Source organism: Lewinella sp. IMCC34191 (assembly GCF_003390935.1).
GTDB lineage: Bacteria > Bacteroidota > Bacteroidia > Chitinophagales > Saprospiraceae > Neolewinella.
The window spans coordinates 1-57,671 of the sequence record NZ_QNQZ01000014.1 but is presented as its reverse complement, the minus strand read 5'-3'; the positions used below and the strand labels follow the sequence as shown (position 1 = coordinate 57,671).

Here is a 57,671-nt window from a genome sequence, read left to right as displayed (position 1 = left end):
ACGGCACGCTGGGCGCCTGGACGACCCCGTGGGGCACCGGCTTTGCCCTGAACCGCTACGCTAACCCCAACTTGCAGTGGGAAGCCACCCAGACCAATAACTTCGGGCTCGACCTGGCCTTCCTGGAAGACCGGATTCAGCTGGAATTCGACTACTACACCCGGCACACAGACGAGCTGCTGACGGAGGCCGCTAACCCCGACTACCTCGGCGTAACCGGAAGTGGAAGTATTGCCAACCCGTACGTGAACGTCGGCTCGCTCCGCAACGAGGGATGGACGGTGCGGCTACAAACAAGAAACATCAATACCCGCAACTTCAGCTGGGCTACGGATTTCAACTTCTCCGTCGTCGATTCGAAAATCCTGTCCCTCAATACCTCTTCCGGCTTTTTCGACCGCACCTCTTGGTGGATGGACAACTGGACCCAGCGGTCCGCGATCGGGCAAGCCCCCTGGCTGTTCTACGGCTTCGAGGCGGACGGGCTGTACGAGTCCCTGGAGGATATCAACAACAGCCCCCTGCCGGTGGACAACGACGGCAATCCGCTGCCCGTTTCCCCCGATGGTATCTGGGTCGGTGACGTGAAGTACCGCGACATCAGCGGGCCGGACGGAGAACCCGACGGGGTCATCGACTCCTACGACCAGACCTTCATCGGCAACCCGAACGCCCGGCAATCGCTGGGACTGACGAATACGTTCACCTACAAGTCCCTCGAATTGAGCGTGCTGTTCACCGGCTCCTTCAACTACGACGTGTACAACTACACCGCCTATGCGGCCACCAACCCCAATAATATCAACCTTAGCCGCAACCTGCTGAACCGGGCGTACGATTTCGCGCGGGTGGAATTGGACGAGGAAGAACAGCCCTACATCGTCAACGCCGGAACCGACGTGCCGCGGATCAACGCCACCGATTTGAACGGCAACTATTCGCGCCACTCCAGCCGGTTTGTAGAGGACGGCTCCTTCCTGCGCCTGAAGAACGTCACCCTGGCCTATAACCTGCCGGCAGCTACGGTGGCCCGTCTCGGATTCGTACAGTCCCTGCGGGTGGCGATTTCCGCCCAGAACCTGGCCACCTTCACCAGTTACTCAGGCTACGACCCGGAAATAGGAGCCTACGTAGGCCGCGACGCCAGCGCCGGCAACCAGGCGGTAGGAGTCGACAACGGCCGGTATCCGTCCGTCCCCCTCTACACGCTGAGCGTCGGACTACAATTTTGATCACGCGTCTGTAAACGATAGAAATTATGCGCGCCATACTTAAAAAAACACTTGCCCTTAGCTTGCTATGCGGGGTGATATATAGTTGCTCCGAGGAATTTCTCATGGTCCCCCCGGAGGACAGCCTGACGGATGCGTCGTTCTATACCAATGACGCGCAGCTAATGGCCGCTACGTCCACGCTCTACAACCTGGTGTGGTTCGACTACAACGATAAGGCCTCGTATAACATCGGAGATTTCCGGGGAGGAACCACCCTGGACGCCTGGAATGACCGGGACAACGTGGAATTCAAGACCACGGCAAGTACCATTGATAACGGAGTGGCCTGGAGAGCCTTCTTCAACGTGATCGGCCAGGCCAACACGACGATGCTGAATATTCGCCAGAGCGAATCATCGGAGTTGTCGGAGGAAGTACGCCGGACCGCCATTGCCGAGTGCCGCTTTATGCGGGCGGTGGCCTACGAACACCTGGTCATGAACTGGGGCCCCGTGCCGATCATCACCAACAATATCGATCTGCTGGAAGACCCGCTGTCGGTCCGTCGCCATACCGTTGAATCGGTCTGGCGATTCATCACGCAGGATTACCTGGCCGCTGCCCGGGACCTGCCGGAATCACGTACCCAGGAAGGCCGGGTGACCAGTTGGTCGGCGGAGGGCATGCTCTCCCGCACCTATCTGACCCGTGCGGGGGTAGCTGGAGCAGGTGGAAACAGAGACCAGACCTATTTGGACAGCGCGAAGTACTATGCACAGCGGGTCATCGAATCCAGCGGAGCCTCTTTACTGCCCGACTACGCGGACCTCTTCACCGTACCCTACGATAACAATGCCGAATCCCTGTTTTCCCTGCAGTGGGCCTTCGCTTCCGGGGAATGGGGCAGCAACAACAGCGTACCGGCTTACCTTACTCCGACCGGTGCCCTCGGTAACGGCGACGGCTGGGGGGGAGCGAAGGGTGCCACCTTCTGGTTGCTCAGTCTGTACGAAGGGTTCGAGCAAATAGACGATATAACCCTGCAGGGTAGAACGGTGGACAGCCGCCTGCACGCTACGTTCATGCTTCCCGGAGGCTATTATCCGGAACTACCCTATGCCGACGCTAACGGCGATCTTGCCGTGGGCTATACGGTACCCGAACCGGGTGGAGATCTGGCCACCACCGTGGATTTTGCCGCCTACAAAAAGTACGTCGTCGGTCGCTTAAGCCCAACCGAGGCCATCTCCCAGCACTACAGCCACGATACCTATATGCTGCGGCTGGCCGAGGTGTACCTGAATTACGTGGACGCGGCCATCGGCAACGACGACGCGACTACCGATCCCATGGCCCTTGACTACTTCAACGCGGTACACGAGCGGGCCACCGGTCAGACGGTGGAGGATGAAGTCTCCGAAATGGACTTGCTCGAGGAACGGGCCAAGGAATTCGCGGGAGAATCCCGCTTTTGGTACGACCTGGTGCGCATCCACTACTACGATCCGGAATTTGCCTACGAGGTCATCGGCAATCAGGACCGCGGGCTATACTCCATCGAACCGGACAATCCGACCGACCCCACCCAGTGGACCATCCAGCACATCAGCTGGGACGCGAACCGCTTCTTCAACGCATCCTCGGCCAACTTCCGGTTGCCCCTCCCCATCAACGAGATCAGTTCGGCCCCCAATTTGCTGGAGGAGCCGGTGGACTACGAATTTTAAGCGACAAAAGATCAGAACATGAAGTTCTTACCTAATCGAACACTCATTTTAGCAACTGCCCTTTTGTTAGTTGCCGTTTTTCTGGGTTGCGAAAAAGACGATTTGATCGACGGGGGTCGACCCAGTATCGAGTACGTACGGGTGACTACGCCCGAAGCGTCGGATTCGCTGGTGGTATCGGCCTTTCAGGGTAGCCTGGTCGCCATTATAGGAAACAACCTGGGCGGTACCGTGGAAGTGTGGTTCAACGACCTCATGGCGGACCTCAACCCCGTATACGTCACCGACCAATCCATTCTCGTGTCCGTACCCAGTGACGTGCCCACGGAGGTGACGAATCAGATCCGGCTCCAATTTGCCGACGGAGGCAGTTTATCCTATGCTTTCGAGGTGGACATCTCCGAGCCCGAAATCAATTCGATGAAATCCGAATACGTCTTCGACGGTGACGTAGCCACGATCTACGGCAACTACTTCTACGAACCCATCACGGTCACCTTTACGGGTGGCCTGGAAGGGGAGGTGCTGCCCGCAACGACGGAGGACGGTCAGATACTCCGGGTCGTGGTACCCGAAGGCGCGGAGGCCGGCCCGATCAGCGTTTCCACGAATTTCGGTACCACCGAGTCCGACTTCTGGTTCCGTGACGATCGGAACATCATCCTGAGCAGTGATCCCTTCACGGGATGGTGGAACATCGACTACGTCGTGGAACCCTCCGAAGTAGGTCCCGGTGACCCCGCGTCGATCAACGGCAACTACATCCGGGTGAATAAAATGATCGGCGCCTGGGAATGGACCGAAGTCGCCGGTGGCGCGGCGGATGCCGTAGGAGAGGTGGCCCGCAACTTTCCGGATGAGGCTATTCAGGACCCCCAGGACTACTTCCTCAAATTCGAGGTAAACACGGTGAAGCCCTACAATAACAATATCGTCCGCTTCAACTTCGGCCTGCCGTCCGAAGTCAACGAGGCCTACTTTTGGCAACCCCCCTACGACAGTCAGGGAGAATGGGAAACGGTCGCGATCCCCCTGGAACAGGTATTTAGTGCCTATTCCAATGAGGGGGTTACCCCCGTGGTGATCGACGAAGGATACTGGACCCGCATTCTGATTTTCGGCGGAAATGCACTGGATGCCGACATCTCCTTCGACAACTTCCGCATCGTACCTAAAACGCTGGATTAATCCGGGCGGATCCTCACCCCCCGCCGCAGGTCGGGATGCTGCGGGCAATCATTTTTCACTGAAGCTTAAAGCGAAATGTCTAAACTAAGCAACCTATTTCTCCTGGCGATCATCCCCCTGACCCTGACGGCCATCCTGTCGTGTGAGGACGATGAAGTGATGCAAAGCACCGAGACGACTTTGATCAGCTTCGGTCCTTCGGGCGTGATGCACGGCGATTCGATTCTGATCATCGGTGAAAATTTGATGCGCGTAAACGCGGTGGAATTCGCCCCGGCGGAAAGGGTCCCGGAAAGCGAGTTCCTGCTGCGGGAAGACAACCGTTTTATGGTCGTCGTACCGCCGACCGCGGAAACCGGACCGATCAAACTGCATACCGACGATGAGGTAATCGAGTCCAAGACCCAACTGAATTTCTCGGTCGCCTATTCCATATCGGACGTTACCGACGAAGCCCGCCCGGGTGCTGATATCACCATTACCGGTAATTTTCTGAACTGGATAGAATCCATCACCTTCAGTAATAATCTGACGGTGGAGGATTTCGTCAGTCAGTCACAGAGCGAAATCGTAGTAACGGTGCCCTGGGAAGCCAGCACGGGTTCCCTGATTTTTCAGGGGGGGGGCTTCGAGCCGCTGACCGTAGAAACCAAGGAAAGCCTGATGGTGACGCTTCCGGCGGTCACCTCCGTCACGCCCCAGGCCGTACGCCATACGGAGGAAGTCACCGTTACGGGTACCGATCTGGATCTTGTCAAAGAGATTATCTTTCCTGGTGACACGGTGATCGCGCGGCAGGATTTTGTATCCGGGTCCGACGAAACTTCCATTCGAGTGAATGTTCCCGCTACGGCGGTAGACGGTCAGATTACCCTGGTGGCCTATTCCGACGTCGAAGTTGCCGTGGAAGAGCTGATTGAAATCATTCTCCCCGTGGAAACTTCCCTTTCGCCCACGCCGGTTCCCGTGGGGGAAGAACTTACCATCACCGGCAGTGATCTGGACCTGGTAGCGAGTTTGGTATTTCCCGGCGTAGCGGATCCCATTACGGAGTTCGTGAGCCAGTCGGCTACGGAGATAAAGGTCATCGTCCCCGAAGGCGCTATTTCCGGATTCATGAAATTCATTACCATTCACGACTATGTGGTGAATCTAGCTACAGAACTGGAATTACCGGGAGAGGGCCCTCCACCATTGTTGCTAACCGTCTTCGACGATAATTTTCAAAACGGTTGGGAAAACTGGGGATGGGTGCAGGTAGACGGTCCCAGCGACGAGCAGGTATTCGACGGCTCCTCCTCGCTAAAGCTTCTGTTTAATTCGGGCGGCGACGCCTGGGAAGGACTCCAGATTGGCAACGGTACGCCCGTGGATGTCTCCGGCTATACCAACCTGGTGTTCTACCTGTACGGCGGTCCGGGATCAAACGACAGTCAGGTGATGCTCAAGGTCAACGACGCCGGGAACGACCCGGGAGCCACCATCAACGTGGTGGAGGGCGAATGGACGGAATATTCCTTTCCCGTCAGCGATCTGAATGCTGCTTCCGGTACCGACAATACCTGGAGTATGATCATCCTGCAGGAGTTCGATCAGGCGGGTGGAGATGTATACGTCGACTACGTGGGCTTCCAATAGTCTGTAACGACGGTCGAGAATGTCCACTTCAAAAAGAATTAGTTCTCAGTTCAGTGATCTTGTGGCAAGGGCCGACGGAAAGCCGTCGGCCCTATTTTTGGACGGTATGCGCCTGTTCGCGGGACCGTCGGGGCGGAACGTCGGCTATCAACGCAGCTGCTCGTGCTTGTCCCCGTATATGCTGGTATTTCACCCGTCAGCTCGCACTCCCGGGACGTAATTCTTCCAGTTGTGCTGCTCTTCAAAGCCGAGTACCTCCCGGATCTTCAGGTTTGAATACAGCCCCTCGTCCGGCTTGAGTTCGCGTTTGAACGGTACACCGGGGAAAAAACGCTCCGCCAGTTCTTTACTGCTGATATCGGGTGCGTTGCCATCGTTGGCGGCGTTGAATATCTCAAAGCCCAGCCCGTCTTTACCGATACAGAGGTCTACGATCTGTCCCAGATCGCGCGCGTCGACGTAATTGAAGGCGTTGCGGCGGCGTACGGCGGGATCTTCTATAAAGCCGGGAAACAGTTCGGCGTACTCGTGCGGCTCAATGACGTTACCGATGCGAAGGGCGTAGATATCATATCCTGACCGCCGCTGAAAAGCGCGGGCCGTCTTTTCATTGACCACCTTCGACATACCGTAGCTGTCCATGGGATCTACGTCGTAGTCCTCGTCGAGGGGGAGGTAGTGCGGGTTGATCTGGCCGTCGGCAAAACAGATTCCGTAGGTAGTTTCCGAGGACGCGATAATGATCTTTTTGACGCCAAATTTGACCGCTGCTTCGATCACGTTGTAGGTACCTATGGTATTGATCCGGAAGGTCTCGTTATCGGGTTTGATCAATATTCTGGGGATGGCGGCAAAGTGGACGACGGCATCAAAATGTGGCACCCCGGTGCCCGCCTCCAGTTCGTCCCGGCCGGCGTATGAACTCATGGCGTCGAACATTTGGCCGGAGTCGGTAACGTCGGCGATCAGGTTGTCTACGCCCGGGTGGTCCAGGGGCTCCAGGTCTACGTTCATCACCCGGTGGCCCATATCGAGTAAGTAGGGAACCACGTGCTTGCCGGCCTTGCCGGATCCGCCGGTAAAGAGTATTCTTTTATTTGTCATTGCTGGTTGGTTGATATCGTTTCGCACCGTGGTTCCATTCGTGGTCACCCGTCTGGCCAAACGGCCATGCGTCAAAGCTACCGTAACACGGTGCTACGTCGGTTTGTGCCGTACGAAAAATCGACCCCCGTTCCTTTATCTTACCTTGCGTTCAAGCCACTCAACCTATGCGCCACTTACTCAGCCTGCTGCTCATCCTATTTTTGCTGCCCCTCGCCGCCCAGGAAAAAGAAGACAAGAAAACCCCCTCCATCGCGGATAAGACCGAAGAAATGGAGCAAAAGGAGGGGTACTTCGACTTCTACTGGAGCGACGAAGAAGGAAAGGTATACCTGGAGATCGACCGCTGGAACGAAGACTTCCTCTACGTCAACAGCCTGGCCGCCGGTCTGGGCAGCAACGACATTGGCCTCGACCGCAACCAGCTCGGCGATACCCGCGTCGTGTTCTTCCGACGGGTCGGACCCAAGGTGTTTCTGCAACAGCGCAACCTCGACTACCGCGCCATCTCCGACAACCCCGCCGAAGCCCAGAGCGTCCAAGATGCCTTCGCGCAGTCGGTACTGGAGGGTTTCAAGGTAGTCGCCAAGACCGACGATCGCGCGCTGATCGACCTCACCGATTTCCTGCTCAGCGACGCCCACGGCGTGGTCAACACCCTCAAGCGCAGCAAGGAAGGAACCTACAAAGTGGACGCCAACCGCAGCGCCCTCTACCCCGACAACACCAAGAATTTCCCGAAGAACAGCGAATTCGAGGCCACCATCACCTTCACCGGCGAGCCCAGCGGACGTAACGTGCGCAGCGTAGCCCCCAACAGCGAAAGCTTCACGCTGCGGATGCACCACAGCTTCGTGGAGCTGCCCGACGATAACTACGAGCCCCGCGCCTTCGACCCCCGCTCCGGCTACTATGCCCGCGGCTACGCCGACTACGCTACCCCCATCGACCAGCCGCTGACGAAGCGCTTCATCACCCGCCACCGGTTGGAGAAGAAGGACCCCGCCGCCAAGCTAAGCGAGCCGGTGGAGCCCATTGTCTACTACCTCGACCGGGGCGCGCCCGAGCCCATCAAGTCCGCCCTGATCGAGGGCGCCCGCTGGTGGAACCAGGCCTACGAGGCCGCCGGCTACACCAACGCCTTCCGCGTGGAGGTACTGCCCGAGGATGCCGACCCTCTTGACGTACGCTACAACGTCATCAACTGGGTACACCGCAGCACCCGCGGCTGGAGCTACGGCAGCTCGGTCACCGACCCGCGCACCGGCGAGATCATCAAGGGGCACGTGCTGCTGGGTAGCCTGCGGGTACGGCAGGACTTCCTCATTGCCCAGGGGATGATCGAAGCCTACGGCGAAGACGGTACCACCCCCGACCCCCGGCTGGAAGAACTGGCCGTGGCGCGTCTGCGGCAACTGAGTGCCCACGAGGTCGGCCATACCCTGGGCCTGTCGCACAACTTCGCGGCCAGCACCAACGACCGCGCCTCCGTGATGGACTACCCCGCCCCCTACGTGACGCTCGGTCCCAACGACGAGATCGACTTTAGCCAAGCCTACGACACGGGCATCGGGGAGTGGGACAAGCAGGCCATCCGCTACGGCTACGAGGATTTCCCGGCGGGAACCGACGAAGCCACCGCCCTGCGGGAAATCCTGGAAGAAACCGAGGAAATGGGCCTGCGCTACATCAGCGACTCCGACGCCCGCCCCCAGGGCAGTAGCCAGCCACAGGGGCACCTGTGGGACAACGGGAGTGACCCCGTAGCGGAAATGGACCGGCTGCTTAAACTCCGCTCCGTAGCCCTGCAGAACTTCAGCGAGAAGAACATCCCCGTCGGTATGCCGCTGTCCGAACTCGAGAGTGTGCTGGTGCCGGTCTACCTCATGCACCGCTACCAGGTGGAGGCCGTGGCCAAGGTCATCGGCGGCTACGAATACGACTACGGCGTGCGGGTAGCGAATGAAAAACCAGCCTACGCCCCCACTAGTCCGGAACGACAGCGCGCCGCCCGGGAGGCCCTGCTGCGGACCGTGGACCCCGAAACCCTGGTAATTCCCAAGCGCATCACGTCACTTATCCCGCCCCCGGCCATGGGCTACGGTCGGGATCGCGAGCTCTTCAACACTCAGAATGGCGGAGGACTGGACCCGCTGGCCATGGCGCAATCGGCGGCCGATAATTCCCTCACCTTCCTGCTGCACCCGGAGCGCCTGGCCCGGGTAGTCGAGCAGCGGACGATGTACGGTGACGTACTGCCCACCCTGAAGGATTACCTGGACGACATCCGGAACACCATCTCCCGACAGGTGAAAGGCAGCAACTGGGCTGGCTACCAGGAGCAGATCGCGCGCATGGTGGAGCGCCGCTTCGTCCACCACCTGATCGGGCTGGCGGCGAATAAGGGCATCAGCGAAGCGGTCAGTTCCGGCGCGCTGGCGCAGGCCATCAAATACCGCGTGACCCCCGACAACTACTTCAACCTGGACGAGCACAGGCTCTACCTGAGTCAGATCGTCAATGCTTATCTGGTCAATCCCGAAAGCTACGAAGCCACCCCGGTCCCCGACCTGCCGGACGGCTCCCCGATCGGGCAGTAGGTTCGTCCGCCGACCGCAGCGTAGCGGAGGTCGTCTGCCGAACCGGGTCGGATTGATATTTACTGTTCCGTCCGGACCCTCGCAGGTCCTATGTCCGTCGCCGGGGGCATCCCAGCACCTCGGAGTGTACCGCGACGCAGGAGCGGTACCTGCGAGTGTGCGGCCCAGGGTTAGTGTCTACCTAAATACTACCGGACCCTCGCAGGTCCTCCGGACACTCCGAGGTCCTATGTCCGTCGCCGGGGGCATCCCAGCACCTCGGAGCGTGCCGCGACGCAGAAGCGGTACCTGCGAGTGTGCGGCCCAGGAGTAGTAACTACCTAAATGCTACCGGACCCTCGCAGGTCCTCCGGACACTCCGAGGTCCTATGTCCCTCGCGGGAGAAATCCCAGCACCTCGGAGTGTACCGCGACGAGGGAGCGGTACCTGCGAGTGTGCGGCCCAGGAGTAGTGTCTACCTATGTACTACCGGACCCTCGCAGGTCCTACGAACACTCCGAGGTCCTATGTCCGTTGCCGGGAAAAGCCCAGCACCTCGGAGTGTACCGCGACGCAGAAGCGGTACCTGCGAGTGTGCGGCCCCACCCAGACCAAAACCCCTTTCAAACATTTTGTTAGTTAATCAAAATTACGTATCTTCGTGCGCGGCCAAAGCGTGATCTTTATGGCGACGGAGCGCAGGTAAAAGCCTGATCCAGGAACCGGCCGCCTTTGTGAGTAAGAACAGCAGATGCAAAATCAACACGGAATAGAGACCGACGGGGATGCGCCCGGACTAAAGGGGATGTACGAGGATTACTTCCTCGACTACGCCAGCTACGTCATCCTGGAACGGGCGGTACCCGCTATTGAAGACGGACTGAAGCCCGTCCAGCGACGTATCCTGCATGCCCTGAAGGAGATGGACGACGGCCGCTACCATAAGGTGGCCAACGTGATCGGCCAGACGATGCAGTACCACCCCCACGGCGATGCCGCGATCGGCGACGCCCTGGTCAACCTCGGGCAGAAAGAACTCATGATCGACCCCCAGGGGAACTGGGGGAACACGCTGACCGGTGACTCCGCCGCGGCCAGTCGCTACATCGAGGCGCGGCTGACCAAATTCGCGCTGGAGGTGGTCTTCAATCCGCAGACCACCGACTGGCAGCTCAGCTATGACGGCCGCAAGAAAGAGCCGGTCAACCTGCCCATGAAGTTCCCGATGCTGCTCGCCCAGGGCGCGGAGGGCATCGCGGTGGGCCTCAGCACGAAGATCCTGCCCCACAACTTCATCGAGCTCTGCAAGGCGAGCATTAAAATCCTGGAGGGCAAGAAGGTCAAGATATACCCCGACTTCCCGACGGGCGGAACCATCGACGTCAGCGACTACCAGCAGGGTAAGCGGGGCGGCCGGGTCAAGATCCGGGCCACGATCGAGAAGATCGACAACAAGTTCATTGCCATCAAGGAGATCCCCTACGGCATGACCACTCAGACCCTGATCGACAGCATCATCAAGGCCAACGACAAGGGCAAGATCAAGATCAAGAAGGTGACGGATAACACCGCCGCCGAAGTCGAGCTGCTGATCGAGCTGGCGCCGGGCATCAGTCCGGACGTGACCATCGACGCCCTCTACGCCTTTACGAACTGCGAGCTATCGGTCTCCCCTAATGCCTGTGTGATCATCGAGGGGGATAAGCCGCACTTCGTCACCGTCGAGGACATCCTGCAGTTCAATACCGCACAGACCAAGGACCTGCTCCGCCAGGAATTGAAGATCCGCGAGAGCGAACTGACCGAAAAGATTCACTTCGCCAGCCTGGAGAAGATTTTCATCGAAGAGCGCATCTACCGAGACATCGAGGAAGCCGAAAGCTTTGAGGAGGTCATTGACCTCATCTTCGAAGGCCTGAAGAAGTACGTGCGGGAACCCGGCGACGAAGCCAAAAAGAACGACAAGCGCCTGCTGCTAACCCGCCAGATCAGCGAGGAAGACATCACCCGCCTGACCGAAATCCGCATCAAGCGCATCTCCAAATACAACAGCTTCAAGGCCGACGAACTGATGGCCAAGTTGGAGGAGGAATTGAAGCAGGTCCGCTACGACCTGGAGCACCTGACCGAATACGCGATCAGCTGGTACCAAGGGCTCCTCGACAAGTACGGAAAGGGTAGGGAGCGCCAAACGCAGATTTCCACCTTCGAGAAAGTGGAGGTGTCCGCCGTAGCGGCCAATAACACCAAGCTGTACGTCGACCGGAAGGAAGGCTTCGTAGGGCAGGGCCTGAAGAAAGAGGAATTCGTCTGTGATTGCTCCGACGTCGATGATATCATCGTCTTCCGCCGCGACGGTATCATGACCGTCACCCGGATCGACGACAAAACATTCGTCGGGAAGGACATCATCCACGTCAATGTGTGGAAAAAGGGCGACGAGCGGACCACCTACAATTTGGTCTACCTCGACGGCAAGACCGGCCGCGCCATGGCCAAGCGCTTCAACGTCACGGCTATAACCCGCGACCGCGAGTACAACCTCACGAAAAAAACGAAGGGCTCCAAGGTGCTCTATTTCAGCGCCAATCCCAACGGCGAGGCGGAGATCATTACCGCCCAACTAAGCCAGTCCTCTAAGGCCCGCCAAAAGAACTTCGACTTCGACTTCGCCGACCTGGCCATCAAGAGTCGCGGTGCAGCGGGCAACATCATGACCCGCTACCCCGTCCGCAAGGTCACCCTTAAGGAAGTAGGAAAGAGTACCCTCGGGGCCATGAAGGTCTGGATGGATGAGGTCAGCGGCCGTCTCAACCTCGACGAGCGCGGGCAATTCCTTGGTGGCTTCGACACCGGTGATTTGCTGCTGGCGCTCTACAAAGACGGCAGCTACGAGCGGGAAGAACTCGACCTCACCCGCCGCTACGACCCCAAGAACCTGTACTACATCGGGAAGTACAGCGACGATATGGTCGTCAGTGCCGTGTATTACGAAGGCGAACGGGGCGTGACCCTGGTGAAGCGTTTCAACATCGAAACCAGTTCCCCCGGCCAGGCCTTCAGTTTCATCTCCGACCACCGGCAGAGCAAATTGTACCTCGCCTCGGTTCACCCCGAGCCGGAAATCACCTACGCCTGGCGCGAGAAACGCGACAAGAAGGAGGCCACCGAAAAACTGGCCGACTTCATCGACGTAAAGGGCTGGAAATCACTTGGCAACAAGCTCCACGACGGCAAGCTCATCTCCATCAAGGAATTGAACGAGCCCTACCTACCAAAGGAAGAAGCTTCGGTCGAGGGGAGTAGCGATAAAGCCAAACAGAACGGCAAATCTTCGGACAACGGCGTCAAACCCGGCGATACCATCGAATTCGAGTTTTAGGCACGTCGGCGCGTCGTTCCGACAGCCACTATCTTTACCGAATGGGCAGACAATCCACCCGCCACCGTTACCGGACCCGCCGCGAGAAGAATCGCTCGGTCGGGCGCATCGCCAAGATCGTCGGCATCGGCTTGCTCGTCTTCTTGGTATTGATGATCATTAAGAACTGGCGGGAGTGGTGGGCTTATTATAAGACTTACTTTTACTAGCTCAGGAAGGGGTTATAAGGGTTATAAGGAGTTAAGGGGATAGGGTGAAAAGGGGTTAAGGGACGGGGCAGCTCGCTTGCGCTCGTTGGGTGATCGGGCGTCAAATACAATGGTCGCTACGCACCGTAATGAGACCACCACAGAACCCTGCGAGCAATGCGCGCAGCGCATTCAATAATCCGTGTAATCCGAAGTTATGCGGGCAAAATCCGTGATCAATCCGTGCCCTAGCGCAGCGATCCGTGAAATCGGTGTTTAAAAAGGCCGAGCCGCAGGCGAGCCAATGAAATTTCGAGCAGCAAGAATGAAAGTCGACGTATACCAAATAAATTATATCGCAGAGCCACGGAATAACGCAGTGTTTGACAGCGTCCTGTGGGCAATGCACGCAGCGCATTCAATAATCCGTGGATCCCAAGCAATGCGGGCAAAATCCGTGTCTAATCCGTGCCCTAGCGCAGCGATCCTTGAAATCGGTGTTAAAAAAAACCGAGCCGCAGGCGAGCCAAAAAACACCAGGCAAAGTATTCGCTACGCAAAGCAGGAAGCAAACCACAACGCTAGCGCCAGGCAGGTCATATAAGTCACCCCAATACAATACATACGATACCATCCAATACAACCGAAGATAGGACGCGCGGCGTTTGAGCAGTATGCCTACCCAATCGTTACAGTCATTTCGCGACACGCACCTGGGACCCACCGTCGCCTTAGGGGAAGCGAACGTCTTCCGGCTAGAAAACATCCTGGATCCGAACTGCGGACAAGTGCGCTATAGCCGGCGGGACTTCTTTAAAATTACCTTGATCCGGGGTCGCAATTGCTACCATTATGCGGATAAGAGCCTGGACATCGACGGACCTACGCTCATCTTTTTTAATCCGCGGGTGCCGTATACCTGGGAAGGCCTATCCAAGGAGATTAACGGGTACTTCATCATCTTCCAGGAAGCATTCCTGACGGGTAGGTTCTCGCCCGCCCTGGCCGAACTGCCGATGTTTAGTCCGGGAGGACACCCGGCGTACCGGCTGACCGCTGAACAGGATAAAGAGGTTACAGACCTTTTTGAAAAGATGCTACGGGAGGTGGACTCCGACTACCCACTGAAGTACGACCTGCTGCGCAACTATACATCGGAAATGATTCACTACGCGCTCAAACTGAAGCCCTCGGAAACAGTGTACGAAGCCATAGACGCCAGTGCGCGGCTGACCGGGGTATTCCTGGAGCTTCTGGAACGGCAGTTTCCGATCGACTCCCTACAGCAGCGATTCACCCTGCGATCCGCCGGAGACTATGCCGACCGGCTTTCTGTACACGTCAATCATCTAAACCGGTCGGTGAAGGATAATACGGGGAAGACCACGACCACACTCATCGCGGAACGGGTAGCCGCAGAAGCACGTGCCCTGTTGCGGCACACCGATTGGAACATTTCCGAAATCGGGGATAGTCTCGGTTTTCGGGAACCCGCCCACTTCGCAAACTTCTTCCGGCGACATACCGGACAGAGTCCTTCCGGTTACCGAGCTGTTTGAATTTTGCAAGTTATTGCCCGATCCCTGCAAACCAGCCATGAGCTGAGCCCCGCACCTTTGTAGTAATCAAACAAGTATTGCTATGCAAGACACAAAAGTGTTTTTCATTACCGGTGCATCCAAGGGCTTCGGGCTAGAGATGACCCGCCAGTTATTAGAAGCAGGACATTCGGTGGCCGCCACCTCGCGCAGCAAGGTCGCTCTGAGCGAAGCCGCAGGGACGGAATCGTCGGCTTTTCTCCCTTTGGAAGTAGACTTGACCGATCCGTCGGACGTCGCTAAGGCAGTAAGTGAAGCCATCGAAACCTTCGGGCACCTCGACGTGGTCATCAACAATGCCGGCTACGGCCAGCTGGGCGGACTGGAAGAGTTAAGCGACGCCGAGGCACGTACGAACTACGACATCAATGTCTTTGGCACCCACAACGTGATCCGGGCGGTCCTCCCCCAGTTGCGGACCCAGCAATCCGGTCACATCATCAACATCTCCTCCATCGCCGGAATCACCGGAGGCTTCCCCGGCTGGGGAGTGTACTGCGGCACCAAGTTCGCCGTTGAGGGACTGTCCGAATCATTAGCCGCGGAAGTAGCCCAGTTCGGAATCAAGGTAACCATCGTGGCACCCGGCTATTTCCGCACGGAATTCCTCGAAGACAGCAGCCTTACCCTCCCGCAAAACCGCCTGCCCGCCTATACCGAGATCCGCGAATCGGAAACGGTCCACAGCGATCAGATCAATGGCAACCAGCCCGGCGATCCGGTAAAGGGAGCCGCGGCCATCATTCGCATCGCGGACACGGAGAATCCGCCCCTCCACCTGCTACTCGGCCCTGACGCCTACGCCATGGCCGAAAAGAAGATGAGTGACCTACGCCGGGACATGGAAGCCTGGAAAGAGCTCACACTCTCCACGGATCTGGCCACCGCCTAGCCGGCAGGCACATTTATTATTCGGCTGAAGCCAAGTTAGCGCCGTCCCCACCGGGGGCGGCGTCTTTCATTTAGCTCGTCCCCCCCCGAAGGGACAAGGCGCGCAGCGCCTTCAATAATCCGTGTGATCCCAAGCAATGCGGGCAAAATCCGTGTCTAATCCGTGCCCTAGCGCAGCGATCTGCGAAATCAGTGTTTAAAAAACCCGAGCCGCAGGCGAGCCAAAGTAATTTCGAGCAGCAAGAATGAAAGTCGACGTATACCGAATAAATTAAATCGCAGAGCCGCGGAATAACGCAGTGTGTGAAAGCGTCCTGCGGGCAATGCGCGCAGCGCCTTCAATAATCCGTGTAATCCGGAGTTATGCGGGCAAAATCCGTGATCAATCCGTGCCCTAGCGCAGCGATCCGCGAAATCAGTGTTTAAAAACTCCGAGCCGCAGGCGAGTAAAAAGCAAGAAATAAGCAAACTCACCGCTGCGAGACGTCAAAAGCCAACCGCAAAACCGCCAAGAAACCCCGAGTTTCGCAACGTGCGCGAACAAGGCGCGCAGCGCCTTCAATAATCCGTGTGATCCCAAGCAATGCGGGCAAAATCCGTGTCTAATCCGTGCCCTAGCGCAGCGATCCGCGAAATCAGTGTTTAAAAAACCCGAGCCGCAGGCGAGCCAATGAAATTTCGAGCAGCAAGAATCAAAGTCAACGTATACCAAATAAATTAAATCGCAGAGCCGCAGAATAACGCAGTGTGTGAAAGCGTCCTGCGGGCAATGCGCGCAGCGCATTCAATAATCGCTATAACCCCATGAATTTCGGGCAAAATCCGTGCCCGAGCGCAGCGATCCGCAAAATCGGTGTTAAAAAAACCGAGCCGCAGGCGAGCCAAAACAAACCCTACTTAGCCCGCAAATCCAAAATATTCCCCATCCGAAAACACTTCCGGCACCGCGCCTCGTACGACTCCTTCTCCCCCAACACAACGGTATCCTGATTAGGCGTAAGCCGGTACGAATGGGTAGCCAGATTCCCGCAGTGGGAGCAGATCGCATGCACTTTCGTGATGTATTCCGCCACGGCCAGCAGATCGCTCATCGGCCCGAAGGGCTTCCCCCGGAAATCCATATCCAGTCCGGCGATGATGATGCGCTTGCCCTGGTGGGCCAGGTCCTGGGTGTGCTTGACGATGTCCGCATCGAAGAATTGGGCCTCGTCCAGACCGATCACGGATACGTCGGCGGGGATGTCAAGCAATTGAGCGGAGCGGGCGATCGGGGTGGCCTGGAAGGAATTGCTGTCGTGGCTCACTACGCTTTCCTCGTGGTAACGGGTATCGACGGCAGGCTTGAAGACGGCCACGTGCTGACCGGCAATCCCCGCCCGCTTTAGGCGCCGGATGAGTTCTTCGGTCTTACCCGAAAACATGGAACCACAGATAACTTCCAGCCATCCGCTGCGTTGACCGCTGAAGTGAGGTTCTAAAAACATGCCGCCACCGTATTTTAGGCGGCCGAAGGTATTAAAATTTGAGCAGCCATGGCCCAGACCAAAGCAGATAAACTACTCAACCGCATCACCGCCCTGCACCGCAGCCTGCAGCTGGATGATGAAGATGATGCCCCCTCCGCCCTTGAACGAGACCTGATGTTGGGCTACCTGCGCGACCTGTATACCATCTACCTGGAAGTGGGGACCGAGAACAAGCAGGAGGTTCGGAACGCCCCCCCGCCGCCCAAAAGGGAGACCCCCATTCCGATGCCGGAACCCCAAAAGCCAACGCCGCCGCCGCCGCCACCCACCCCGGAACCGCGACAACCCGAAATTCCCGCCACCCGGCCGGAACCCGCCGCCCCCGCCGCCCCACCTGAGCTGCCCGATGCCCCGGTGCCCCCACCCCCGGCGCCCGCCATGGCCGAACACACCGCCAAAATCGATCCGACGTACGATGACCGCCCGGCGCCCAACCCTCCGAAGCCGGCACCGTCGACCAACAGCGGCCCGGATGTGGAAGCCCTGTTTCACGAACCCGACAACGATAACGGACTCGGTAACCGCCTTGGCCGCCAGCGCGTAGCCGACCTGACCCGCGCCCTGAGCATCAACAATCGCGTGCTCTTTGCCAAGAAACTCTTCAACAACAACGACGAGTTGAACGACGCGCTCAAATCCCTCAACCTGAAAGGCAGCATGGCCAACGCCAAACCCATGCTGGTCGATCTAGCCCAACAACACCGCTGGTCGGCGGAGGAACGTGAGGAAACCGCCCGCGAATTTATCGATCTGGTCCGTCGGCGGTATGCTTAAAAAAGTAAGCATAGTCGTATTCCTCACCCTCGTGGTCTTCCTGGCTTACCTGGTCGGGAAAGCCTCCAAATCCCACAATCCGGATCTGGTGGAGGTCGGACCGATGATCGTAGCCGACTCGGTACTCACCATCGCCTTTGGAAGCTGTAACCGGCAGGATCAAAGCCAAGCCTTCTGGGAAACGATCGCCGCCAACGACCTGGCCGCCTGGCTGTGGCTGGGCGACAACATTTACGCCGACACGGACGATCGCGACCGGATGGCTGCCGACTACGCCGAACTGGAATCCGCACCGGAATACCGCGCCTTTACCGAGCAGGTGCCGACGATCTACGGAACGTGGGACGATCACGACTACGGCAGCAACGATGCCGGCCGCGATTGGCCCTTCAAGGAAGTAGCGAAGGAGCTCATGCTCGATTTCCTGGAGGTTCCCGCCAGCGCGGAAGTACGGCAGCGGGAAGGCGTCTACCAGTCCTACCTGATCGACAACGTACGCGTCATCCTAATGGACACCCGATACTTTCGGGATGACGTAGCGCCTCCGGTGGAGCGAGGCCACCGCTACGGGCCGAACGAAGACGGCGACATTCTGGGCGAGGCCCAGTGGGCGTGGCTGGACGATGAGCTACGAAACAGCGAGGCGGACGCTCACATCATCGCCAGCAGCATCCAGGTGCTGCCGACCGACCACGGCTTCGAAAAATGGGCCCTCTTCCCAAAATCACGGGAACGCTTGCTCGCTCTGTTAGCCGAAGTCCGACCCGCCCTGCCCATCCTGCTCAGCGGTGACCGCCACCTGGCGGAGATTATGGTAGACACCGTTGACGGCTATCCAATTTATGAGGTTACCTCCAGCGGGCTAACCCATAGCTACGAGAGTGCCGACGAAGTCAACGGTAAACGAATCAGCGATCTGGTAGGGGTGAAAAACTTCGGCCTGTTGCACTATAAGAATACCCCGCAAGGCCTTGAATTGCTGGCCGAAGTACGCTCGGTCGCCGATAACGAACGGCTGGCGAGCCTGTCCCTGCCCGGCGGTACGACGAACAATGCCCGCCTGGATGGGCTTGTCCATCCAAACGATAGCATGCAACGCCAACTCAAACCCTGTCCCGATTCACCCAACTGCGTGAGCACCCAGAGTATCCAGGAAAAGAAGAAGCGCGAGCCGATCCCCTTCACCGGCAGCGCGGCGGAAGCAAAGGAAAAGTTGAAGCGGGTCGTCGGCGCTATGTCCCGCACGGAACTGCAGAAGGAGGAAGACAACTACCTGCACTACACCTTCAAGACCTGGCCCATTCCCTACATCGACGACGTCGAATTTCTCATCGATGAGGAGCAGCAGGTGATTCACTACCGCAGCGCCAGCCGGGTAGGCCACAGCGATCTGGGCGTCAACAGCCGCCGCATGAAGAAAGTGGTGGACGCCTACCAAGCGGAATAGCATCTTCTGTGGGAGGTCTCAATCTGAGATTAATTGTGAGAATGACAATTATTGGTTTATTTTGATCCGCCCGGCTGTAATATCATAGCCGCCTTCGATCATGATCATCCACTATGCACAGATTAGTCCCGTTCCTCTGCTTATTCATCCTACTGACCGGCTGCAAAAGTTCCGAACCGGAGACCGCCGATAGCCCGACGCCATCGCTCTCCGGGCCCGAATTTGCCTCCTGGGCCACTACCCCGCCCATGGGCTGGAACAGCTGGGATTCCTACGGCCCCACCGTCCGCGAAGACGAAGTGAAGGCCAACGCGGATTACATGGCAGAAAACCTAATGGAATACGGCTGGGAATACGTGGTGGTCGATATCCGCTGGTTCGTGGAAAACACGAAGTCGCACGGGTATAACCAGGACAACCCGATCTACGTGCTGGACGAATACGGTCGCTACCTACCTGCCACGAATCGCTTCCCCTCCGCCGCCGGCGGGCAGGGTTTCAAGCCCCTGGCCGATTATATCCATGGCAAGGGACTCAAATTCGGCATCCACATCATGCGGGGCATCCCCACCGAGGCCGTCGAGCGAAAACTACCCATCAAGGGAGCGGATGGAGTCACGGCCGACCAGGTATACACGACCGAAAACCAGTGCCGCTGGCTACGGGATAACTACACCATCGTAGCCGGCCGGCCGGGCGCGCAGGAATACTACAACTCTATTTTCGAACTATACGCCGAGTGGGGCGTCGACTTCATCAAGATCGACGACCTCTCCGCACCCATCTACCATAAGGACGAGATCGAAATGATCCGCAAGGCCATCGATCTCACCGGCCGGGAGATTGTGCTGAGCACCTCACCGGGCCCCACCCCGGTGGAATTCGCGGAGCACGTCGATCGCCACGCCAATATGTGGCGGATGGTCAACGACGTGTGGGACAGCTGGGACCACATCGACCACCTCTTCGACGTCAGCCAGGACTGGTACCCCTACATCGGCGGCGGTACCTGGCCGGATTGCGATATGATCCCGCTCGGCCGGCTGTCCATTCGCGGGGAGCGGGGCGACGACCGCATGGCCGCCCTCACCCCGGACGAGCAGTACACCCTGATCACCTTGTTCACCATCTTCAAATCCCCCCTCATGTTCGGGGGCGACCTGCCCAGCAACGACGGCTTCACTCAATCTCTGCTCACCAATAAAGAGGTACTGCGCATGCACCGCGAAAGCGAAGATGTACAACTCATATTTAGCGACGGAGCGCAGGTAAAAATCGCCTCCCACAACCGGAGTGAAGACTGGACCTATCTGGCCTTATTCAATCGCGAAGATTCCCTCAGTCGCGAGCTTACGGTGGATTTCGCCGAACTCGGCCTGGAGGGGGAGGTAAGCGTAACGGATATGTGGACAGGAGAGGAGTTGGGATCGGCTAACGGAAGCTTTAGCCGCACCCTGGCCCCCCACGCCAGCGGCCTGTATCGATTGGAATAACCTAGCGGGGTATCTCGATACTCTTGACGATCTCATCGATGACGTCCTTCGCGCCGTAACCTTCCATCTCGCGCTCTGGCGTCAGGATGATGCGGTGGTTGAGGGCGGGGTAGGCTACGCGCTGAATATCATCGGGTGTCACGAAATCGCGACCGGCGAGTCCGGCCGTAGCCTTGGCCAGGCGGAGGATGGCCAGGGATGCGCGCGGGCTGGCCCCCAGGTAAAGATCCGGGTGAGTACGCGTGCGGTATACGAGAGCGGCGATGTAGTCCAGTAGTTCGTCACGGATGTGGATGCTTTCCACGATGTCGCGGCACTCGGCAATCTGCTGGCGGCTGATCACCGGCTCGATCTCTTCTACCTGTCGTTGCCGGAAATCGCTGCGGAAGCGGTAGAGGATGTCCCGTTCTTCTTCCAGGTCGGGGTATTCGACGACCACGCGCAGCAGGAAGCGGTCCAACTGAGCCTCGGGGAGCCGGTAGGTGCCTTCCTGCTCGATCGGGTTCTGGGTGGCGATCACGAAGAAGGGGTCGGGAAGGGAATGGGTCACGCCATCGACGGTCACCTGCTGCTCGGCCATTACCTCGAAGAGAGCCGCCTGGGTTTTGGCGGGGGCGCGGTTGATCTCGTCGATGAGGATCAGGTTACCGAAGATCGGTCCTCGATTAAAGGAAAAGGTACCGTCGTGGGAATTGAGGACGGTACTGCCGGTCACGTCGCTCGGCATCAGGTCGGGGGTGAACTGGATGCGGCTGTAGTCGGCATCCACGGTACGCGCGAGCAGCCGGGCGGTGAGGGTCTTGGCAATCCCGGGCACGCCCTCCACGAGCACGTGGCCACCCGCTACGAGGGAAACGATCAGCAGATCGACCAGGTCCCGCTGCCCGACGATTACCGTCGCTACGGAAGCGCGTATCTGCTCCGTAGCCTCCCGCAGGCGATCCAGGTTGATGCGGTGGTCCTCGACGGGCGACCGTTCGGAATGGTCTACGACCAGTTCCCCCGGCACCGGCTCGATGAGGGGCTCTTCTTCGGAGGTGGGATCGGGGCTGTGGTCGTCTTCCATTGATGGCAAAGGTAACGGTGGGCGGCAACTAGGCCGGAGTGGCCGGTGATTGCGGTAAACGCAGGGGGAAAGCCTGCAGGATCCCCTGGAATTTGTCCGGATACAGGCCGGCGAACCGGGGGGCATGCGTATGGAAGACGGTCAGGGTGAGGGCGGTTACGTCCAGGTCTTCCAGTCCGATGAACTTCCGGAGGGCTTCGGGGCTGAAATCGGTCAGGCGGTAGATCTCCTCGAGGGTCAGGGTGTGCGTTTGGGCCCGGCGGCGGGCTTCCGCATCGGTGGAGAACAGCGCCCGGGTATACTCGTAAATGCCGAGCTGGAGGTATTTGTCCGGCTCGACGACCGAGCGGATGAGGTATTTCAACGTCCAGATGATCACACCATCCTTAGCGTACATCTCGGAGGCGTGCAGGACATCGTGCTCCGGGGTGGGAAACTGGTGGGGATAGAAGATTACATTCTCGAAGCCGGGCACCAGAAATTCCTCCCGGTAGTAGGTAACGGTAGCGGCGGAGGCGGCTACCATAAGGCGGACATCCGCGGGGATCGTTTCGATGGCCATGCCCGTAAACTCCGTGGCTTCGCGGATCAGGAAGGTACGCCGACGAAAGTCCCGCTTCCCGTCGAGATCCAGCGCGCGGTAAAGGGGAAAGCGTTCGAGAAGGGGCGCCAGTTCCGTCGACAGATCGGGGGGATGCTTTTTCCAGTACCACCACCGCAGCTGGGGAGCCAGCGTATAGGCACCCGCCGCGGCCAGCGCCGGTAGCAGGAGCAGTTCGGATTGGACGTCACCGGTCTGCCAAGTCAGGATAGCGCCCAGCAGCATGAGGCAGAGGGTGGCTAGGTAGATGGCGCGGACGGGATCCATGGGGTGGGGGCGGGTTTTTAGTTTCGGGGTGCGGGGTGCCCTGTTAATCTTACGGAAAGTTAGGGCAAAATGTTGCCGGGAAACGGTGCTGAAAATGCGGCTAAATTCCCGTATATTTAGTGGAATAAGCCCAGAAAACCGCAAATACCATTCTTATGATGAATGAAGAAGTGCGGACGATTATGACGACGGACATCGCCACCGCCTACCCTTTTCAGTCCGTCGGTGAAATTGCGCAGATCATGCTGCAAGAACAACTTCAACAGTTGCCGGTCGTAGACAAGGATTATCGGCTGTTGGGCCTGATCACCTCCTACGATATGTGGCGCGACTGCCGGGAAAACCTCGATAGCGAATCGCGGCTCGTCAGCGAGGTGATGAATACCCGCATCATCAAGTTGGCCCCAAAAGACAAAGTAGGCACCGCGGCGGAGCTGTTCATGGATCGGCGCTTCAAGACCATCCCCGTCGTCAACCTGGAAGGTACGCTGAAGGGCGTGGTCACCGCCTTTGACATCATCCGGTATACCCTGAAACGGGAGTATAAGGAGCCGATCCTGTACCGGGAGGTGCTGTGTTAGTGCGGGTCCCGGAGCTCCAGCTCCGGGAAGTACCATACGGGCCCTTGGCACGCTATTCGTCCTGCTGACGGATCGACCGGCGGAGCCGGAGCTCCTCCCCCCCTGACCAGGGTCCCGGAGCTCCAGCTCCGGGTAAGTTCACGTAGGTCCTTTTGTCCTATCCGTTTTGCTGACGGCCATATTGGCGGAACTGGAACTCCTCCCCCCCCCTAATAGGGGTCCCGGAGCTCCAGCTCCGGGCAAGTTCACCTAGGCCCTTTTGTCCTATGCGTTTTGCTGACGGGCATACCGGCGGAGCTGGAGCTCCTCCACCCTGACCAGGGTCCCGGAGCTCCAGCTCCGGGAATGATCACGTTGTGCCGTTTGTGCTACTCATTTTGCTGACGGGCATACCGGCGGAGCTGGAGCTTCTCCCCCCCTGACCAGGGTCCCGGAGCTCCAGCTCCGGGTAAGTTCACGTAGGTCCTTTTGTCCTATCCGTTTTGCTGACGGCCATATTGGCGGAACTGGAACTCCTCCCCCCCCTAATAGGGGTCCCGGAGCTCCAGCTCCGGGCAAGTTCACCTAGGCCCTTTTGTCCTATGCGTTTTGCTGACGGGCATACCGGCGGAGCTGGAGCTCCTCCCCCCTGCCAGGGTCCCGGAGCTCCAGCTCCGGGAATGATCACGTTGTGCCGTTTGTGCTACTCATTTTGCTGACGGGCATACCGGCGGAGCTGGAGCTTCTCCCCCCTGCCAGGGTCCCGGAGCTCCAGCTCCGGGGATGATCACGTCGTGCCTTTTGTGCTACTCATTTTGCTGACGGGAATATTGGAGGAGCTGGAGCTCCTCCACCCCTGCCAGGGTCACGGAGCTCCAGCTCCGGGTAAGATCACGCAGGCCCTTTTGTCCTATCCGTTTTGCTGACGGGCATACCGGCGGAGCTGGAGCTCCTCCACCCTGACCAGGGTCCCGGAGCTCCAGCTCCGGGGATGATGACGTAGGCCCTTTTGTCCTATTCGTCTTGCTGACGGGCATACCGGCGGAGCTGGAGCTCCTCCACCCTGCCAGGGTCCCGGAGCTCCAGCTCCGGGGATGATGACGTAGGCCCTTTTGTCCTATTCGTCTTGCTGACGGGAATATTGGCGGAGCTGGAGCTCCTCCCCCCGGTCAGGGTCCCGGAGCTCCAGCTCCGGGGATGATCACGTTGTGCCTTTTGTGCTACTCATTTTGCTGACGGGCATACCGGCGGAGCTGGAGCTCCTCCCCCCTGCCAGGGTCCCGGAGCTCCAGCTCCGGGAATGATCACCTAGGCCCTTTTGTGCTTTCCGTCTTACTGACGGGCATATTGGCGGAGCTGGAGCTCCTCCACCCTGCCAGGGCCCGGAGCTCCAGCTCCGGGCAAGGAAACAAGAAAGCCCCGACAGCGAAGTACCTTACGGGTATATCCCGCTGACCATGACTCACGTTACCCGACTACTCTGCTGCTTGCTGATCGGCTTTTCTACCTGCGCCGCGGCGCAAGCTACCTTTTCCGTGCTCCTGCCGGAAAGCCTGGCCGATAGTGCGCTGGACGGTCGCCTGTTGGTAATGCTTTCCAGTGCGGAAAACGGGGAGCCCCGGTTTCTGATCTCGGACGGCCCCGAAACCCAACTGGTGTTCGGGCAGAACGTGGAGAACTGGCAGCCGGGGACGCGCGTGACCGTTGACGCCAGCACGGCCTACGGCTACCCCCTCGAATCCCTTGCCGATCTGCCGAACGGTACCTACGAGGGGCAGGTGCTGCTGCATAAGTACGAGACCTTTCACCGCAGCGACGGCCATACCGTAAAACTGCCCATGGATCGCGGCGAGGGCCAGCAGTGGAACCGCGCGCCCGGCAACCTGATCAGCACGCCGGTGCAGCTGACCGTCACGGGTGGCCGTGCCGAACCGATCGAAATGGCCTTCGACAGCGCCATCCCGGAGATCGAGGAGCCGGAGGACACGGATTACGTGAAGCACATCAAGATCCGCTCCGAGATGCTGAGCGAATTCTGGGGGCGCGATATGTACCTCGGCGCCCACGTGCTGCTGCCCGAGGGTTGGGCGGACCACCCCGACGTCAAGTACCCCCTGGCCATCATGCATGGCCACTTCCCGGCGGACTTCGGCGGCTGGCGCACGACACCACCGGATACCACGCAACCCTGCGAATACAGCGCTCGCTTCGGCTTGGATTGCTACAACCGGATCGTCGACCAGGAGGCCTATGATCTTTACCAGGCCTGGACCGGCCCGGATTTTCCGCGGGTGATCGCCATCGAGATCCAGCACGCCAATCCGTACTACGACGACAGCTACGCCGTAAACTCCGAGAACCTGGGCCCCTACGGCGATGCCATCACCTACGAACTGATCCCGGAAATCGAGCGGCGCTTCCGGGGCATCGGCGAGGGGTGGGCCCGCTTCGTCTACGGCGGCAGCACCGGCGGCTGGGAGGCCATGGCGGTGCAGGTGAAGTACCCCAAGGAATATGGGGGGAGCTACGCCGCCTGTCCGGACCCGATCGATTTCCGGGCCTACACGGTGGTCAACCTGTACGAGGACGCCAATGCCTATTATCTCGACAGTGACTACAAGCGCACGGAGCGGCCCGCCCACCGGGATAGTCTGGGGCATATATCCAGCACCCTGCGGGAAAGTAATCAGCGAGAGTTGGCGCTGGGTGACCGCAGCCGCAGCGGCCAGCAGTGGGATATTTGGGAGGCGGTGTACAGTCCCGTGGGCCCGGACGGCTATCCGCGCCGGATCTGGGATAAGGTATCCGGGCAAATCAACCCGGAGGTAGCGGAATACTGGCGGGAGAACTACGACCTGGCCCACATCCTACAGCGCGACTGGTCGGAACTGGCACCCGACCTGCGCGGTAAGCTCAATATCTACGTGGGGGATATGGATAATTATTACCTGAATAACGCGGTGTACCTGAGCGAGAAGTTTCTCCGCTCCGTCGACTTCGGGGGCGAGATCACCTACGGGGACCGCGACGAGCACTGCTGGAACGGGGATCCGGACCAGCCGAACGCGATCAGCCGGTTGCGGTATCACCGAATGTTTATTCCGAAGTGGGCGGATAAGGCAGCGGACGGAGCGCCCGCCGGCGCCGACCTTACTTCCTGGCGGTACTGAGGAATTATCCCGGACGACGGCCGGCAATGCCAGCGGCTATTGCGGTAGAAACCCTATTTTCGCCCACCCTGGAAGGCAGGTCGACGTATCGGATATGAATCCGTACAAAGCCCGCCTGACAACGGAACTTGTACGCCTGAGGTGCCGTTCCGTTGGCATACGCAGGGGCACACCCCACGGCATTCGTTTACGTAAGAACGGATGGAAAATATCCTACTCGCTTTAAACCACGCAAGCATGAACCTTGAACCGAATATCCAGCGTAAAGTAAATAACTGGCTGGAGGGCGATTACGACGAAGAGACGAAATCAACCCTACGTGAGCTCGTAGCGCAGGAGAAAACTAACGAGCTGACCGATGCTTTTTACAAGGACCTCGAATTCGGTACGGGCGGCCTCCGCGGCATCATGGGCGTCGGCTCCAACCGCATCAATAAATACACCATCGGATCGGCCACCCAGGGACTGAGTAACTACCTGAAGAAGCAGTTTCCGGACGAGCAGATCAAGGTGGCCATCGCCCACGACAACCGGAATAACGCGGAATTCTTCGCCCAGACCGCAGCGGATATCTTCTCCGCGAACGGTATTCACGTGTATTTTTTCGACGGTCTCCGCCCCACCCCCGAGCTCTCCTTCGCGATCCGGGAATTGGACTGCCAGAGCGGCATCATGCTTACCGCCTCCCACAACCCGAAGGAGTACAGTGGCTATAAGGTGTACTGGTCCGACGGCGGCCAGGTAGTGAACCCCCACGATAAGGGAATCATCGCGGAGGTGAACGCCATCCAGTCGATCGACGCCATCCAATTCGAAGGCCAACCCGAACGCATCGAACGCATCGGTGAAGAGATCGACAAGCGATTCATCGAGAACGTCCTGGCGGCGAGCATCAACCCGGATGTCGTCAAGCAGGAGAAGGACCTGAAGATCGTCTATTCGCCCATCCACGGTGCCGGGGTCGACCTCGTGCCCCGCGCCCTGAAGGAACTGGGCTTCACCAACGTAAGCCTGGTCGAGGAGCAACTGGTCACGAGTGGTGATTTCCCGACGGTGGTTTACCCCAATCCGGAAGAGAAAGAGGCCCTTACCCTGGCCCTGAAACTAGCCGCGGAAAAGGACGCCGATCTCGTGATGGCCACCGATCCTGACGCCGACCGGGTAGGGATTGCCGTAAAGAACAACGAAGGCGAGCACGTACTCCTCAACGGAAACCAGACCGGAACCCTGATCTTCAATTACCTGATCGAGCAGTGGAAGGAGCAGGGGAAACTGGATGGCAAGGAGTACATCGCCAAGACCATCGTAACGACCTACCTCATCGATGAGATCGCCGAGGCGAACGGCGTAACCTGCTACAACCTGCTGACCGGCTTCAAGTACATCGGTGCCCTCATGACCAAGCTGGAGGGAAAGGAGACCTACATCGCGGGAGCCGAGGAAAGCTACGGCTACCTGATCGGTGCCCACGTACGGGACAAAGACGCGGTCGTGGCCTGTACCATCATCGCCGAGATGACGGCCTACTATAAGCACCAGGGTAAAACCCTCTTCCAGACCCTCCAGGAGATATACGTCAAATACGGATTCTACAAGGAGGAGTTGATCTCGCTGAAAAAGGGCGGCAAAAAGGGAGCCGAGGAAATCAGCGAGCTGATGCAGGGCTACCGGAACAACCCCCCGAAGGAACTCGGCGGCAAGAAGATCGTCCGGGTCAAGGACTACCAGACCTCCAAGTCCTACTCTTTCGACGGGAAGGGAGAAACTACCATCGACCTGCCCAAGTCGAACGTAATGCAATTCCTTACCGAGGAAGGCTACATCATCACCGCCCGGCCGTCGGGTACCGAGCCGAAGATCAAGTACTACATCAGCGTCAATACGGACCTGGACAGCGTCAGTAACTTCGCCGCCAAGGACGCCGAACTGGATGCTTTGATCGACGATCTCAGCAAGAGTCTCCTGGGGTCTGACGACCCGAGCTAAGGGAAAGCGCGCTACCGCTAACGAAAACGGGGTCGTGTGGCAAACGCCGCACGACCCCGTTTTTCGTAGGTTGGGAGTATTCGTCTACACCACGTTGATCTCCCCGGCGCGGAACATCTCTCCCATCTTCTCGTACGTCCCATCCTCCAGCTTGGTGCGGACGGCCTTGAACGCATCGATGGTCGTCTGGATATCCTCCTCCGAGTGCTCGGCGGTGGGGATCAAACGAAGGATCAACTGGCCCTTGGGGATTACCGGCGGCAGCACCACCGAGCAGAAGATATTGTAGTTCTCCCGCATATCATAGATCAGCGCGCCGGCCTCGTAGGGCGATCCCTTCATAAAGACGGGGGTCACGCAGGCACCGGTGTTGCCGATGTCGAAGCCGGCTTCGCGGAGGCCGTTTTGCAGATGGTGGACGTTCTTCCACAGCCTATCCCGCAGTTCGGGCTGCTCGCGGAGCAGCTTCAGCCGGGCCAGGGCACCCTTCACCATGGGCATGCAGAGGCTCTTGGCGAACACCTGGCTGCGGAGGTTGTAGCGCATGAACTCGATGATGTCCCGATCGGCACTGACGAAGGCACCGAAACCGGACATCGCCTTCGCGAAGGTGCTGAAGTAGACGTCGATCTGGTCCTGCACGCCCTGCTCTTCGCCAGCGCCGGCGCCGGTGGCGCCCATGGTACCGAAGCCGTGGGCATCGTCGACCAGCAGGCGGAAGCCGTACTTCTCCTTGTACTGGCAGATCTCCTTCAGGATACCCTGCTCGCCGCGCATGCCGAAGACGCCCTCGGTGATGACCAGGATGCCGGAGTTACGCTTTTCGGCCTCCTTCTTGGCCTGCTCCATCCGGACCAGGAAGTGGTCGATGTCGTTGTGGGTAAAGGCATACTTGGGGCCCAGGTGCATGCGGATGCCGTCCATGATGCAGGCGTGGTCGTCGCGGTCGTACACCACCACGTCGTGGCGGGTGAGCAGGGCGTCGACGATCGACATAATGCCCTGGTAACCGAAGTTGAGCAGTAGGGCGGCTTCCTTCTGGGTGAACTCGGCGAGCTCCTCTTCCAGCTGGATGTGCGCGTCCGTCTCGCCGCTCATGATGCGGGCACCCATCGGGTAGGCCATGCCGTATTCGGCGGCGGCCTCCGCATCGGCCTTCCGCACGTCGGGGTGATTGGTGATGCCCAGGTAGGAGTTGATACTCCAGATGATGCACTCCTTACCACGGAAGGTCATGCGCGGGCCGAGTTCGCCCTCCAGTTTGGGGAAGGAGAAATAACCGTGGGCGACATCCTGGTACTGGCCGAGGGGACCCTTGTGTTCGCGGAATTTGTCGAAGAGATCTTTCATACGTTGGGCATTGAAACTGGGCGCAAAGATACAAAAGCTCCCGAAGCGGGTGAAACCGGTATGGCGTGCCTCATAATTTCTTACTTTGGGAAGACATCCGCATCCCTAAGCCCAGTGCCTTGCCCTACTCTTTTTCCATTTTGCGGCCCGGACCTGCGACCGGTGACCTGCCCGTGAATCTCCGGCCGTGACTACCCTCCACTTCGCCCTGCTTTATCACCGGCCCATCCGGGTGCCGACGATCCTTTTTTCGCTGAGTCTGCTGATCCCGGTGTATGTCCGCGGAATGGTTGCGCTACCGAGTATGGTGATGGCCAAGGCCCTGCTTTCCGTAGTGATGATCACCGTCAATCACCGCCGCTCGCCGAACCACGCGGAATTTTTCCTCAATATGCGGCAGTGGCTCCCGGTGCTGTGGGGGACCTATCTGGCGCTTGACCTGGCGCTGTACCTGCTGCTGGCCACCCTGACCCTGTGGGTACGATGAGAAGCTCCCCCGCGGAACGGCTGTTGCTGGAGCAGATACAGATTATCTACGGTAACCAGCGCGTGCTTGAGGCTTCGACGCTAGCGGTCGCCAGCCGCGGCGTGACGGCCCTTTTAGGTCGCAACGGTACCGGTAAATCCTCCGTGTTTCGGGCGGTATTCGGAATGTACCCTGACCGGAATCTGAGCATTACGGTGGACGGATCCTTCGTACGTCACCCCCACCTCCGCCCGGGCCTGATCAACTACGTGCCCCAGCGGGCCAGCCACCCGCCGCAGCTGACCGTCGCCCGCTATTTGAAGTACTACGGGCTGGAGCGGGAGCGATTCCTCGCGGAGTATCCCCTATTTCAGTCCCAAGCGGATGACCGCCTCGAAACCCTCTCCCTGGGTACGGCCCGCCTGCTGCTCTGCCTCATCGCCCTCGGGGCGGATACCCGCTACACCGTGCTCGACGAACCCTTCTCCAACGTGATGCCCGTACACAACGAGCTGCTGCTGGACGCGCTACGCAAGGCTCGCGCACGCAAGGGCGTACTGCTTTCCGACCACCAGTACCGTACCGTGCTGGACGTGGCCGATACGCTGTACCTCATCGTGGACCGGCGCATTCGGCTGCTGCGGGACCCGGGGGAACTGACGGAGCTTGGCTATTTGCCGGATCATTTTTCTCCTGCGCCCCGGCGCTAAACCATCCGTCCGTCACACGGGAAGCATTAAGGATTAGGGGCGGGCACATATTCCCGGTTTTACCGAATAATGATTTTGCGTGGATGTGATTCTCCATCCGCATCGACCCGTAACACGTAAGCCCCGGCGGGCAATTGCGTGGTGGGTAGGCGGTGGTGGGTATCCGTCGGGCGGGCCTCGGCCACTATTCGTCCGTTGACGTCCATTAACCGGATATAGTCCGCTACGTCGTTGGATTCAACCACGATAAATTCCGTAGCCGGATTGGGGTATACCTTTACCCGTAAATCTTGCGACGCTGCGGACGGAGGGGTGGACGTCTGCTTCGCGAAGGACAACGTCCGCTTGTAGAGAAAATCGGGGCCGGCGTACGGGCGCTGCGTATCGTACACGGGCACGCTGCCCCGAAGGGCCGGGGAAGTCGTACCGGCCGACGTGGAAAGGTCGTAAACCGTATTGGCCCGCGAAAGCGGAAAGCGGTACCGGCCCGTAGCATCGGTGTAGGTAGTGGATACGGTTTTGCCGACGGTCAGCTGCACGGATTGCTTGGCGATACCTTCTCCCGGGTCGGGCCGGCCGTTTTTATTCCGGTCGCTGTAGACAAATCCGGAAACGGTGAATTTGGTGGAGGTATTCAGGTAGCCCGGGGAGCTGGTATACCCACCAAAGCGGAAGAGCCGGTTCGCGGCGGATACCCAGGTGTCACCGTTGGTGTCGACGGTGATGTCGGACCAATAATTTACTTCAAACGCGGCGTAATCCTGGTTGCCGTACAGATTGGTAAGGGACGGCGAAGTGGGGAGATCGTCCAGGCGCATGACCTGATGGTCTGACCTAAGCAAGTGTAAGCTTCCCCGGCTATCCACCGCCGCCGCGATGATTTTGGTCATGGATCCGTGGTCGGACGAAGTAAAGGATTTCGTCGTATTGCCGTTTAGATAGGCTACGCCCTGGGTGCCCACCAGGTACACGCCGCCGGCGGGGGCGGCCAGCAACTCCTGTAGGGTGCCTACGTAGGGTGCCGATAGCGGTACGGTGGTGCCGCGGGCAAGGTCGTAGCGCACGACCGGAGAATTGCCGGCAAGCGGTAAGCGGTAGGACTTGTTGTTGCGGGCGAGCCACGCATTTCCGTCGCGATCGGAAACGAATTTGGTATAGGAGGAATAATCGAGGGAGGGGTCGAGCGGGTGCCTCCCGAGCAAGGTGCCGTTCAGATACCGTCGATACAGGCCTTGCTGCGGCTGAAAAAAGGTCAGTGCCCGGCCGTAGTTACTGGCGAGGTCGGAACGGGCGATGTCCGACGGCAGCGACTGGGTCGAGGAAAAATCAGTCGACGTCCACCTGGACAGCCAGGAACGCTGATTTACGTAGGCCAGCTGGTCGCCGGCGTACACCGCGGGCGGGGAATGGATACCCCGGCCGTTGTCGAACCGCTGCATTGTACCGCTAGCGTCCATCCGCCCGATGATGTCGTGCTCGTTACTGATGGCGTATACCCCGCCGCGACCGTCGCTTTCCAGCTGATCGAACTGGCGGAGGTCGCTGACGGCCGCACCAGCCGTGCCGTCGTCGTTCACCGAGGACCACTGCTGCCCCGCCCGGACCAGGATATCGGCCCCCCGGTCCCGCACCCCCGCGGAATTATCCACGGCGTAGTATATGCGCCCGTGCTCACGGGTCACGCTGACCGGTCCGTGCGTCACCGGCGGGGCAAGCTGGCTCAGGTCGGCCAGGGAACGGAACGTCCACCCCGGGTTGCTCTGCTGCCACGCCAGGTCGATCACGCCCGCGTAGTTTTCGGCCACGGCGGTGACGTCACCGTTATCCAGCACGGCCAGGTCGGTGAACAGCAGCGGCGTGCCGGTACCGGGTACGTTTGTCGTGAAGGACTGGTACGTACTGTCTGCGGGGTTAAGGCGGATGAGGCGGGAGCCGGTCGGCTGCCGTGCGGCGAGCCAGAGATAGCCGTCGGGCGCCGCTACGAGCGCGGAAACGTCCGCGCCGTACGTTAATCCGAGGGCCGTTCCGTAATCCGCTACCGGGTTACCGTAGTAGTCGTAAGCGGAAATGCCGTACGCCGATCCGATGTAGGCCGTCCCGTTTATCAGGACCATTTCTCCCACGGGGAGGTAGTCTTGGCTCACCGTGTTGGCGGGCAGGTCGTAGTCGCTCGTGTAAATAGCGCCGGAGGCGTGGAGATGAAAGATTTGCTCGCGGCTGGTAAAGAAATCGTCGTGGTGGGCGGCAATGTAGGTGGTCCCGGTAGTGGGGTTGCCGACCAAATATTTTGGCATGAAAGCCTCGTAATTCGACCGGTCGGAAACGGCAATGGTCGTCGATTCCTTGGTCACGAGGTTATACAGGAACACGTCGCGGTCCTTGTAGTAATCGACCGGGCTGGGAATAAAAACGAATACCCCGTCCGGACGTACCCAGCCGTCCAGTATGGAGGGCGCATTCGTGTACCGGGAAATCAGGCCCAGCGCGTCGTAGGGAACGTTCTCGAAGGTGCCGTCCGCCTTACGGATGGATATCCCTTCGTCGGTACCGAAGATCTCCGCGTCGTTGAAGTAGTTCGGGTAGGCCCCGGTCACGCGGTTTCCGCTTAGCCCGGTACTGCGCGTAACTACGGCCTGCGGCCCGTAGGGATATTCCGGGCACCAGTTGAGCTTGCCCGCCGCTTCGGCGGGGACGGTACCGCAGCCACTCTCGTAGTAGGTCACCTGGGTGCCGGGGCGAAACACGTCCAGCCGGCCAGACTGCGCGGTGAGGAGTAGGGGGAATAGGGTGTAAAGCAAGAGCAAGGCTCGGAACATAGCAAAGGGTAGTTGACTGCCTTTTCATGCCGTCCGGGCCGCAGTTGTTACAGTAGCCCATTTGGGGGGCGGGTCACGGCACCCGCCTGCTTTGTACGATTTACAGATTCGACTACACCGTACGCCGTCAGCACCCGACTACCATATTTTTTTGCGCCGGAGCGCAGGAAAAAAAGACCGTGCAGCGTATCCGCATTGCTGCCGTCCTTCACGCTAACCCAAGTCCGAGACAATGATCAAGTTTCTACTATTTGCCCTTTCCCCATTAGTGCTGGCCACCTGCGAGCGTCAGGAGACCGAACTCCCTACGGCCGCGGAGGTCACGACCGGTACCATTCCGGCCGATAAAGTGCGGGTACTCAACGTCGGCACCTTTCACATGGGTTACACCCCCGATGCCAACAGTACCGAATTTGACGAGAACGACCGGGAGAACGTGGCCCGGGTACACGCCATAGCGATCGACCTTGCCGCCTTCGATCCGACGGTCATCGTGGTCGAAATGATGCCCCAGCGGCAGGGAGAGCTGGATTCGGCGTACGCCGCCTACCTGGCCGACCCGGATATGGCCATCACGGACCCTACGGAAATCGAGTTGCTGGCCTACGAGGTAGGCCGCCTGAGCGGCACCGAACGGATCTACGGCATCGACCATAAACTGAATTACAACTACCGCATCGGGCAGGAGATCGACAATGCGATTGATTCCACCACCGTAGCGGCTTACGCGCGCAACCCCTTCGTCGACCACCCGGAATACGCCAACTTCAACGACGATTCCCTGACGGTGCGTGACCGCCTCCGCATGATGAACGAGGATCCGTTTCTGGATTTTCTGATCACCGTCAACGCCGACATCCTGACCTACGCCGGCACCGACGGCAACTTCGAGGGCGCGGACGAGGCGGCGAAGTACTACCAGCGAAACCTCCGCATGTACAGTAATCTGAACCGACTGGACCTGACGCCCGACGACCGGGTATTCATCCTCACGGGGGCCAGCCACGCGGCTTTCTTCCGGGATTTTTTCAGTCGGAGTCCGAAGTACCGGATGGTAGAGACCCTGGATTACCTGTAGCTAGCGAAGCAGTACCCTCCGGTACACGGACCCCGCCGGGGTGGTGATGCGCACGATCGCCGGCCCGCGGTGATCGTGCTGGAGGGTGTATTCGAAGGCTTCGACGGGTTGGTGTCGCAATTCCCGCCCGGAGATGTCAAGCAGCGTGACCGAAAGAATGCGGTGCTCGGGGGAGGTGATGCGAAGCGGGCCGGCGCTGGGATTAGGAACGACGCGGATACGCTCGTCGGTAAAGGGCTCGTTGGCCGCACTGACCGCATCCGCGGGCTGCAGGCAGAAGTTGTCGAGCGAGGCGCGTTCGTTACCGACCACGAATTCGATCTCCAGGTTCACTTCTTCCACGTTTTCCACCAACTCTTCCCAGGTGCCCTCGGTGACCGTCCAATCGTCTTCGTTGATGTAAAAGCGGAAAGTGTGCCATGCGTCCAGGGCGGAGGAGAGTTCCGAGGTTTCCGGGAGTACATACGCCGAGGCGGTTTCGTTGCTGACCTTGATCAAGTACTGTTTGTCGATCTCCCCGCCGGAGGTATTATCGATGCGCAGGTCGAACTGCAGGTAACCACTATCCTGGAGGCCGGACCAGTCTCCCCAGAATTTTGCCGGAGCCAGGGCCGTACCGGTCACACCGGTAAGGTCGGCCACCCCCGCGCCCCGCCCGGGGTTGCCGTCCAGGGAGTCGATGCGAATGGCCCCGTTGTTCACGAAGCGCCAGCCATCCAGCGTACCGTCCTCGAAGGTGGAGCAAACCCCCTCGGAGAAGTCGCTGCGTTGCGGATTGAAGCTCAGTACGACATTGTCCAAGAAAATGTCTTCGGGGCCCGTCCGGTATTCGGTGAGGACACGCAAGAGGGTGACGGATGACAGTAAGGCTTCCCACTCCCCTTCTTCCAGGGTCCAGTCCGCTTCGTTCAGCGAAATACTTTGCCGCACCCACGTATCGGCCGGAAGGAATACCCCGGGCAGCGCCGTGGCCCGCCCTCCCGGCCCGCTGATTTCGTAGGTGGGGGCTTCGAAGTCGAAGAGGGTAGTGGAAGTACGTACGTAAAAGTCGACCCCCAGCGTATCATTCGAGGTGGCGGCGGACCAGTCACCTAGATAGCGGGCGGGCGCGATCGCGTAGTTGTAGTCGCCGGTGGCGTTATCCACGATTTTAAAACTGTAGTTCGGATCGTCGATTTCCTGGCTGACGGAAAAGCTTCCATCGCCTTCCGAATACCAGCCGTTCGGGGAGTTATTTTCGAAGTCATCGGATACTTGCGCGCGTCCTTCAAAAGGAAGGGTCAGCAGAACTAGAATAAAAGGGAGTATACGTGATTGCATAAGGGGTGTGTTCTAGTGTGGTTCAATTCTTTACAATTACCAAGATATGCGATACTCAAGATTTAAAATTGTATCGTATGGATAAAATCAGCGGCGGCCGAATAATTCCAGTAATGCTAATGACGAGTAATTCCTTGCTTGAACCGAAGATCTGCCTACGGAAGCAAAATCAACCGATCCGCTTTTGGTCCGTATAAAATGGAATAGGATTTCCAAAAGCATTTTTTGCGTGCAAACTTGTAGCGTATCCCTTTATGCTATCGATTTTAAGATCGTTACTCCCTGAGGCAGATTTTTGGCGGCGGAGCGCAGGAAATTGAGCAGGTAAAGGAAAAGAATGGCTTTATTAGACCCATGATCCTTCGCTCTCTCTTGCTCATCGCAACGGTTTCGATTCTCGGTTGCCGTCGCGTACCCTCCCCACCCGGGGCCGACGAAGCGGTACTCACCTACACCCTTGACCCCGCCGTCCGCTACCAAACCATCCACAACTTCGGCGCTTCCGATGCCTGGACGATCCAGTATATCGGTGAAAACTGGCCGGAGGAGCAGCGCAGTCAGATCGCCGACTGGCTCTTCAGCGCGGAAACGGACGAGGCCGGCAACCCCCGCGGCATCGGTCTCACGGCCTGGCGCTTCAACATCGGGGCGGGCAGTCAGGCGCAGGGCGACGGCAGCGGCATCACCAGCGAGTGGCGGCGGGCCGAGTCCTTCGGGAACCCCGACGGCACCTACGACTGGTCGCGCCACGCCGGACAGCGCTGGATGCTACAGGCAGCGAAGGAACGCGGGTTAACAACCTTCATCGGCTTCGTTAACAGCCCCCCGGTGTGGATGACGCGCAACGGGAAGGCCTGGTCGGAGGATGGTAAAGAATCCAATCTCAAACCCGAGTACTATGGAGATTACGCCGATTACCTGGTGGATATCGTACAGGGGATGGAGCGGGAAGGCGGCATTACGTTCGATTTCCTCAGCCCCTTCAACGAGCCCCAGTGGGAGTGGATGTGCTGCAAGCAGGAAGGGACCCCCTACGACAACGACGAGCTGGCGGCCGTAACCCGGGAGATCGATGCCGCCTTCACCCGGGCCGGGATCGAAGGCACCGAGATCGAGATCGCCGAAACCGCCCAGGTGGAATACCTCTATAAGTCCGACAAGGGGCCGCGGCAGCGGAGCGACCAGCTACGGGCTTTCTTCGACCCGGCTTCCGAGCTGTATCTGGGTGACTTGGAACACCTCGCGCCGGAGGTAGCGGTCCACGATTACTTCTCCACCTGGCCGGTGGAAAACCTCGTCCGCACCCGGCAGCAGGCGTGGGCGGCGCTGCAACGGATCAACCCCGATCTGGAATACATGGCCAGCGAGTACTGCCTGCTGGAGGACAACGAGGAAGTTAAAGGTCCTGGCCGCGATCTCGGTATGGACCCGGCGCTGTACCTCGCCCGCGTGATGCAGGCCGACTTTCTGTTCGCCAACGCCAGCTCCTGGCAGTGGTGGCTGGGCGTGAGCAACGGTAACTATAAAGACGGGCTGGTGTATACCGACGACGATAAGTTCGCCGGGGAAATCTACGACTCGAAGTTGCTGTGGACCGTGGGTAACTTTTCTTATTTCCTGCGCCCCGGCGCCACCCGTCTTTCGATCGAACTTGCGGACGGTACGCCGGCTGAAGAAGCTTTTCCGGATGGGGTGATCGTCTCCGCCTACGAAAACGAGGACGGTAGCCGGGTGATCGTCTTCGTCAATCAGCGACCGGAGCCGCAGCCGGTTCGCCTAAGCGGCCCTACCGACGCCGACTTTCGGGCGTACGTCACCAGCGACGCCGAAGGGGACGACCTACGCCACGCCGGGACGTTCACCACCGCCGACGCGTACGTGCTTCCGGCCCGGTCGGTCGTTACTTGGCGGTTGGCAAGCCGATAAACAGAGAGGGGCCGCGGTCCGGCACAGAAAAGCGGGTGGCCCAACGGACCACCCGCCTCCTTCGGCTTGGTAGCGGTTACTGTTTGATGAGCTTGATTTGTTGGTGGCTGACATGGGCCCCGCGAACTTCTACCCAGTATACACCCGCCTGCAGGTCGGCTACGTCGATACGTTCCTTCCGGCTCCGCAGCGGCTGACGGCGAACCAACTGGCCGACCCCCGAGAAAATCTGCAGTTCGACGTCGTCGGTTACCGCCTCGGGCAACAGCACCTCAAAAGTTTGGGTGGTAGGGTTGGGGAAGAGGGAAATACCGGAAGCGGTTGGGCTAGCCGTTGTCGCTGCTCCGAAGGTGTTGAGCCGGAGATTTCCGGATACGGACTGGAAGCGGAACATCTGGTTCTGCGCGTTACCGATACAGTCCCACTGCAGCAGATTGGCACCGTCGGCGGCACTACTTCCCTCCACGTCCAGGCATTTTCCGGAATTTTCGGAAATGATCCGTACCCAGCCACCGCTGCCGGCGTTGGCAAAGGACCAGCGTTGTCCGGGCCCGCCCCAGTAGTCCCAAATGGCGATGTTAGCTCCGTTATCCGGGGAGATATTCCACACGTCCATGGCACGTCCGGTGGCGGTCAGCGGGTGGAAGCTCCAGTATCCGCTGCCGCGGTCTTCGGCTACCCAGTGCTGGTATTCGCCTCCCCAGTAGGACCACTGATTGACGTTGGCCCCGTTGGCGGAGTTGAAATCATAGAGTTCCAGTGCTTTATCCTGGGCGTGCCGCGGCGTAATGCGGTAAACGCCACCGTCGACGATCCCACTGCCACAGGTGCCGCACGAGGGGTCGCCCGATCCGCCGCCGCCACCGCCGGTGCTGAGCTTTCCCGCGCCGGCATTAGCCTGAACGTGGCTCGGCACCTGGCCGGCACTGAGGGCGGTGTAGCTGTAGGGGGGAGTCCACCCGACGCTGCTCACCTGCCCGTCGAAGCTATTCGGATTGCTGTTCACGAAGGCATTCCCCACGTTCTGAATTTGCCCCGAGGCATCGCCCTGGGTGCTCGGTCTGCGAACGTTGAGAAAGTAATTTCTCTCCGCGTAGATGCGGGAATTGATGCGGACGCCGATGGCGTAATCCCCTATATTGCTAAAGTAGTTATTGAGCATATGAACCCGCCCGTGCCGGATCATCGGGTTGCGACTACGGGTACCGTTCCACCAGTTGTAGGCCCAGGTAATGCGGTAGTTTCCGGTGTCGGAATTGGACGATCCGATCAGGTTGGTTTTGCGGCTGTTCGAGAAAACGCAGTAGGATACGGTGATGTAGTCCGATCCGTTTTTGATGTCCAGTTGTCCGTCGTAGGCCAGCTCGTTGGTCTGGTGGTTCTCGAAGGAGCAGTGATCGATCCAGATGCGGGAGGAGCGGGACTGAATGACCAGCAGGTCGTACTCGGCGTTGGAAGACGTGCAGTTCGAGGGTTGTCCGCCCTCGGTGGGCGTTTCGCACTGCCAGTTGGGATCGCGGGCATCCTTGAGGAAGAGGTTGCGGATGATGACGTTGGATACCCCGCTGAGCTTGATGCCGCCGTGGAGAAGGGTGGCATTGTTGCCCAGCCCGACGAGGGTGGTGTTGGAGCCGATGTTGGCCATATTGGCCACCCCAAGATCGATCGTCCCGCTGACGTAGACGACTTTGGGGCTGCTGCCGGACACGGCGGAGCGGAAGGCCGAGTTGGACGTGACGGTTACCGGAGCCGCATTACCGCCACCGGTAACGCTTCCGCCGCTGGTTGCCCAGCCGAAAGGAGTATCTACCAGGCCTTGCGCGTGGCATACGCTGAAGAGCAGGCACAGGCCCATGGTAAGGCCGATACTGCGAAGTAGAGATTTAAATTGCATGATAGTGATTGAAGGATGTGAGAAAAAGGTGTTTTCTGGATGGTACCGGCAATGGGGGGCTGCTTACCCGATGTAAGAGCTTGTTTGGACTTTAACAATCGGCCTAAGAATGGTCCTTTTCCCCCTGCTCTGCATTACCGAAAGTGGCTTCGTAGCACTGCTACGATCCACTTTCGGTGCCTCGATCAGTGGCAAAATGACTCATTTTCGCCCAGTAAGCCAAAGTCCAAACAAGCTCTAATCGAATAACGGCAGGGTAGGCGGGCCGATGATTCGGTCGGCTCGGGGCTACGCACGCTAACTGGGGAAGTTTAATAAGGGGGGCTGTCAGGCCGGAAACGGTAAACTATCCGGTGCGGTCGTACTGGTCGACGGCGAAGGATAAAAGTGATGGTGGCCTGTATAATGAATTCGGCAATACGGAAGGCGCTAGACGTCTCTGATAAGTGTAGCTTATACAAATATAACCCCCCGTAGCTAAAATGCAAATCGGACACCGAAGTTTGACTCAAAAAAGCCAAATAAATAATATGGTAAATTTGATGTTATTGATATAAACCTATAGTATTGAGTTGAATATCCGAACAAAGTATGCAAACCAATTTCCGGAAGTCGGGCAGGCGAAAGCAGTCGGGTCAGGCTAAGGGTGCCGCTTTTCAAACGCTTCTCGCGTAGAGGGATGGAGTCGTATGTGATTTTTGTCCGTCGCGTAACGCGAGATGCTCGCCAACCATAAAGGTCCACAACACAACACACTATGGACCGAAGTTTTTACCTCTTCCTCCTGTGCTTACTCTGCGGCACGGTCTTCGCTAACATCATTGAGGTTACCAACATGACGCTGACGGGGCAGAACTCCGGAAACGGAACCACGCAGATCCAATTCGACCTGGGCTGGGAAAACAGCTGGCGCATCAGCGTGGGCCCGGCTAATTACGACGCCGCCTGGGTATTCGCTAAATATCGCGTGAATAACGGGGCGTGGCGGCACTGTACGCTTAACACCGGTGGCAGCAGCGCTCCGGGCGGCGTCGTCATTTCCGTGGAGGACAACCTGGGCGCCTTTATCCACCGCTCGGCCGATGGCAGCGGCGACGTGGACTGGCAGGACCTGCAGCTGCAGTGGAACTACGGAGCCGACGGGGTAAGTGACGCCGACATCGTGGACGTGCAGGTATTCGCCACCGAGATGGTGTACGTACCCCAGGCGGCCTTTTCCCTCGGCTCGGTCTTTAGCGACCGCGACACGCTGAGCAATGAATTCTACCGGGTGGCGATCCCCTCCCAGCCTTACCCGGTGACCTCCGAGGCGGCGATCACGGTGGGCACCAGCTCGGGTAACCTGTACTACCCGGAAGACATCGGCGGGGCGGGGGACCGACTCGGGCCCATACCGGCAGCCTTTCCGAAGGGCTACGGGGCTTTTTACTGCATGAAGTACGAAGTCTCCCAGGACCAGTGGGTCGCCTTCTTCAACACCCTTTCCGATGCGGCCAAGGTAACCAACGACATCACCGCCCCAGGAACAGGGGGCAAAGGTTCGGACAACGAAGGCGCGCGCAATGGCATCTCCTGGGGAGACGCCGGCAACGCCGTGACTACCTTACCTAATGTAGCGATGAACTACGTCTCCAACGCGCGCGTGCTGGCCTTTCTCGATTGGGCCGGGCTCCGGCCCATGACCGAGCTTGAATTTGAAAAAGCCTGCCGGGGTACCGCTGCCCCCGTTGCCGGAGAATTCGCCTGGGGCACCGCCGCCATTGCCACCCAGGAATACGTGCTGGTGAATAGTGGAACGGCGACGGAGCATTTATCAAACCCCGCCGAGGGGGTCGGTAACGCCACTTACGACCAAACGTCCGACGGCTCGGGACCCAACCGGGTGGGGATCCACGCGGCCAGCGCCGTAAACCAGACGCGGGAAGAATCCGGGGGCAGTTACTACGGGATCATGGAACTGTCGGGGAACGTCTACGAGCGCGCCATCTCGGTGGGTAACCCCGCCGGCCGCGCCTTTGCTGGCAGCCACGGCGACGGAACGCTGGCCTCCTCCGGCGTCCACGATGTACTTGATTGGCCCAGCACGGACACCGGATTCTCCTACCGCGGCGCCGGCTTCTACAACCGAGTCGAGTACCTGCGCGTGGCCGACCGCCGCGACGGGGCTACTGTATCTAATGGAGGGAACAACCGGATCGGCTTCCGAGGGGTGCGGACCGCCAACTAGTAATCCCCCCTTATGCGTTTCCTGCTCCTTATCTTCCTCACGGGACTTTGTGCCCTTCCCCTGACCGGGCAGTTTGGCGGCGGTCCGGGCGACGGCCACGACGGGCGCCGCACCACGCAGGCCGACCTCACCGGCGTGCCGGCGGGCGTCCGCCCCCTCTACACCGGCGGGCCGGACGACGGCCACGGTCACCTGCAGCTCAACGACGTCGTGACCGCGGGCACCGGTTTGCTGGTGCTCTACGGCGGGGGACGAGGCGACGGCCACGACCGCCAACTGGCGGCGGCCTCCACCCTGACCGGCAATTTGTTGACGGTCCTCTACGCGGGCGGCCCGGCGGATGGCTTTGACCAGGAACTCCTCCCGGGCGTGACCGCCGGAGGTGGTTCGGTCACCGCACTCTACACCGGCGGCACGGGCGACGGCCACACGCGCTTCGCCACCTACGCGCTGAACCCGGGCGGTACCGCGTTGATGCTGTACGCGGGCGGCGCGGGCGACGGTCACGATCGCAGCTTCATTGCCGCTAGCGGACTGACCGGTACGAGCCTGGCGATGCTGTACGGCGGCGGAATCGGGGACGGTCACAGTCAGGCCGAACGGGTGCTTAGTTTTATCCCCTTCCCGCTCACCCTGGTTCGCTTCGACGCCACCGATCACGGCACCTATATCCTGCTGGAGTGGGAAACGGAAGACGAGGTGGATACCGACTACTTTACCGTACAACGAACCACGGATGGCAGCAAGCTGGACGAAGTGGGTAATCTGGCCGCCGCCGGCTTTACCCTACCCGGCGAACGCCGTACGTACAGCCTGCAGGACGATGCGCCCCTGTCCGGCACCAGTTACTACCGGCTGCGGGTCACCGATTTCGATGGCGCCCTAACGTTTAGCGATTTCGTCCCGATTCAACGCGGCGCGGAGGCCACCAACTGGGATTTTGTCCTCTACCCCAACCCCGGCACGGGCACCCACTTTCAACTGCGGCCCGACCAGGGTGCCGGACCCCTGACCGTTGAAGTGTACGATAACCAGGGGCGGAAGCTAACGGAAACCACCGTCCCGGCTGGGACGCAGGACGAGCAAATCGTCTTCCCCCGCCGCCTGCCGCCGGGTTCCTACCTGATCCGCGCTACGGACGGGGCAGGTCGATCACGGGTGAAGGTGCTGCTGGTGGGCCGGTAAGTACCTTTGTCCCCGATGCCGGACCAACTGGAAGCACGGGGGTATGCGATTGTCGAGCGGGCTTACAGCGCGGAAGAGATCGCGGCGATTAAAGCGGCCATTGCCGAGGCCGGTATTGAACGGGCATTCGGCGTGCGGGAGATCTTGCGCCGGGCACCGCGCTTGATACCCTTAATCTTTACGGACGGACTTCGCGAGCTGCTGCACGGCCTGCTGCCCTCCGGGGCACGCGTTATTCGCTCGATCTATTTCGATAAACCACCCGATGCCAACTGGATCGTCAACTGGCACCAGGACCTAACGGTAAACCTTGCCGAACGGGAGAATCACCCCGGATTTGTGAACTGGCGAAGCGTGCGGGGGCATGCCGTAGTCCAGCCCCCGGTGGACCTGCTACAGCGTGTAGTTACGGTGCGCATTCATCTCGATGCCTGCACGGAAGCCAACGGCGCCCTGCGGGTAATCCCGGGCTCGCACACGCAAGGGATCGTAACGATGAAGGACTGGCAGAAGACCGAGCCGGAAGAGATCTGTGTGGTCCCGGAGGGCGGCTTATTGCTGATGAAGCCGCTGACCCTGCACGCTTCACGTCGCACGGAAAATGCCCGCAACCGCCGGGTCATCCACCTGGAGTGTACGGACGCCGTTTTGCCGGGAACGCTGAGGTGGAACGAGGCCGTCCTTATTCCCTGACATGTCTTTACCTGCGCTCCGTCGCCCAAATCTATTGCCGAAATAATCGGAGGGGATAAGTCGTTCTAATAGCATCTCTCGTGAAATCAGCGTCCCGTAGTTTTTTAAGGGAAGAACGTATAGGTGTCGATTATTCGACCGTGGTTCTTCACCTCCCCGGGCGCCCGTAAGCTTACCCTATTGATGAAATTTTACCTGTTCCCCCTGTTCTTTTTGCCGCTTTTGCTGGCCGGACAAAGCATCCAGCACGAAGTCGGTATCCTCGACATCCAGCCCGACGGCGAGGATAAGCAGATCCTGGAGCTCGGTGCCCTGGGCGGAAAGCTGTTCTGGGCCGTGGAGGGCGACGTGAATTACCTCTCCAGCGGATCCGCTTCCACCACCGTCAGCTTCGCGGGCGAGGGGGATGTCGGCTTCCGGAGCGGGCTTGTGAACCTCGGAAACCGCGGCCAGGAATTCTACTTCTACTACCCCCACGAGGGAAAGGGCTATTACGTCAAAGTGGACGGCCGGTTGCCTTACCCCCGGCAGCTGAAGTTCGACCAGATCAACAAAGAAGGATTCCGGTACACGGAACCGATCAGGAGCGGTGACAACTTCTACGTGATCCGCGAACGGCAGGACGCCGAACTCAACCGTCATGTACGCCACCTGCTCGAACTGAATCCGATCGACGAAACGGCTACCGTCGTGCTGGCCGATACCCTGGCCTCCACCGCCCAGCCCCTGAGCGGCAGCATCGCCCAACTGGACGGGCACATCTACTTCGCGCGCTTTCAGGACGGAGGCTCCGGCCCCGCCGCCTACGACGTCGCGACCGGGAATGTCATCAACCTGGGAACCATTGAAACGACGGCCACCCTCGATTTTACCCGACTCGACAGCCGGCTCGTGCTTCGCTATATGGGTGCCGACGAGCGATCCGTGAGCCGCTTCTTTACCTTCAACGGAGGTGGAGCCACCCACGCGAAAACCATCCGCCCCGCCGTGGCCGAGGAGCTGAGCGGCCGGCTCGTAGCCCTCGGGGAAGACGGTACGCTTTACGGTGTGGACTACGCAGGCGGTGCGGCTACCGCGCTGGTAAGTGCTCCGGCTAACCAACATCTAGCGACCAAGATCTTCCGCATTAGCGACGACGAAGTCGTATACGCACGCGCCGATAACTTCGGCCAGTGGGTACTGGGCCGCAGCGACGGCACCGTAGCCGGCACGCGCGACATCGGGGCCATCGCCGCCATGGATGCCGCGGGCCCACAGGAATTCGCGCTGCTGGGGTCCTTCGTAGCCTTCCTCTCTCCCAATCAACCTCTCTACCTCTTCGATCCCGTAGCGGAAGTCCTACAGGAAGTCACCGCTGACCGCTCCAATAACAGTGCCGATCCCGGACTGGCCGTCATCGGTAACCGACTCTACTTTGCCGCCACCGACGGCGTAGCTGGCCAGGAGATTCATTACGTGACGGTCGACGAGCTGGACGTACTCTCCGGCATGGCTTTCCGCGACGATAACGGCAACGGTACGCAGGACGAAGGAGAGCCCGGCCTACCCAATATGGCCGTCTTCAACGGCGAGGAGAAAGTCTTTACCGACGAGGATGGAAAATTCTCCTACCCGATCGCGCACGGTGATGCCTACTCGGTCACCACCGACCCACTCGAATGCTACAGCCGCACCACACCCACCGAAACTTACACCGGTACCTTTAGCGTGGCCGCTCCACCGTCGATCGTATTCGGTTTCCAGCCGGATGAGTCCGCCGCCAAGCTACGCCTGCTGGTCAATACCGGCCGCATGCGGTGCAACTCCGACATTCCCGTGTGGCTCACCATCCTGAACGACGGCTGCCTGCCGCTGGCGGGTACCACCACGCTGACGCTGCCCGAGGGGATGACCTTCAACGAGTCGAAGCCGGCCGCTACCGGACAGTCCGGGCAAACCCTGACGTACACCTTCGATACGCTACAGCCCGGCCAGACCTGGTACGCCCTGCTGGAAGTGGCCACGCCCGACGAAACGGCCACCGGTACCGATGTGACGCTGGAAGCCACCGCCACCGGCACCACCGCCGGTCAGCTGACCGCAACCGTGGCGGACATCTACACCGAAGAGCTGCGCTGCGCCTACGACCCCAACGATATGCTCGTGAGCCCCAACCGGAAGGAACCGTCGAACAGCAACTATACCCAACTGGACGAGACCATCACCTACACGGTTCGCTTCCAAAATACGGGCAACGACACCGCCTACACCGTACTCGTCGAGGACGAGCTGACCGTACTGCACGACCTGTCCACCTTCCGGGAGGTCGCCGCCAGCCACCCCTACACGGTGAAGTGGTACGAGGCCGGCCGGGTCGTCTTCCGCTTTGAGGACATCTACCTGCCCGACAGCACGACCAATCTTGCCGGCAGCCAGGGCTTCGTGACCTTCGACATCCGGACGCGCCCGGACCTGGAAGACTTCACCGTGGTCAAGAATAACGTGGCGATCTACTTCGACGGCAATGCCCCGGTCATCACGAATACCGTTATCTCCACGATGGTATCGGAGCTGGATAAGGACGGCGACAAGTACCATTTCTACCTCGACTGCAACGACGAGGACGCGGCCATCCACCCCGGTGCGGAAGAGATCGTCGGTAACGACATCGACGAGAACTGCGACGGCAACCTGAAGAAGATATCCACGGGTACGGTCAACCTGCTCGCCGGAACCTTCAAGGTCTACCCTAACCCCGCCGGGGAGTGGTTGCAGTTGGAGTACCACGACCATAAGCTCCTGCACGCCGAACTGGTGGACGCCAGCGGCCGTCACCTGGTAGATGCCGATTTCGTAGGCAAGCTCCGCCTACCGGTAGGAACTTATCCGGCGGGCGTCTACTCCCTTCGGGTACGAAGCGTTGCTACCGGTGCCGGACTCGTTCGGCGGGTCGTGCTGACGGGGCGGTAGATCCTACCCCTACCGAATCAGCGTAAGCGTCCCGGAATAGGACCGGGTCACGCCATCCAGAAAGAGCACATCGGTCGCGTACACGTAAGTGCCCGGTGGTGCCAGGTCGCCTCCGAGGGTACCGTCCCAGCCGTCCGCTTCGTTGTTAGCGGCGAGGTCCGTGGCGCTGAAAATCTGCGCGCCCCAGCGGTCGTAAATCTGTAAGCTGGCGACGGCGAGGACATTCGGAGCCCGACCGAAAACCGCGAAGCGGTCGTTTCGGCCGTCTCCGTTGGGGGAGAAGGCGGTCGGGATATAGACCAGCCGTTCCTCGATGACCGAAAACCGGACCGAATCAGCAGCTACGCAACCGGTCGCGGAGGTGGCCCGTAGCGATAGCGTGACCGATCGCGGGGGCAGTACCTCGACGGCACGGCAGGTTGAATCGCAGTCGACCAGGCCCTCCGGAAGCCACCGGTAGGTGGTGATGGGTTGGCTGGTCTGCACCGGCAGGGTCACGGATTCGCCCAGCACGAGCGAATGATCCGGGCCCAGGTTTACGGTGAAGGGGAAAGGACTGACGAGGCGGATACTGTCTTCGGTGTAGCAACCGTAGCGGTCCGTCACCCGGTAGGCGTAGCTGCCCTCGGTTAGGGAGTCGATCGACTCACCGACTTCGTATGCTCCACCGGCGAAGGTGAAGGTATAGGGCGCCACGCCCCCGGTCACTCCGGAAAGGGTTGCGCTTCCGTCCTTGCGGTAGGAGCAGGAGGGATCCTCGAGGTCCAGCCCCTCGCGCAGACCGGGATCGGGAACGACCTGCAGATTAAGCTGTACGATGCTGTCGCAGCCGAGCGAGGAGATGAGGGTATCGGTATAGTTGCCGGTGGTGCGGTATTCCTTATCCCCGACCGGGAAGCTCAAGCCGGCGCAAATGGTATCGGTAACCGGGTACCGCAGGGGGAGAACCCGGACTTCCTTACTGTTCGATACGATGCGGCATTTGGAGCTGGCGAGGTTGGCCGGGCTATTGGCTACCAGGTAGCGATAAGCGTAGCGGCCGGCCGGTAGTCCTCCCTCCACCAGGGTAAGGTTGTTTTGCCCGGAGAGGTCTTCCCAGGTATTGCCGCCGTCGGGGCTGCGTTGCCACTGCACGGCGGGGCTGGGAAACTGGTCGCCGTTGATGGTGGCGGTGAGGGATAGGGGAATGCCGTCCTCGCAGATGGAGACGGCGCTTTCGGGCTGGATCAGGGCCTCGGGGCCGCAGGCGCGGAAGCTGATGTTATCCAGGGCGATGTCGTTGCCGACACCACCGGGGGCGTTGTTCCGCAGGGCCAGGGTGAGGGAGGTCTGGCCCGGCAGGGTCGTGAAGGTGAAGCCGTAGGTTTTCCAGGTGGCGTCTTCGGGAATGAAGCCGGTGTTGATGTATTCCGCCCCGTCTAGCAAAAAGGAGACGTTGGGGAGCAACTGATTATGGCCGCGTTGAACGACGTTGGTGACGTCGGCGGAAAACTGGTAGAGGGTATTCTCGCACAGCCCGGTGACTTCCTGCTCGTAGAAGAGCCCGGGTTCGTAGCTGGCGTTGACGAGCATCATGTACCCATTGGGGTCGTCGCTGTTATCGCCGAACTGCCGCCAGGTATTGAAGATGTTGTTCCAGAGACCGGTGTTGTTGGTAATGGTGTACGATCCGTCGTTTGGCGGTGGGTAGGTCGTGTAGGTAAAACCGGGGGCGATGCGGGGATCGGGGGTGAGCACGTTGGCGGTGCCGCTGCCGAAGTCACCGTCGGTGAAGATGTTTTCCCCCAGATTACCGGTGCATTCCTGGCCCCACATGGAGTGCCCGGCAAGCAGAAGAAGAAAGAAGAGGGCGGCGGGGCGCAGGTACAACGCTTTTCGGTTTACGTGGGGGTATTCTGCTAAAGATAAACCATCGTCGTCCGCTGCGGCACCGAAATCAGGGAATGGCGGTGGGGGGACGTAACTTACTGGGGCGAATAGTCTTCGTCGGTCAACCGCGACAACATGTCCCATTCCCTTTGCATTTCCCAGTACCGGGCCACCCTGGCCTCCCGGCAGGTCTTGTTTGCTTACTGCGCTAGCCTGGACGCCGAGGATTTCCTTCGTCCCAGCCCTTCCTTCGGCAATGGCGGCAGTATGCGCAGTCTGCTGGTGCACGTAGTGAATACCTACCAATACTGGGTGCTAGAAGTAGGCCTGTCAGCGGACGTGTCCTACACCGACTACCGGGAGGTGGAAACGGTCGAACAGATAGTCGGGTTATTCACGGCCATCGATGCGGCCGTCTTCCGCTTGCTGAACGACGATGCACACCCGGAAAGCGATATCTTCTACGAGCGGGATGGCAAGAGGGGCAGCGTGACCCGTCTGGCGATTTTCACCCACGTCATGACCCACGAGTTTCACCATAAGGGGCAGATTCTGTCGCTGAGCCGCGAATTAGGCTACACCCCCGTCGATACCGATATCATACGCTCAGCGGCTGGCCGGCATTGATTATCTTGGGCGGTACAACCTTCATCTGTTTTACCAACGAATACGCCATGCTTACGATCACCCGCCTATCCTCTGTTTGTTTGGTATTCCTGCTCACGCTCTTCACGGCCGGCCTGTCGGCCCAGAACGGCGAGGTGCGGGCCAGCCCGGCCGCCAGCGCGAGCCAGACCCTCGGAGCCGACACCGAAATCACCTTTAACTACAGTCGTCCGGCCGTAAAGGGGCGGACCGTCTGGGGCGGAATCGTCCCCTACGGCATGGCGGAAGGCAACAAATATTCCAACGATAAACCCTTCCCCTGGCGGGCGGGCGCCAACGAGAATACAACGGTCACCTTCAGCAAGGATGTCATGGTAGAGGGCGAAATGCTGCCCGCGGGCACCTACGGCCTGCACATGATCCCCGCCGAGGAAGGCGAGTGGACCGTCATCTTCAATAAGGTCAGCGACATCTGGGGCAGCTACCAGTACGACGAAAGCCAGGATGCCCTGCGCGTGGAAGTTTCTCCGGAGGAAGCGCCTATGCAGGAATGGCTCACCTTCGGTTTCGACGATAATACGGCTAGTTCTACCGAGGCCTATTTGCACTGGGAGGAGCTTAAAGTGCCGTTTGCTATCGCGGTGGTGGAGTAAGGGCTCGTTCATCGTCTGACAGCCCCTCTAATGCGCGATACCCTTGATCCTCCCGGATGATTTCTTCGTCAGCTTCGTTGTCCGAGCGGTGGGATACGACCCACCCCGGCGAATCGAATTACGCGGTCGGAACAACTACTGGTCGATGGTGCGGACCAACGGAGCCATCCTGCTGGTTACCGTCGCCATTTGGTTGGGATGCCGCTTTGCGGGATGGTGGCAGGAGAGCGAGGCGATACGAGTAATTTGTGCCTTACTGATCGTGCTGGCCGCGACCGCGACCTTGTTCAATCTCCGGAGAGCCAGAAAACCGACGTATCCAAAGGAGCGAATAGTCTTCACTCCCGAAGGCATCTCCACCTACCACGGGCCGGAATCGGCGGTGCAGCATATTCCGGCCGGTCGGCTGCACCGACTTACACTCCTCCGTTCGGGCGATAGGTACAAGTTCCTCCTTTATCCGGACGAACGACCGGCTTTCGAATTTTACCTTATCGAGGAACCGGCGCGGGCGCAGCGCGACTTCGTTTCCGATGTGCAGGAAATCCTGGGGATACCCGAGTCGAAGACCTACCGCCCTACCGCTCACAAGCAGGTGCATGTCCTGAGACAAGCCTCACCGCCGACCCGGTACGGAGCCGAAAGCCCGACCACCTATGACATCACGGATCTGCGGGACTACCGACCGACTCATTTTCGTCGGAGCGTTCGCGACGGTAAAGTAATAGTGCGGGGTGGTAAGCGTGGGCAGGTTACCGGTAAACAGTCTTTTGAAGTATGGCCGAAGGATGGCATCATTAAGGTGCGGCCTACCCTGTTGCTAGGCAAAGCTTACAGTATGGAAGGGTTGCGAACCTTCGATCACCGCGTGGATCTGGTAGCGGGGGGCTCCCATTCCTTCGTCAGGGGAGAAGTCTGGTTTGATACGAAGCAGGGGCACCGCGTGCAGCTATTCAGCCTCAGCGTCGATCTGTACAAGACCGGCGAATTGATCTTCGCCGATATGACGGATGACCTGCGCTATCTTGTTACCGCCCTGAATAAACTGCTCGACCCGACGCACTGACCGAGTTCCGGCCCGGCAGAGGGCCTGGCTTTTCTAGACCCTACCACACGAATTATGGCGTGGCAAGACGATATCACCCAGTTCTGGGTACGCACGACCGGCCGGCGGATCGATCCCGTTCGGGATGCCTGGCTGCTCAACCGCATCTTCAGCCGGCGCCTGCAGCAGCTCAATTTGCCGCTCAACCCGCTGGATACCGCGATGGGACTGCGTAGCCGGGTCATTAAGCTTCGGGATCCCGTCAGCCGCACGGTGCGCTATACCATTTGGTACCGCATCATTAAGCGCAGTGGTGACGTGATCTACTCGGGGGTGTACACGGCCTGCGCGCATCCGCGTTACGATCATCCGCTCCTCAAAGTCATCTTCCCGCTGCCCAACGGCAGTGCCTCGGTCGTGATGGACCGCGTTATCGAGGCGGATGGCTCCCTGCTCCTGCGCTCGGACGGCCGCTACTTCGGAGCGAACGGTTTCTACTTTACGGTGACGGACAGGCGGGGCAGATGGTGGGCCAGGTTCGTGCGGGCCATGCACGAATGGATCCGGGTATACGAAGACGATGAGGGGGTGCTACGGGCCGACCACCACCTACGCTTTTTCGGGTTCCGGTTGCTGGAATTGCATTATAAAATGGTCCGTTTTCGATAAGGCTTTCTACCTGCGCTCCGCCGCCCGAAAAGCCTGTATTCGGCTTGGTGGCGCCCGGATTCGGCTACGTCCCGGCGGGAGGGGGGGTGTTTGCTAGGTATAATTATCAAAACGACTATACCATGCATATTATCATCACCGGTTCCCTTGGACACATCGGCCGCCCCCTCACCGAAGAGCTACTCGCTAAGGGACATACCCTCACCGTGATCAGCAGCTCGGAGAGCCGCCGGGCGGAGATCGTGAAACTAGGCGTTAGGGCGGCTATCGGGTCGTTAAACGACGCTTCTTTTCTCACCCACACGTTTACTGGCGCCGACCTACTCTACGCCATGGTGCCGCCGGACATGCGCCATGCCTCCGATCTGGTCGGATTCTACCGGGAGGTCGGCGAGAATTACGCCCGCGCCATCCGCGAAGCCGGCGTGCCGCGGGTCATTTACCTCAGTAGCTTCGGCGCGGAACTGGACCATGGCACGGGGAACATCCTGGGCGCCCACTACGTGGAAGAAACCCTGAAAGAACTGGCGGAAACCGACGTGACCTTCATCCGGCCCACGTCCTTCTACTATAACTTTCTCGGCTTCATCGGCACCATCAAGGCCACCGGAAAGATCCTGGCGAACTACGGCGGGCCGAACAGCATTCCGCTGGTTTCGCCCCGGGATATCGCGGCAGCAATTTCCGAAGAGGTGGACCGCCCCGGGGAGCACCGGAAGATCCGCTACGTATACAGCGACGAACGGACAGGCGACGAGGTAGCCCAAGTGCTGGGTGCGGCCATCGGTAAACCCGACCTGGAATGGGTAGTTGTTCCGGACGCGGATATGAAGCGGGGCCTGCTGGGTACCGGGATGCCGGAAGGGCTGGCCGATAACCTCACCGACCTGTACGCCAGCATCCACAGCGGCCGACTGGGACGGGAGTTTCAGGCTAACAAACCGGCGGAGGCGGGTAACGTTAAACTCGAGGACTACGCTCCCGAATTCGCCGCCGCTTACCGAAACGCGTAACCTGCTCCGCCCATGCCCCTGTACCGTGCCGAGACCATCAGTCAGTACCACGCCAACTGTGGACTGCCGTCGCCCGTCCACCCGCTGGTGAGCGTGGCCCGCTTCGAGGATATGCGGCTGGAACGGACGGTGCGGCTGAAAAGCCTGCAGAATGGATTTTACCTGATGGGCCTGAAGCGCGACGCGGGGGTCATGATGAAATACGGGCGACAGGCGTACGACTTCGACGAAGGCCTGATGTTCTTCACGGCCCCGGGGCAGACGTATACGATCGAACTGCAGGATGACGCCCAGACCCGGGGCTGGGTACTCATGGTCCACCCCGACTTTCTGTACGGAACGCCCCTCGCGGAGGGAATTCATCGCTACGAGTACTTCGGGTACGCGGTGCACGAAGCGCTGCACTTGTCGGACCGGGAGGAGGAGATCATTCTGTCGATCATCGATAACATCCGGCGGGAATTTGCGGGGAACCTGGACGAATTCAGCCAGGATATTGTCGTGACCCAGCTGACCGGGCTACTGAACTACGCGGAGCGCTTCTACCGGCGGCAGTTTCTGACGCGAAAGAAGGAGAACCACGCGCTGATCGCCCGGCTGGAAGAGGCCGTTTTCGCCTACTTCCGGACGGGCGATCTGGCGCGCGTCGGTTTACCTTCCGTACAGGAGGTGGCCGGAAAACTTCACGTATCGCCCGGGTATTTGAGTGAGGTACTGCGGATGGTCACGGGGCACGGCGCGCAGGACTACCTCCACGCCCGCCTCATTGATCGGGCAAAGGCGGACTTGGCGGGAGGTGCGCATACGGTGAGCGAAGTAGCTTACGGCCTGGGCTTCCGGCATCCGCAGTCGTTCAGTAAATTCTTCAAGGCTAAAACGGGGCAGTCGCCTTCGGCCTTCCGGGGCGAGTTCAATTAACAGGACCGTTTCGTTTCACGGCTCTGCCCAAAAAAGAGCCGGGGGTGCTTATCTTCCACTGCGATGGACCAACAAACGGACATACTCCAGCGGATGGACGGCCGGGTAAACGAATGGAAGTCGACCGGCGACGCCCGCCATGTCTTCCTCGGCTGCTACCGGATGATGACCGGGGGCATGCTGGAAGCCATTGACGCGAACGTCTTCCACGACCGGGAATGGATCAGCGAGCTCCTCCACCGCTTTGCCGGCTACTACTTCGACGCCCTGACCTGCTACGACTGTGGAGACCGGGTGCCGGAGGTGTGGCGGCACGTGCATGAAGTAAGCGCCAAGCAGGACCTGCGCGAGGTGCAGCATCTTCTGCTGGGCGTAAATGCCCACATCAATTACGACCTGGTGCTGACGCTATGCGATATGTTGGAGCGGGAATGGAACGACTTGCCACCCGAGCAACGAAAAATACGCTACGCCGACCACTGTCGGGTAAACGAAGTAATCGCCGGTACGATCGACCGCGTACAGGACCAGATCCTGGCCCCGAACGATCCCGTGATGGGTTGGCTGGATCGGGCTTGCGGCCGGCTCGACGAATACCTCATCGCGGGCCTGATCCGTCGTTGGCGCGAGGAGGTCTGGCAGCGTGCCCGGACCTTGTTGACCGAGACGGACGCAATGGGACGCGAGCGGCTACGGAAGGAATTGGAAGCGGATGTGTTGCGGCGCGGAAGATTGCTGGCTTGGTCGGTGTAGCGGGCCGTATCCAAATTCTTACCTTCCGCAGCCTAACTACCCAGCGATATGAAAAAAATAGCCCTCGTGCTCTCCGGTGGCGGCTTTAAGGGTGCCTTCCAGGTCGGTGCCCTCCAGTACCTGCGCGAGAACTGGGACCAAATCGCCCCACAGCGCCCGCCCCTCTCCTTCGATATCGTGGCCGGCGTTTCGGTGGGATCGCTGAACGGCCTGCTGGTGGCGACCGGTGAATTTGAACGCCTGCTGCAGCTGTGGGAGGACGTCGCCGAGAACGGGGTGAGCGAAATCTATTCGTCCGACTTCATCAACACGGACACCGACCAAAGCGACCCCACCCCGGAACTGGAACTGAGCCTGACGTGGGATACGCTGCGCAAACACTTTCCGGAAACCACGAAGAATATTTTGTTCCGGGCCATCTTCAACCGGAAGGCTATCCTGCGGTCCCTCAAAACGGAATTTCAGCAGTTCAAATCGGTAGCCAGCAACGACCCGCTGCGGCAAAAACTGCTGGGGCTGGCCAAGCGGGAGAAGGTCGGGGATACCGTGTACAAATGTGGGTTCGTATCGCTCCGCGACGGTCGGTACTATTCGGTGAGCCAGAACGACTTCAGGACGGATACCGATTTCGCCGACGGGGTGCTGGCGTCCACGGCCATGCCCATCGTCTGGAGCCCGGTGGAGGGAGTGGATAACAGTGCGGGAAGCCCCGAAAGCCTGGTGGACGGGGGCATCCGGGATGTCTCTCCCCTGGGGGACGTGATCGACGAGATCGCCAAGGATGACTCACCGGAAGACTACACGATCATCATCATCAACTGCAGCTCGGGGAAGGTGACGGAGGAAGACTTCCGGGATAAGAACATCGTCCAGATCGCCCTGCGCTCCCTCGTCGACATCGCCATTACGGAGATCTTTAATAACGACATCCGCGAGTTTCTGGATAAGAACTACATCCTGCAGCAGGTCCGCGCCAAGCTACCCGACGAACCCATCTACGACTACGACGCGGACACCAATGGACGGGGCAATCCACTCAAGTTCTTTAATACCATGGTCATCCAACCGGAAGCCAACATCTTGGGCGATACGCTGACGGCGAGTCGGCCACAGGTGGAGTACCGGCTGGCGCACGGTCGGGCGCGGGCGGAGATCGCGCTGCGGCGGCATTTAAATGATGCTGGGGGGGATGGGGTTACGGTGGTTTAGGGGGGGTGCGAGGTGCGGGGTGCGAGGGTGCGAGGGTGCGGGGTACGGGGGTATTGAAGGAAGGGGTAAAAGACTAAATACGGGGCTAGGGGTACGGAAATCCGATAGCCAAACAGGGCGGCGGGGCGCAGGTAATGGGGGCGTAATGGGGTTGGAAATTGATAGACACTCCGTAGCTTGGAGGAGATGCCACCTGAAAACCCGGTAGCCGGTTGTCATTCCGGATCGAACGTATTCGACACACGGTGGGCGAAGCCGTATATAAACGTTTAAATTCGAGTATATACGTTTAAAGATGGATAGATCGGGCCTTTCTGTTTTTATTTGTTGAAAACAGACGGGTGAGCAACATTTTGATACAAAAGGTGGACGGTCGCCGGGAGACGCGTTACGTGTTCCGGCCGAAGGATTACATACCGGATTTTACGAAGGTTTGCCGTGACGTGCCGGGATTGCGGTACCATCGCTCGCGTAAGTATTGGTCGGCGGACAGGGGGCCCGGAACGCTGCGCGAGCTGAACAGGATCTGCAGCGCGGGTCGACTGGAATGGACATATGCCTTGGAGGCCGGGGGTGGGGAACCGGACAGGCAGAAACCGGTAGAAAAGGAGAAACGGCGATCGACTGAGGAAGATTCCGCCTTACCCCTACCCGACCACTGGGCGGACCGTTTGATTCGTACGGAGGATCAATTGCGGGTACGGCGGTATAGTTGGCGGACGGTGAAGGGCTATATGGCGCATCTTCGTCGATTCTTCCACGACCGGCGTCACCTGGATCCCCAGCAGGTGGACGTAGAGGTCGTGCGGCAGTACATCATCGAGCGGGGCCGGCAGGGTCGATTTTCTGAGTCCAGCCAGCACCAGTTGTTGAACGCCGTAAAATTTTGGATGGAACACATCGAGGGTCGAGAGAAGTCGTTCATCGAGTTACGGCCGCGCGGATCGCAGAAACTTCCGCAGGTGCTCAGCACGGAGGAGGTAAGGAGGCTCTTCGCGGTGGTGCAGAACATCAAACACCGGTGCCTTTTGAAATTGATCTACGGTTGTGGTTTGCGATTGGGAGAAGCCTGCCGCTTGCAAGTGATGGATCTGCACATGGATCGGCAGGAAATATTCATCCGGTGCTCGAAGGGAAAGAAAGACCGGTACGTGACCTTTCCCAGATCGATACGGGCGGATCTAGCGGCCTACCGGGCGGAGTACAGACCCGTACGGTGGCTATTTGAGGGGCAGCACGGAGGTCAGTACGCGGAGCGTAGCGTACAAATGATCCTTAAGCGCGCGGTGGTGGATAGCGGGGTGAACCCCCTGGCGACCGTGCACACGCTGCGGCATAGCTATGCCACCCACCTGATAGAGCGGGGCGTGAGTACGCGTCACATTCAAGAGCTGCTGGGGCATGCAAGCAGTAGAACGACCGAAATCTATACCCACATATCCAGACAGGAACGCCGGCGGGTAAATAGTCCGCTGGATGATTTATGACCACGAGCCAATTCGTCATACCACCCGTCGCGGCACGCGGAGAGCTAATTTTTGCAGGATGACTAGGAGACGAGCATGGCCAAGCAGCGAATTGGTTTAGGGCTCCCTTGTTATCGTTCGGCTGACGGAATACATACCATCCGTTGCGGGATACCTACGTGTGGGCGCGCACACCCGTCAATTGTTGCACACCCGTCAATCCGGTAATACGCGAATCGCTTAGTTTCGTGATACGTACGGATTGTGGTGTACACCCGTCAATAATTGCGGCGCTATTGGGTGCGTATGCGCAATGCGGGTGCGATATTGTTGGGCGCCATACGCGACAAAAACACACTGGGGTTTTCACCCCGACCACCGGTGGAAATAAGGCACGATCGCCGCAGCCCGCAGAACGGCTGGTCGATCCAAAAAATAAGGAATCATGCTGTTGGC

The 57,671-nt window shown here is 59.3% G+C and carries 41 protein-coding genes (1 of these 41 running past the window's edge); 32 read left to right on the top strand and 9 right to left on the bottom strand.

Annotation, left to right across the window (positions count from 1 at the left end; genetic code table 11):
* The 4 genes from DRW39_RS20385 to DRW39_RS20370 all read left to right on the top strand — a co-directional run.
* Window positions 1-1,232: the final stretch of a SusC/RagA family TonB-linked outer membrane protein gene (locus tag DRW39_RS20385; protein WP_157976265.1), read on the top strand. It extends 1,975 nt beyond the left edge of the window; only the last 1,232 of its 3,207 coding nucleotides appear in the window; its start codon lies beyond the left edge, outside the window; its stop codon occupies window positions 1,230-1,232.
* A gap of 26 nt (window positions 1,233-1,258) precedes the next feature.
* On the top strand, window positions 1,259-2,941 hold the full coding sequence (locus tag DRW39_RS20380; protein WP_116108937.1) for a RagB/SusD family nutrient uptake outer membrane protein: 1,683 nt from the start codon (window positions 1,259-1,261) through the stop codon (window positions 2,939-2,941).
* An 18-nt stretch (window positions 2,942-2,959) separates the two neighbouring features.
* The gene (locus DRW39_RS20375; protein WP_157976264.1) at window positions 2,960-4,129 is read left to right on the top strand and encodes a glycan-binding surface protein; all 1,170 of its coding nucleotides are present in this window, start codon (window positions 2,960-2,962) and stop codon (window positions 4,127-4,129) included.
* A gap of 75 nt (window positions 4,130-4,204) precedes the next feature.
* Window positions 4,205-5,767, top strand: coding sequence for an IPT/TIG domain-containing protein (locus DRW39_RS20370; RefSeq protein ID WP_116108935.1), 1,563 nt, complete (start codon window positions 4,205-4,207; stop codon window positions 5,765-5,767).
* Window positions 5,768-5,956: 189 nt separating this feature from the next.
* Here DRW39_RS20370 and DRW39_RS20365 read toward each other — a convergent pair whose 3' ends face one another.
* Window positions 5,957-6,871, bottom strand: a complete 915-nt coding sequence (locus DRW39_RS20365) for an NAD-dependent epimerase/dehydratase family protein (protein ID WP_116108934.1) — start codon at window positions 6,869-6,871, stop codon at window positions 5,957-5,959.
* 167 nt (window positions 6,872-7,038) lie between these two features.
* On the opposite strand from DRW39_RS20365, the gene DRW39_RS20360 reads away from it, so the two are divergent.
* The 5 genes from DRW39_RS20360 to DRW39_RS20340 all read left to right on the top strand — a co-directional run bounded on the left by DRW39_RS20360 (window position 7,039) and on the right by DRW39_RS20340 (window position 15,511).
* Window positions 7,039-9,471 carry a zinc-dependent metalloprotease gene (locus DRW39_RS20360; protein WP_116108933.1) on the top strand — a complete coding sequence of 811 codons (2,433 nt, stop codon included), beginning with the start codon at window positions 7,039-7,041 and terminating at the stop codon, window positions 9,469-9,471.
* A gap of 731 nt (window positions 9,472-10,202) precedes the next feature.
* Window positions 10,203-12,833: a DNA gyrase/topoisomerase IV subunit A gene (locus DRW39_RS20355; RefSeq protein ID WP_116108932.1), complete on the top strand. Its 2,631-nt coding sequence runs from the start codon at window positions 10,203-10,205 to the stop codon at window positions 12,831-12,833.
* A gap of 41 nt (window positions 12,834-12,874) precedes the next feature.
* Complete coding sequence (locus DRW39_RS22395) at window positions 12,875-13,042, top strand: hypothetical protein (protein ID WP_157976263.1); 168 nt, start codon at window positions 12,875-12,877, stop codon at window positions 13,040-13,042.
* A gap of 653 nt (window positions 13,043-13,695) precedes the next feature.
* Window positions 13,696-14,580, top strand: a complete 885-nt coding sequence (locus DRW39_RS20345) for a helix-turn-helix domain-containing protein (protein ID WP_116108964.1) — start codon at window positions 13,696-13,698, stop codon at window positions 14,578-14,580.
* A gap of 82 nt (window positions 14,581-14,662) precedes the next feature.
* Window positions 14,663-15,511 carry an oxidoreductase gene (locus tag DRW39_RS20340; RefSeq protein ID WP_116108930.1) on the top strand — a complete coding sequence of 283 codons (849 nt, stop codon included), beginning with the start codon at window positions 14,663-14,665 and terminating at the stop codon, window positions 15,509-15,511.
* An 892-nt stretch (window positions 15,512-16,403) separates the two neighbouring features.
* On the opposite strand, the gene DRW39_RS20335 is transcribed toward DRW39_RS20340, so the two are convergent.
* Window positions 16,404-16,994: a thymidine kinase gene (locus DRW39_RS20335; RefSeq protein WP_116108929.1), complete on the bottom strand. Its 591-nt coding sequence runs from the start codon at window positions 16,992-16,994 to the stop codon at window positions 16,404-16,406.
* A 48-nt stretch (window positions 16,995-17,042) separates the two neighbouring features.
* On the opposite strand from DRW39_RS20335, the gene DRW39_RS20330 reads away from it, so the two are divergent.
* From DRW39_RS20330 to DRW39_RS20320, 3 genes are all read left to right on the top strand, one after another.
* A complete protein-coding gene (locus tag DRW39_RS20330; protein ID WP_116108928.1) occupies window positions 17,043-17,810 on the top strand; it encodes a hypothetical protein in 768 nt (255 codons plus the stop codon).
* Window positions 17,803-19,257, top strand: coding sequence for a DUF1499 domain-containing protein (locus DRW39_RS20325; protein WP_116108927.1), 1,455 nt, complete (start codon window positions 17,803-17,805; stop codon window positions 19,255-19,257). The genes DRW39_RS20330 and DRW39_RS20325 overlap by 8 nt, the downstream gene beginning before the upstream one ends.
* 113 nt (window positions 19,258-19,370) lie before the next feature.
* Entirely contained in the window at window positions 19,371-20,750 is a 1,380-nt protein-coding gene (locus tag DRW39_RS20320; protein WP_116108926.1) for a glycoside hydrolase family 27 protein, read from the top strand.
* Between the two features lies 1 nt (window position 20,751).
* On the opposite strand, the gene DRW39_RS20315 is transcribed toward DRW39_RS20320, so the two are convergent.
* A complete protein-coding gene (locus tag DRW39_RS20315; RefSeq protein ID WP_116108925.1) occupies window positions 20,752-21,816 on the bottom strand; it encodes an AAA family ATPase in 1,065 nt (354 codons plus the stop codon).
* A gap of 28 nt (window positions 21,817-21,844) precedes the next feature.
* A complete protein-coding gene (locus DRW39_RS20310) occupies window positions 21,845-22,684 on the bottom strand; it encodes a zinc-dependent peptidase (RefSeq protein WP_116108924.1) in 840 nt (279 codons plus the stop codon).
* Between the two features lie 155 nt (window positions 22,685-22,839).
* Between DRW39_RS20310 and DRW39_RS20305 the strand changes: the two genes are divergently transcribed.
* The 3 genes from DRW39_RS20305 (at window position 22,840) to DRW39_RS20295 (ending at window position 28,400) form a co-directional block, all read left to right on the top strand.
* On the top strand, window positions 22,840-23,265 hold the full coding sequence (locus DRW39_RS20305; RefSeq protein WP_116108923.1) for an HPP family protein: 426 nt from the start codon (window positions 22,840-22,842) through the stop codon (window positions 23,263-23,265).
* A gap of 1,436 nt (window positions 23,266-24,701) precedes the next feature.
* On the top strand, window positions 24,702-26,414 hold the full coding sequence (locus DRW39_RS20300; protein WP_232830207.1) for a hypothetical protein: 1,713 nt from the start codon (window positions 24,702-24,704) through the stop codon (window positions 26,412-26,414).
* Between the two features lie 237 nt (window positions 26,415-26,651).
* Window positions 26,652-28,400, top strand: coding sequence for a phospho-sugar mutase (locus DRW39_RS20295; protein ID WP_116108962.1), 1,749 nt, complete (start codon window positions 26,652-26,654; stop codon window positions 28,398-28,400).
* 84 nt (window positions 28,401-28,484) lie between these two features.
* Here the strand turns inward: DRW39_RS20295 and DRW39_RS20290 are convergent, their stop codons facing one another.
* Window positions 28,485-29,750 (bottom strand): aminotransferase class I/II-fold pyridoxal phosphate-dependent enzyme, encoded by a 1,266-nt coding sequence (locus DRW39_RS20290; protein WP_116108922.1) that lies wholly within the window; start codon window positions 29,748-29,750, stop codon window positions 28,485-28,487.
* Window positions 29,751-29,937: 187 nt separating this feature from the next.
* Between DRW39_RS20290 and DRW39_RS20285 the strand changes: the two genes are divergently transcribed.
* Complete coding sequence (locus DRW39_RS20285; RefSeq protein WP_116108921.1) at window positions 29,938-30,237, top strand: hypothetical protein; 300 nt, start codon at window positions 29,938-29,940, stop codon at window positions 30,235-30,237.
* The gene (locus DRW39_RS20280; protein ID WP_116108920.1) at window positions 30,234-30,926 is read left to right on the top strand and encodes an ATP-binding cassette domain-containing protein; all 693 of its coding nucleotides are present in this window, start codon (window positions 30,234-30,236) and stop codon (window positions 30,924-30,926) included. The genes DRW39_RS20285 and DRW39_RS20280 overlap by 4 nt, the downstream gene beginning before the upstream one ends.
* A gap of 59 nt (window positions 30,927-30,985) precedes the next feature.
* On the opposite strand, the gene DRW39_RS20275 is transcribed toward DRW39_RS20280, so the two are convergent.
* On the bottom strand, window positions 30,986-33,742 hold the full coding sequence (locus tag DRW39_RS20275) for a T9SS type A sorting domain-containing protein (RefSeq protein WP_116108919.1): 2,757 nt from the start codon (window positions 33,740-33,742) through the stop codon (window positions 30,986-30,988).
* 232 nt (window positions 33,743-33,974) lie between these two features.
* Here DRW39_RS20275 and DRW39_RS20270 point away from each other — a divergent pair, with 232 nt between their 5' ends.
* Window positions 33,975-34,820, top strand: a complete 846-nt coding sequence (locus tag DRW39_RS20270; RefSeq protein WP_116108918.1) for a DUF5694 domain-containing protein — start codon at window positions 33,975-33,977, stop codon at window positions 34,818-34,820.
* Here the strand turns inward: DRW39_RS20270 and DRW39_RS20265 are convergent, their stop codons facing one another.
* Window positions 34,821-36,140: a hypothetical protein gene (locus DRW39_RS20265; RefSeq protein ID WP_116108917.1), complete on the bottom strand. Its 1,320-nt coding sequence runs from the start codon at window positions 36,138-36,140 to the stop codon at window positions 34,821-34,823. It lies immediately after the preceding gene.
* 354 nt (window positions 36,141-36,494) lie between these two features.
* Here DRW39_RS20265 and DRW39_RS20260 point away from each other — a divergent pair, with 354 nt between their 5' ends.
* The gene (locus DRW39_RS20260; protein WP_116108916.1) at window positions 36,495-38,066 is read left to right on the top strand and encodes a glycoside hydrolase family 30 protein; all 1,572 of its coding nucleotides are present in this window, start codon (window positions 36,495-36,497) and stop codon (window positions 38,064-38,066) included.
* Window positions 38,067-38,142: 76 nt separating this feature from the next.
* Here the strand turns inward: DRW39_RS20260 and DRW39_RS20255 are convergent, their stop codons facing one another.
* Window positions 38,143-39,960, bottom strand: coding sequence for an RICIN domain-containing protein (locus tag DRW39_RS20255; RefSeq protein ID WP_116108915.1), 1,818 nt, complete (start codon window positions 39,958-39,960; stop codon window positions 38,143-38,145).
* A gap of 757 nt (window positions 39,961-40,717) precedes the next feature.
* On the opposite strand from DRW39_RS20255, the gene DRW39_RS20250 reads away from it, so the two are divergent.
* The 4 genes from DRW39_RS20250 to DRW39_RS20235 all read left to right on the top strand — a co-directional run bounded on the left by DRW39_RS20250 (window position 40,718) and on the right by DRW39_RS20235 (window position 47,014).
* The gene (locus DRW39_RS20250) at window positions 40,718-42,187 is read left to right on the top strand and encodes a formylglycine-generating enzyme family protein (RefSeq protein WP_116108914.1); all 1,470 of its coding nucleotides are present in this window, start codon (window positions 40,718-40,720) and stop codon (window positions 42,185-42,187) included.
* A gap of 12 nt (window positions 42,188-42,199) precedes the next feature.
* Window positions 42,200-43,372, top strand: coding sequence for a T9SS type A sorting domain-containing protein (locus DRW39_RS20245; RefSeq protein WP_116108913.1), 1,173 nt, complete (start codon window positions 42,200-42,202; stop codon window positions 43,370-43,372).
* 15 nt (window positions 43,373-43,387) lie between these two features.
* Window positions 43,388-44,065 carry a phytanoyl-CoA dioxygenase family protein gene (locus DRW39_RS20240; protein ID WP_116108912.1) on the top strand — a complete coding sequence of 226 codons (678 nt, stop codon included), beginning with the start codon at window positions 43,388-43,390 and terminating at the stop codon, window positions 44,063-44,065.
* Between the two features lie 183 nt (window positions 44,066-44,248).
* A complete protein-coding gene (locus DRW39_RS20235) occupies window positions 44,249-47,014 on the top strand; it encodes a MopE-related protein (RefSeq protein WP_116108911.1) in 2,766 nt (921 codons plus the stop codon).
* Window positions 47,015-47,023: 9 nt separating this feature from the next.
* Here the strand turns inward: DRW39_RS20235 and DRW39_RS20230 are convergent, their stop codons facing one another.
* Window positions 47,024-48,883, bottom strand: a complete 1,860-nt coding sequence (locus tag DRW39_RS20230; protein WP_157976262.1) for a gliding motility-associated C-terminal domain-containing protein — start codon at window positions 48,881-48,883, stop codon at window positions 47,024-47,026.
* A 135-nt stretch (window positions 48,884-49,018) separates the two neighbouring features.
* On the opposite strand from DRW39_RS20230, the gene DRW39_RS20225 reads away from it, so the two are divergent.
* The 9 genes from DRW39_RS20225 to DRW39_RS20185 all read left to right on the top strand — a co-directional run bounded on the left by DRW39_RS20225 (window position 49,019) and on the right by DRW39_RS20185 (window position 57,236).
* Window positions 49,019-49,510: a DinB family protein gene (locus tag DRW39_RS20225; RefSeq protein WP_116108909.1), complete on the top strand. Its 492-nt coding sequence runs from the start codon at window positions 49,019-49,021 to the stop codon at window positions 49,508-49,510.
* A 47-nt stretch (window positions 49,511-49,557) separates the two neighbouring features.
* Window positions 49,558-50,142 carry a DUF2911 domain-containing protein gene (locus tag DRW39_RS20220; RefSeq protein WP_116108961.1) on the top strand — a complete coding sequence of 195 codons (585 nt, stop codon included), beginning with the start codon at window positions 49,558-49,560 and terminating at the stop codon, window positions 50,140-50,142.
* 43 nt (window positions 50,143-50,185) lie between these two features.
* The gene (locus tag DRW39_RS20215; RefSeq protein WP_116108908.1) at window positions 50,186-51,208 is read left to right on the top strand and encodes a hypothetical protein; all 1,023 of its coding nucleotides are present in this window, start codon (window positions 50,186-50,188) and stop codon (window positions 51,206-51,208) included.
* A gap of 54 nt (window positions 51,209-51,262) precedes the next feature.
* Complete coding sequence (locus tag DRW39_RS20210; protein ID WP_116108907.1) at window positions 51,263-51,856, top strand: hypothetical protein; 594 nt, start codon at window positions 51,263-51,265, stop codon at window positions 51,854-51,856.
* Window positions 51,857-51,978: 122 nt separating this feature from the next.
* Window positions 51,979-52,869 carry an NmrA family NAD(P)-binding protein gene (locus tag DRW39_RS20205; RefSeq protein WP_116108906.1) on the top strand — a complete coding sequence of 297 codons (891 nt, stop codon included), beginning with the start codon at window positions 51,979-51,981 and terminating at the stop codon, window positions 52,867-52,869.
* 12 nt (window positions 52,870-52,881) lie between these two features.
* Window positions 52,882-53,787 carry a helix-turn-helix domain-containing protein gene (locus DRW39_RS20200; protein WP_116108905.1) on the top strand — a complete coding sequence of 302 codons (906 nt, stop codon included), beginning with the start codon at window positions 52,882-52,884 and terminating at the stop codon, window positions 53,785-53,787.
* Between the two features lie 63 nt (window positions 53,788-53,850).
* Window positions 53,851-54,540, top strand: coding sequence for a DUF5995 family protein (locus tag DRW39_RS20195; protein WP_116108904.1), 690 nt, complete (start codon window positions 53,851-53,853; stop codon window positions 54,538-54,540).
* A 48-nt stretch (window positions 54,541-54,588) separates the two neighbouring features.
* Entirely contained in the window at window positions 54,589-55,749 is a 1,161-nt protein-coding gene (locus DRW39_RS20190) for a patatin-like phospholipase family protein (protein ID WP_116108903.1), read from the top strand.
* A gap of 341 nt (window positions 55,750-56,090) precedes the next feature.
* The gene (locus DRW39_RS20185) at window positions 56,091-57,236 is read left to right on the top strand and encodes a tyrosine-type recombinase/integrase (protein WP_116108902.1); all 1,146 of its coding nucleotides are present in this window, start codon (window positions 56,091-56,093) and stop codon (window positions 57,234-57,236) included.
* Window positions 57,237-57,671 lie beyond the last annotated feature (435 nt).

Bases quoted from the DNA above. Each gene is read 5' to 3' on its own strand.
- DRW39_RS20240 (WP_116108912.1), top strand. From the start codon at position 43,388: ATGCCGGACCAACTGGAAGCACGGGGGTATGCGATTGTCGAGCGGGCT.
- DRW39_RS20335 (WP_116108929.1), bottom strand. From the start codon at position 16,994: ATGTTTTTAGAACCTCACTTCAGCGGTCAACGCAGCGGATGGCTGGAA.
- DRW39_RS20295 (WP_116108962.1), top strand. From the start codon at position 26,652: ATGAACCTTGAACCGAATATCCAGCGTAAAGTAAATAACTGGCTGGAG.
- DRW39_RS20250 (WP_116108914.1), top strand. From the start codon at position 40,718: ATGGACCGAAGTTTTTACCTCTTCCTCCTGTGCTTACTCTGCGGCACG.
- DRW39_RS20195 (WP_116108904.1), top strand. From the start codon at position 53,851: ATGGACCAACAAACGGACATACTCCAGCGGATGGACGGCCGGGTAAAC.
- DRW39_RS20225 (WP_116108909.1), top strand. From the start codon at position 49,019: ATGTCCCATTCCCTTTGCATTTCCCAGTACCGGGCCACCCTGGCCTCC.
- DRW39_RS20345 (WP_116108964.1), top strand. From the start codon at position 13,696: ATGCCTACCCAATCGTTACAGTCATTTCGCGACACGCACCTGGGACCC.
- DRW39_RS20320 (WP_116108926.1), top strand. From the start codon at position 19,371: ATGCACAGATTAGTCCCGTTCCTCTGCTTATTCATCCTACTGACCGGC.
- DRW39_RS20330 (WP_116108928.1), top strand. From the start codon at position 17,043: ATGGCCCAGACCAAAGCAGATAAACTACTCAACCGCATCACCGCCCTG.
- DRW39_RS20380 (WP_116108937.1), top strand. From the start codon at position 1,259: ATGCGCGCCATACTTAAAAAAACACTTGCCCTTAGCTTGCTATGCGGG.
- DRW39_RS20260 (WP_116108916.1), top strand. From the start codon at position 36,495: ATGATCCTTCGCTCTCTCTTGCTCATCGCAACGGTTTCGATTCTCGGT.
- DRW39_RS20290 (WP_116108922.1), bottom strand. From the start codon at position 29,750: ATGAAAGATCTCTTCGACAAATTCCGCGAACACAAGGGTCCCCTCGGC.
- DRW39_RS22395 (WP_157976263.1), top strand. From the start codon at position 12,875: ATGGGCAGACAATCCACCCGCCACCGTTACCGGACCCGCCGCGAGAAG.
- DRW39_RS20375 (WP_157976264.1), top strand. From the start codon at position 2,960: ATGAAGTTCTTACCTAATCGAACACTCATTTTAGCAACTGCCCTTTTG.
- DRW39_RS20370 (WP_116108935.1), top strand. From the start codon at position 4,205: ATGTCTAAACTAAGCAACCTATTTCTCCTGGCGATCATCCCCCTGACC.
- DRW39_RS20220 (WP_116108961.1), top strand. From the start codon at position 49,558: ATGCTTACGATCACCCGCCTATCCTCTGTTTGTTTGGTATTCCTGCTC.
- DRW39_RS20235 (WP_116108911.1), top strand. From the start codon at position 44,249: ATGAAATTTTACCTGTTCCCCCTGTTCTTTTTGCCGCTTTTGCTGGCC.
- DRW39_RS20200 (WP_116108905.1), top strand. From the start codon at position 52,882: ATGCCCCTGTACCGTGCCGAGACCATCAGTCAGTACCACGCCAACTGT.
- DRW39_RS20205 (WP_116108906.1), top strand. From the start codon at position 51,979: ATGCATATTATCATCACCGGTTCCCTTGGACACATCGGCCGCCCCCTC.
- DRW39_RS20360 (WP_116108933.1), top strand. From the start codon at position 7,039: ATGCGCCACTTACTCAGCCTGCTGCTCATCCTATTTTTGCTGCCCCTC.
- DRW39_RS20255 (WP_116108915.1), bottom strand. From the start codon at position 39,960: ATGCAATTTAAATCTCTACTTCGCAGTATCGGCCTTACCATGGGCCTG.
- DRW39_RS20315 (WP_116108925.1), bottom strand. From the start codon at position 21,816: ATGGAAGACGACCACAGCCCCGATCCCACCTCCGAAGAAGAGCCCCTC.
- DRW39_RS20265 (WP_116108917.1), bottom strand. From the start codon at position 36,140: ATGCAATCACGTATACTCCCTTTTATTCTAGTTCTGCTGACCCTTCCT.
- DRW39_RS20305 (WP_116108923.1), top strand. From the start codon at position 22,840: ATGATGAATGAAGAAGTGCGGACGATTATGACGACGGACATCGCCACC.
- DRW39_RS20210 (WP_116108907.1), top strand. From the start codon at position 51,263: ATGGCGTGGCAAGACGATATCACCCAGTTCTGGGTACGCACGACCGGC.
- DRW39_RS20340 (WP_116108930.1), top strand. From the start codon at position 14,663: ATGCAAGACACAAAAGTGTTTTTCATTACCGGTGCATCCAAGGGCTTC.
- DRW39_RS20245 (WP_116108913.1), top strand. From the start codon at position 42,200: ATGCGTTTCCTGCTCCTTATCTTCCTCACGGGACTTTGTGCCCTTCCC.
- DRW39_RS20355 (WP_116108932.1), top strand. From the start codon at position 10,203: ATGCAAAATCAACACGGAATAGAGACCGACGGGGATGCGCCCGGACTA.
- DRW39_RS20365 (WP_116108934.1), bottom strand. From the start codon at position 6,871: ATGACAAATAAAAGAATACTCTTTACCGGCGGATCCGGCAAGGCCGGC.
- DRW39_RS20275 (WP_116108919.1), bottom strand. From the start codon at position 33,742: ATGTTCCGAGCCTTGCTCTTGCTTTACACCCTATTCCCCCTACTCCTC.
- DRW39_RS20325 (WP_116108927.1), top strand. From the start codon at position 17,803: ATGCTTAAAAAAGTAAGCATAGTCGTATTCCTCACCCTCGTGGTCTTC.
- DRW39_RS20310 (WP_116108924.1), bottom strand. From the start codon at position 22,684: ATGGATCCCGTCCGCGCCATCTACCTAGCCACCCTCTGCCTCATGCTG.
- DRW39_RS20280 (WP_116108920.1), top strand. From the start codon at position 30,234: ATGAGAAGCTCCCCCGCGGAACGGCTGTTGCTGGAGCAGATACAGATT.
- DRW39_RS20270 (WP_116108918.1), top strand. From the start codon at position 33,975: ATGATCAAGTTTCTACTATTTGCCCTTTCCCCATTAGTGCTGGCCACC.
- DRW39_RS20300 (WP_232830207.1), top strand. From the start codon at position 24,702: ATGACTCACGTTACCCGACTACTCTGCTGCTTGCTGATCGGCTTTTCT.
- DRW39_RS20190 (WP_116108903.1), top strand. From the start codon at position 54,589: ATGAAAAAAATAGCCCTCGTGCTCTCCGGTGGCGGCTTTAAGGGTGCC.